Genomic DNA, 56,093 nt, shown 5'->3' with positions numbered 1-56,093 from the left:
AGTAGCACATGATCGCCGGGAACACCGCCAGCAGCCGATCGGTCTTCTCGCGCTGGGCTTCGAAGGTCAGTTCCGGTTCCAGGGTACCCAGTACCGAGCAGCCGGTACGCATCACGTCCATCGGGTGGGCGTCGCGCGGGATACGCTCGAGCACTTCCTTGAGGGTTTGCGGCAAGTCGCGCAGCCCCTTGAGCTTGCGCTTGTAGTCGGCAAGTTCCGCCTTGCTCGGCAGTTCGCCGTACAGCAGCAGGTAGGCGACTTCCTCGAATTCGGCAGCGGCCGCCAGGTCACGCACATCGTAACCACGGTAGGTCAGGCCGGCACCGGCCTGGCCGACGGTCGACAAGGCGGTCTGCCCGGCCACCTGGCCACGCAGGCCTGCGCCACTGAGTACTTTTGCTTCGGCCATGGTGTGTTCTCCTTTCTTGAACTTGTTATGTGAAGTCTTACAGGCTAATCCGACATATCTGTACCGCCCCATCGCCGGCAAGCCGGCGTCCACAAGTACAGCGCACCCTTTGCAACTTGCGCGCCCTGTGGAGGCTGGCCGACCAGCGACGAGGCCGGCGCTGGCTCAGGCTTTCTTCTGGGCGAACAACGCATCGAGGCTCTGCTCGAAGGCGTGGTAGCCGATGGCATCGTAGAGCTCCATGCGCGTCTGCATGGTGTCGATGACGTTCTTCTGCGTGCCGTCGCGGCGCAGCGCGGTGTAGACGTTCTCGGCGGCCTTGTTCATGGCACGGAACGCCGACAGTGGGTACAGCACCAGGGAGACATCGACCGACGCCAGTTCCTCGGTGGTGTACAGCGGCGTGGCACCGAACTCGGTGATGTTGGCCAGGATCGGCGCCTTCACCCGGTCGGCGAAGGTCTTGTACATCGACAGTTCAGTGATCGCTTCCGGGAAAATCATGTCGGCACCGGCCTCGATGCAGGCGGCGGCGCGGTCCAGGGCGGCGTTCAGGCCTTCCACGGCCAGGGCGTCGGTACGCGCCATGATCACGAAACTGTCGTCGGTGCGGGCGTCCACCGCGGCCTTGATGCGGTCGACCATCTCCTGCTGGGAGACGATCTCCTTGTTCGGCCGGTGGCCGCAGCGCTTGGCGCCGACCTGGTCCTCGATGTGCAGGGCGGCGGCGCCGAACTTGATCATCGAACGCACGGTGCGGGCCACGTTGAAGGCCGAGGCGCCGAAGCCGGTATCGACATCCACCAGCAGCGGCAGGTCGCAGACATCGGTGATGCGGCGCACGTCGGTCAGCACGTCGTCCAGGCCGCTGATGCCCAGGTCCGGCAGGCCCAGGGAGCCGGCGGCGACACCGCCGCCGGACAGGTAGATGGCCTTGAAGCCGGCGCGCTTGGCCAGCAGGGCGTGGTTGGCATTGATGGTCCCGACCACCTGCAACGGATGTTCGGCAGCGACCGCGTCACGGAAACGCTGGCCGGGCGTGCTCTTCAAAGTCATGACTCACCTCGTGGGCTATTGTTGTCGGCGCCTTGGTAGTGACGCTCGATGTTGCGCTTGGATGCGCCGATGTGCCGGCGCATCAGGAGTTCGGCCAGTTCGCCGTCGCGGCCTTCGATGGCATCGAGGATGCGATGGTGCTCGGCGAAGGCCTGGTGCGGGCGGTTGGGCGTGGCGGAAAACTGGATGCGGTACATGCGCACCAGCTGGTACAGCTCGCCGCAGAGCATCTTGACCAGGGTCTGGTTGCCGCTGCCCTGGATGATCCGGTAATGGAAGTCGAAGTCGCCTTCCTGCTGGTAGTAGCCAAGGCCGGCCTGGAAGGTGGCGTCGCGCTCGTGGGTGTCGAGCACCCGGCGCAGTTCGTCGATCTCGGCCTGGCTCATGCGCTCGGCGGCCAGGCGGCAGGCCATGCCTTCGAGGGACTCGCGGATCTCGTACAGCTCGATCAGCTCGGCGTGGCTGAGCGACACCACCCGGGCACCGACATGGGGCACGCGCACCAGCAGGCGCTGCCCCTCCAGGCGGTGGATGGCCTCGCGCAGCGGGCCGCGGCTGATGCCATAGGTACGCGCCAGCTCAGGCTCGGAGATCTTGCTGCCCGGCGCGATCTCGCCCTTGACGATCGCTGCCTGGATGCGTCGGAAAACGTGCTCCGAGAGGGTTTCCGTTTCATCCGGGAGGGCCAGGGAAGCCTGGGTTGAGTCCAGCATATTGTCGACACCTTGTATTTCACTAGCGCCAAAGCTAGCTAAACATAGGCGATACGTCAAAGACAAAATCAACATTGTCGACAATCGTCTAAGAACGAACTTAACGGCTGCAAATGCTGTCAGAACGCGGCGCGCTGGCGTCGAGACGTTGGCGTGATAGAATGCCGCGCTTCCCAAGGGAGGATGGATATAGTGTGCCTGTCATCGTTTCATGCTGTTGACAGATGAACGAGGATGCTTGCGCAGTACTTGCCAGTCGCCTTGCCCCGAACCCCGCACAGCACCGCGCCAGGATTTATGAGACTCACACCCGTTTCACTGCTGTTCTGCCTCGCCCTGCTGCCGGCCCACGTCCCGGCGGCGGAAAAGACCGTGTATGGCCTGAACGAATATGCCCGTCTTTCCGACCTCGACCTGGAAGTGGCGGCCAAGCTCGACACCGGCGCCAAGACCGCCTCCCTCAGTGCCCGCGACATCAAGCGCTTCAAGCGCGATGGCGAAAGCTGGGTACGCTTCTACCTGGCCATCGATGCCGCCCACTCGCACCCGATCGAGCGCCCGCTGGCGCGGGTCAGCAAGATCAAGCGGCGCGCCGGCGACTACAATCCCGACGAAGGCAAGGCCTACACGGCCCGCCCGGTCATCGAACTGAACATCTGCATGGGCCGCGCGCAGCGCACCATCGAAGTCAACCTCACCGACCGCAGCGCCTTCCAGTTCCCGCTGCTGATCGGTTCCGAGGCGCTCAAGCACTTCGACGCGCTGGTCGACCCAAGCCTTAAATACGCGGCCGGCAAACCTGCCTGTGCCACCGAAGCTCCCAAAGCAGAGTAATCCCGATGCGCTCTCTTACCCTCCACCTGAAAGTCCTGATCACCGTCCTGGTGCTCCTGGGCGTGCTGGTCACGGCCTACCAGATCTTCATTCTCGGCATCCCGGTCACCGAGGACGAGACCGACGATTTGTGGAACATCGACGCCAAGGTCGAGTTCATCGCCAACCCCAAGGACCCGGTCAAGGTTCAGATGTTCGTGCCGCCGCTGAACCGCGACTACGTCAGCCTCAACGAGAGCTTCATCTCCAACAACTACGGGGTGAGCGTCAACCGTGTCGACGGCAACCGCAAGGTGACCTGGTCGGCGCGCCGCGCCAGCGGCAACCAGACCCTCTACTACCGCCTGGTGCTGACCAAGCGCTACAGCAACGAGAAGACCACGGTCAAGGGCCCGACCTTCCGTGACAGCCTGGCCGTCGAGGGCCCCGAGAAGATCGCCGCCGAGGCGTTGATGGCGCCGATCCGCCAGCACTCGGCCGACGTCGAGACCTTCGTCAGCGAGACCATCAAGCGGGTCAACAACCTCAACGACGACAACGTCAAGCTGCTGCTGGGCGGCGATACCTCGGCCCTGAACAAGGCCAAGGTCATCGACCTGCTGCTGTCGATCGCCCACGTGCCGATGGAGAAGGTGCACACCATCCGCCTGGTCGCCGATACCCCGCAGAGCCCCGAGCTGTGGCTGCGCAGCTTCAACGGCAACGACTGGCTGTACTTCAACCCCGACACCGGCGAGCAGGGCCTGCCCAACGACCGCCTGCTGTGGTGGGTCGGCGACGAGAACCTGGTCACCGTCGATGGCGGCCGCAAGGCCAACGTCACCTTCAGCATGAACAACAGCGAGATGAACGCCATCCGCCTGGCCAAGCTGACCGACGAGAACACCGACGCCGACTTCCTCGAGTATTCCCTGTACGGCCTGCCGCTGCAGACCCAGCAGACCTTCATGATCATGGTGATGATCCCGATCGGCGTGCTGGTGATCCTGGTGCTGCGCAACCTGATCGGCATCCAGACCCTGGGTACCTTCACCCCGGTGCTGATCGCCCTGGCCTTCCGCGAGACCCAGTTGGGCTTCGGCATCATCCTGTTCACTGTGATCACCGCCCTGGGCCTGTCGCTACGTTCCTACCTCGAGCACCTGAAGCTGCAGATGCTGCCGCGCCTGTCGGTGGTGCTGACCTTCGTCGTGGTGCTGATCGCCGCCATCAGCCTGTTCAGCCACAAGCTGGGCCTGGAGCGCGGCCTGTCGGTGGCACTGTTCCCGATGGTGATCCTGACCATGACCATCGAGCGCCTGTCGATCACCTGGGAGGAACGTGGCGGCGGCCATGCCATGAAGGTGGCCATCGGCACCCTGTTCGCCGCCTCCCTGGCGCACCTGCTGATGATGGTGCCGGAGCTGGTGTACTTCGTCTTCACCTTCCCGGCCGTACTGCTGGTTCTGGTGGGCTTCATGCTGGCGATGGGCCGTTACCGCGGCTACCGCCTGACCGAGCTCGTTCGCTTCAAGGCTTTCGTGAAGGCTGACGCCTGATGTTCGGACTGATCAAGACCTGGAAAGCCCTGGAGGCCCGGGGCATCATGGGTATCAACCGGCGCAACGCGGACTACGTCCTGAAGTACAACAAGCGCCACCTGTACCCGATCGTCGACGACAAGATCATCACCAAGGAGCGTGCGCTCGAGGCTGGCATCCATGTGCCGGAGATGTACGGCATCATCGAGACCGAGAAGCAGATCGAAAAGCTCGACCAGATCATCGGCGGGCGCAACGATTTCGTCATCAAGCCGGCCCAGGGCGCCGGCGGTGACGGCATCATGGTCATCGCCGACCGCTTCGAGGACCGCTATCGCACGGTGTCGGGCAAGATCATCAGCCACGGCGAGATCGAGCACCAGATCTCCAGCATCCTCACCGGCCTGTATTCGCTCGGTGGGCATCGCGACCGCGCGCTGATCGAGTACCGGGTGACCCCGGACCAGATCTTCAAGAGCATCAGCTACGAAGGCGTGCCGGACATCCGCATCATCGTGCTGATGGGCTACCCGGTGATGGCCATGCTGCGCCTGCCGACCCGTCAGTCGGGCGGCAAGGCCAACCTGCACCAAGGCGCCATCGGCGTGGGCGTGGACCTGGCCACCGGTGTCACCCTGCGCGGCACCTGGCTGAACAAGATCATCAGCAAGCACCCGGACACCACCAACGCGGTGGATGGCGTGCAGTTGCCGAACTGGGACGGCTTCATGAAGCTCGCGGCCAACTGCTACGAGCTGTGTGGCCTGGGCTACATCGGGGTGGACATGGTCCTGGACCAGGACAAGGGCCCGTTGATCCTCGAGCTCAACGCCCGCCCGGGCCTGAACATCCAGATCGCCAACGACTGCGGCCTGACCCAGCGCACCCATGCCATCGAGGCGCACCTGGAGGCGTTGGCCAAGGACGGCGTCACGGAAGATGCCGAGCAGCGGGTGCGTGTGTCCCAGGGGTTGTTCGGGCACGTTCATCCGCAGTGATCCGCCGTATCGGGGCCGCGAAGCGGCCCCAGTCATTTGTCAACGCGAGAGGCTAGCGCGACGATCACGAAAGCGCTCGCTCTAAATGGAAGCCGAATAGCTGTCGCAGCCAGAGCTGGCCGCCCCTCCCCCAGGCGACTACAATCGCCCTCCTCGCTTTGTCATCGCCACCCACTCGCATGCCGACCTGTACGCTCCACGCCCTGCCCTACCAGCCCGACCCGGCCACCTACTTCGCCCGCCTGCGCCAGGCCCCCGGGGCAATCCTGCTCGACAGCGCCCGCCCAGGTGCCGAGCGCGGCCGCTTCGACCTGCTCAGCGCCTGGCCGCTGCAACACCTGCAGGCTCAAGCCGGGGAAGAAGGTCGGGCCTACCTGCAACGCCTGCGCAACGCCCTGACGCAGTTGGGCCGAGCGACACTGCCCGAAGGCATCGAACTGCCCTTCGCCGGCGGCCTGATCGGCTACCTGAGCTACGACTTCGGCCGGCGCCTGGAGCACCTGCCGAGCCTGGCGCGGGACGATCTCGGCCTGCCCGATGCACAACTCGGCCTGTATGCCTGGGCCCTGGTCAGCGACCATCGGCTACGCACCAGCCAACTGGTCTTCCACCCAAGCCTGGACGCCCGCGAGCGGGAGCGCCTGGTCCACCTGTTCGAAATGCCCGAAGCCTGTGAGCCCGGTGACTTCCAACTGCTCGCCCCCATGCGCGGCGACCTGCAGCCCGAGCAATACCGGGCAGCCTTCGACAAGGTCCAGCAGTACATCCAGGCCGGTGACTGCTACCAGATCAACCTGACCCAACGCTTCCGCGCGCCCTGCCAGGGCGACCCGTGGCGGGCCTACCAGGCTCTGCGCAAGGCCTGCCCGACGCCCTTCTCCGGCTACCAGCAGTTGGCCGACGGCAGTGCCCTGCTGAGCTTCTCACCGGAGCGCTTCATCCAGGTCAGCCAGGGCCAGGTGGAAACCCGCCCGATCAAGGGCACCCGCCCCCGCTCCAGCGACCCGCAGGAAGATGCCCGCAACGCCGCCGAGCTACAGGAGAGCCCCAAGGACCGCTCGGAAAACCTGATGATCGTCGACCTGCTGCGCAACGACCTGGGGCGTACCTGCGAGATCGGCTCGGTCAAGGTACCTGAGCTGTTCAGCCTGGAGAGCTACCCCAACGTCCATCACCTGGTCAGCAGCATCACCGGGCGCCTGGCCAGCGGCAAGGACGCGCTGGACCTGATCGGCGACAGCTTCCCCGGTGGCTCGATCACCGGCGCTCCGAAGATCCGCGCCATGCAGATCATCGACGAACTGGAGCCAGCGCGCCGGGCGCTGTATTGCGGCTCGCTGCTGTATGTGGATGTACGCGGCGAAATGGACAGCTCCATCGCCATCCGCAGCCTGTTGGTCAAGGATGGCCAGGTCAGTTGCTGGGGAGGCGGCGCAGTGGTGGCCGACTCCGACTGGCAGGCCGAATACGAGGAGTCCATCGCCAAGGTGCGGGTATTGATGCAGACGCTGCAAGGCTTGTGACTGGCGCCGCCCTTTACGCGGGCAAGCCCCAGGGCTGCCTTGCGCCCCAAGATGGCAGCCGAGCATCTTGATTGACCTACACAGGCGACACCCTGGCATCCACTCACCATCGCAGGGCGTCTACCCCGCCATTTTTTGTTACCATCGCCCTATTACGAGCGCACAGCGCCATACACACGATGGAAACCGCCTGATGAGCCAACCCTTCGACGTCGCCACCCTCGCCGCGACCTATGCCAGCAAGTCCCCACAGGACATCCTCAAGCTCGCCTTCGAGCACTTCGGCGACGACTTGTGGATTTCCTTCAGCGGTGCCGAGGACGTGGTACTGGTGGACATGGCCTGGAAGCTGAACAAGCAGGTCAAGGTATTCAGCCTCGACACCGGCCGCCTGCACCCGGAAACCTATCGCTTCATCGACCAGGTCCGCGAACAGTACAACCTGCCGATCGAGATCCTCAGCCCGGATCATGCCAAGCTCGAACCGTTCGTCAAGGAAAAGGGCCTGTTCAGTTTCTACAAGGATGGCCATGGCGAGTGCTGCGGCATCCGCAAGATCGAGCCGCTGCGCCGCAAGCTGGCCACCGTGCGCGCCTGGGCCACCGGCCAGCGCCGCGACCAGAGTCCGGGCACCCGCAGCCAGGTGGCCGCGCTGGAGATCGACACGGCGTTCTCCACCCCTGAACGTACCCTGTACAAGTTCAATCCGCTGGCGCAGATGACCAGCGAGGAAGTCTGGGGTTACATCCGCATGCTCGAGCTGCCCTACAACAGCCTGCACGAGCGCGGCTTCATCAGCATCGGCTGCGAACCCTGCACCCGTCCTGTACTACCCAACCAGCACGAGCGCGAAGGCCGCTGGTGGTGGGAAGAGTCGACCCAGAAGGAATGCGGCCTGCACGCGGGCAACCTGATCAGCAAGGCCTGAAGCGGGCCCAGCTTCAAGCCACAAGAAAAGCAGACCGGGCACAGGCTAATGCCGGTCAGTTAAGACTTTCAGTTGTCATTTGGGGCCGCTTCGCGCCCCATCGCCGGCAAGCCGGCTCCCACACCGTCCGTGCAAACCGCATCATGTGTGGTCGCCGCGGTCCCTGTGGGAGCCGGCTTGCCGGCGATGGGCTGCAAGGTAGCCGCAAAAATGACAAAGCGCCGCTTAACTGACCGACATTGGGGCACAGGCTGCTTTTCTCTTGTAGCTTGCCGCTGTTGTCAGTGCACCGGCAACTCGACGCCCGCGAACAGCTCCTCGAGCTCCTGCTTGTTATGGCACTGGATGGCCTTGGCCATCACTTCGCGGGTCAGGTGCGGGGCGAACTTCTCGATGAAATCGCACATGAAGCCGCGCAGGAAGGTGCCACGACGGAAGCCGATCTTGGTGATGCTGGCTTCGAACAGTTCGCTGGCATCCAGGCACACCAGGTCGCTGTCGAGCTTGGGATCGACCGCCATCTTGGCCACGATGCCCACGCCCAACCCCAGGCGCACATAGGTCTTGATCACGTCGGCGTCGGCGGCGGTGAACACTACTTTCGGCGTCAGGCCGCGATGATTGAAGGCCTCGTCCAGCTTGGAACGGCCAGTGAAACCGAATACATAGGTGACGATCGGATACTCGGCGACCGCTTCGAGGGTCAGCTTCGGCAGCTTGGTCAGCGGGTGGCCCTGGGGCACGACCACGCAGCGGTTCCACTTGTAGCACGGCATCATGATCAGGTCGCCGAACAGCTCCAGCGCCTCGGTGGCGATGGCGAAATCGACGGTGCCGTCGGCGGCCATCTCGGCGATCTGCATGGGCGAGCCCTGGTGCATGTGCAGGGCGACTTCCGGGTACTGCTTGATGAAGCTGCTGATCACCGGTGGCAGCGCATAGCGCGCCTGGGTGTGGGTGGTGGCGATCGACAGGGTGCCCTTCTTCTCGTTGGAGAATTCCTGGGCGATCTGCTTGATGCTCTCGACCTTGCGCAGGATCTCGCCAGCGGTATTGATGATGCGCTCGCCTGCAGGGGTGACGCGGGTCAGGTGCTTGCCACTGCGGGCGAAGACCTCGACACCCAGTTCGTCCTCGAGCAGGCGGATCTGCTTGCTGATCCCGGGTTGGGAGGTGTAGAGGCTCTGCGCTGTCGCGGAGACGTTGAGGTCATGGTGCGCCACTTCCCAGATGTAGCGCAGTTGTTGAAGCTTCATAGGTATCCCTCGGATCAGCGGTAGGTCACCGGCAGCTGGCAGCGACGAGATATAACTATATTAGTGGTTCTGGAAATAAATCTAGAACTATTTTGTTACATGCCCGGAAATGACTTACTGCCAGCCTCACGCTTTCCTACGCCCCAAATGTTGGGCCAACGGCACCATGTAGACCGGCACCGGCGACAGCTGCAACAGCCGCACCGCGGTACGGCCGATCGGCACGTCCACCCCCGCCCCCTGGCTGTGGCTGCCGAAGATCAGCAGGTCGACACTCAGGCGCTGGGCCTGCTCGAGAATGACCTGAGCCGGGTCGCCCTGGCGCACCCTGACCGCCCGGATCACGGCCAGGTCGGCCTCCTCGCCCAGTTCGTCGCGAAAGTTCTCCAGTACCCGCTGCTCGATATTGGCCAGCACCGTGTTGACGCCCTGGCTGTGCAGTTCGTCCAGGGTCTGTTCGTCGAGGTAGCTCTGCAGCAAGGATTCGGCGAACTGCCCCATGGGCTCCACCGCGTGAATCACGTACAGCTCTGCATTGAAGGTGCGCGCCAGGGCCAGGGCGTGTTGCATGACGAAGGGCGCGTATACACCGAGGTCGGTGGCATACAGCATGGAATGGATCATTCGACCTCCTCGACTGCCGCTAAGGCAGAGCAAGGTTCAGCTTAGCAGCGCCGCGAACGGCCGCCGTGCCGTCCGGCGCGCTGCCGCCGCGCCCTTCAGGCCGGGCGATTGCGCCGGTCGAGGAAGGTCAGTGCCTGGTACAGCATCTCCATGCGCGGCAGTTGGCATCCGGCCGCTCGCGCCCGGGCCAGCGGCTCGGCATAGATCGCCTGCAACTCCAGCGCACGCCCCAGGGCATGGTCGTGGTACATGCTCGGCCAGTAGTCGGGCATCTGCTCGGTGATGCGCAACAAGTGCTCGGCATACCCTTGCGCCAGCACATGACCACAGGCCTGCGCGCCCTGCATCACCTCGGCCATCAGCGCCTGGATCAGCTCACGGCTGTGCGGGTCGCTCATCAGTGGGGTCGTACTGGCCTGCAGGAGCACCGAAAGGCCGTTGTAGGGTACGTTCCATACCAGTTTCTGCCAGCGCGCCAGGTCGAGGTCATCCATGGCCTGGGAGTCGATACCGGCCGCCTGGAACAAAGCGGCGCCCTCGGCGACAATGGCCGCCCCCGCGTCCTCGGCCGGGCTGCTGTGATACCCCAGGTTGACCGCGCCCAGCGCCTGGTGGCGAATCACTCCAGGCGCCTGGCGATTGACGCAAATGAAGCACAACCCGCCCAGCAGGTGCATGTCCGAGCGCAAGTCCGGGCGCAACTGCGCTTCCACCCCCAGGCCGTTCTGCAGCAAGACCACCTTGGCGCCCGGCGCCGCGGCCTGGACGATCAGCGGTGCCAGTTCGGCATTGCTGGTGGCCTTGGCGCCCACCAGCAGCCAGTCGCACGGTGGCAGGTCGGCAGCCGCGGCATAAGCCTGCACCTTCATCCGCACCTGGCCGTGCACCGCACTCTCCACCACCAGGCCCTGGTCGCGTACGGCGGCATACTCGCTGCGCAACAGAAAATGCACATCGAAGCCGGCGCGTGCCAGCATCACCCCATAGAAGCCGCCAATGGCACCACTGCCGATGATGCCGATCCGTGCATTGCGCATGCTCACCCTGCCCCTTGTCGAAAATACCTATGCTCGTCGTCCGGTTTTTTTACACGTAAATCAGCCGGTTTTCGATCTTTCACTATACTGGAGCGAAGAAGGTCAAATAACCGGCACGGAGTCGGCCATGTGTGGATACCTGCCTCATCCCGAAGACATTCCGGTCGAATTGACCCTGCGTCCATTCCCCAGCCTGTTCCGCCGCCACCTGCATACACTGGGCCTGGGCGGCATCGCTTGCAAGCAGTTGCGCGCCTACCGGCGCGGCATGGCGGTGGAAGTCGCAATTCCCTCCCTGGGCAGCGAGGCCCGCTATCCTGGTTATATCGCCTGGTGTCAGAAACTCGACGAAGGCTACCGGGTGGGCATTGCCTTCACCGATGCCCAGGCACTGTTCGGCGCTCGCATGGGCGAGCAGGTCTGCCAGATTCGCCACTACTGCCTGCAACATCAGCAGCCCGACCTCGACAGCAATGCTGCCCAGGCGTTGGCCGCACAATGGGTCGGCCTGCACGCCGAAGCCTTCTCCGAGGCGAACCTGCACGCCACCTGAGGCGGAAAAAACCAGCCATCCGGTAAAAACCCCGCGCCGACGGGGGCCAGCCCATTGTCGAGCCCCCTGTAACGCGCTAAGGTTCGGCTCCCCGTTGCGAACAATCTTGCTGCTGGGCCGCACGGGGATTGCTGGCGGCCGGCACCCGTGACCTGACGAGTAACACGATGGCTGATTTACCGATCGACGACCTTAACGTTGCTTCCAACGAGACCTTGATCACCCCCGATCAGCTCAAGAAGGAACTCCCCCTGAGCGCCAAGGCCCTGCAGACCGTGACTGCCGGCCGCGAAGTGGTGCGCAATATCCTCGACGGCAAGGACCATCGCCTGTTCGTCGTGGTCGGCCCCTGCTCCATCCACGACATCAAGGCCGCCCACGAATATGCCGAGCGCCTCAAGGCCCTGGCCGAAGAAGTGTCCGACACCCTGTACCTGGTGATGCGCGTGTACTTCGAGAAGCCGCGCACCACCGTCGGCTGGAAAGGCCTGATCAACGACCCATACCTGGACGACTCGTTCAAAATCCAGGATGGCCTGCACATCGGCCGCAAGCTGCTGCTGGACCTGGCCGAGATGGGCCTGCCGACCGCCACCGAGGCGCTCGACCCGATCTCCCCGCAATACCTGCAGGACCTGATCAGTTGGTCGGCCATCGGCGCCCGTACCACCGAATCCCAGACCCACCGGGAAATGGCTTCCGGCCTGTCCTCGGCGGTGGGCTTCAAGAACGGCACCGACGGTGGCCTGACCGTCGCCATCAATGCCCTGCAGTCGGTCTCCAAGCCCCACCGCTTCCTCGGCATCAACCAGGAAGGCGGCGTGTCCATCGTCACCACCAAGGGCAACGCCTACGGTCACGTGGTGCTGCGCGGCGGCAACGGCAAGCCGAACTACGACTCGGTCAGCGTCGCCCTGTGCGAGCAGGACCTGGCCAAGGCCAAGATCAAGGCCAACATCATGGTCGATTGCAGCCACGCCAATTCCAACAAGGATCCGGCCCTGCAGCCGCTGGTCATGGAGAACGTGGCCAACCAGATCCTCGAGGGCAACCAGTCGATCATCGGCCTGATGGTCGAAAGCCACCTGAACTGGGGCTGCCAGGCCATTCCGAAGAACTTGGACGACCTGCAGTACGGCGTGTCCGTCACCGATGCCTGCATCGACTGGAGCGCCACCGAGAAGGCCCTGCGCAGCATGCGCGCCAAGCTCAAGGATGTCCTGCCCCAGCGCCAGCGCGGCTGAGGGCCAGGGCAGGCACGAAAACGCCGGGCATTGCCCGGCGTTTTCGTGTGCGGCGATCGCTCGCCAGAAATCAGACCTTGCTCGACTGGCGCTGCTGGCGCTCCATGTAGCGTTCGACATAGGAGCACGAGGGAATGACCGTGTACCCCATCTGCTCGGCATACTCCAGGGCCCGTTCGGTCAGGGCGGCGGCAATGCCGCGGCCACGCAGGGCATTGGGCACGAAGGTGCGGTAGATGTCCAGCGTCTGTTTACCCAGGTCCATGTACGTCAGGTAGGCACGATGACCGTCCACGTTGGTCTCGAACTGATGACCGGCCTGGTCATGATGGATGGTCAGCGCTTCGCTCATCACTACTCCTCGCAGGTCTTCTCGGCAGACCCTTACCTTGACCGATGATTTTATCCGGCGGAGGAACCTCTACGCCACCCGGTGCCCGATTGGACCGCAGGGCGATCTGGTTCGTTCTGCGGCGCGGCACCCTACAAATAGTAGGCGCCACAAGCGGGATTGCTCAAGGTGCCCGCCGGTAAAAATACGCAAGCCCCACCTTGCCCCCCTGTGCCGGGCACTCGGAACAGCCGCCGGATGTTCCAGGGCTATGACGCCAGCCGACCGTTAAAGTCACCTTTAGTTCAACAAAAAGTTCCTGTTCTACAATCGCTTGCGAAACCCTCTGCACGAGTTTCAAAAATGCCCTACAACCCATGTCGCTTGCCAGGGCTGGCAACATTTTTTTTGCAGTTCTTGCGCTCAGTCAGTTTACTTACTACAAGTAATGGGTACTATGTACGCCGGCCAGTTTCTCTTTTCCGAGAGATGGCTATTTAATAGAAAGTCCTTGAAGGGGAACACGATGAACAACGTTCTGAAATTCTCTGCTCTGGCTCTGGCCGCAGTTCTGGCTACCGGTTGCAGCAGCGTATCCAAAGAAACCGAAGCTCGCCTGACTGCTACCGAAGACGCAGCAGCTCGCGCCCAAGCCCGTGCTGACGAAGCCTACCGTAAGGCTGACGACGCTCTGGCTGCCGCTCAGAAAGCTCAGCAAACCGCTGACGAAGCCAATGAGCGCGCTCTGCGCATGCTGGACAAAGCCAGCCGCAAGTAATAATCCTCACGGATTGTTATGGAGCCGACCCACTAGTGGGTCGGCTTTTTTATTGCCGCGGCAAAAGCGACCGGCAAGAAACTGCTGGGGCCGCTACGTGCTCCTTTCGCGACAAGGCCGCTCCCACAGGTACGGCACTGTTCTGTAAGTCAGCGCTGCACCTGTGGGAGCGGCCTTGTGCCGCGAGAGGCTGCAAAGCTCGATGGCGTGTTAGTTCAAAACACCTTGAGCGTGCTTACTGCAACTCAGGCGGAATGCTCGACACCATCGGCGCGCTAACGTCGGCATTGACCGGCACGGCGATTTCCACCGGCATGCCGTCTTCAGCGGCCACCACATCGCGCACCATGTCCCAGTTCATGCGCAGGTTGTTGGCCAGGTCCTCGCGCTTGAGCAGGGCATTGATGACCGCGGTGTGCTTGTCCACCACCGACGGATCGCCATGGTCGTCCAACGGCGTGTGGGCTTCCAGGTAGACCTTGCCACCACTGATACCGAACTTGTAGGGCTCGTTGATGATGCGTACCGATGTCCCCACCGGCACCATTTTCGACAACTCCAGCACATTGTTGTTGAACATGCGGAAGCAGCCGTGGCTGGTGCGCATGCCAATGCCGAACTTCTTGTTCGAACCGTGGATCAGGTAGCCCGGCACGCCCAGGGTGAACTTGAACGGCCCCAGCGGGTTGTCGGGCCCTGCGGGCACCACGGCCGGCAGGATGTCGCCATCGGCGGCATGCTCGGCGCGGATCGAGGCCGGCGGCGTCCAGGTCGGGTTCGGTGTCTTGGCGGTGATCCTGGTGTTGGCGATCGGCGAACCCCAGCCTTCGCGACCGATGCCCAACGGGTAGGTGTGCACCACGTTCTGCCCTTTCGGGTAGTAGTACATGCGGTACTCGGCCAGGTTGATGACGATCCCCTCGCGCGGGCCCGGCGGCAGGATGTAGCGGGTCGGCAGGATGATCTCGCTGCCGGCGCCCGGCAGCCACGGGTCGATGCCCGGGTTGGCGGCGATCATCTCCAGGTAGCCGAGGTCATTGGCGGTGCCGATGTCGGCGAAGGTGTCCTCGTACTTGGCCTTGATCACCTGGACCTGGCCGACGATGTCCTCACCGGGTGGTGGCAACGGCAGTTCCAGCGCAACGGCAGGGCCCGCTACCAGCAGGGCGGCCAGGGACAGGCTACGGGTGACGGCGGGAAGGCGCGGCAACATCCGGTAAATCCTTCGAAAGATGGGTCAAGAGGGTCGATTGTACACCCACCCCGATACAAGCGGGAGGCATCGACCATGGGCAAGCGTTTCAGATGATGAAAGGCGCTCAGAGTTCCGGCCACACCGGACGCGTGCCACGCCGCTGGGCGTCGAGGATCGCCCGGCACAGCGGGCACAGGCGGCCATCGCGGTAGATGCTGCGCTCGACCATCGACCAGCGCGGCTGGGCCGGCAGCAGGCCGCCGCACAGGGTGCGGTCGGCGGGCGCGCCAAGCTCGAGCTGGCGGGCCACCAGGTGAACGCGAACCTCCTGGCAGGCGAACAGGTCGAGCTGCTCATCGGGCTCGATCAGTTGATAGGCATACAAGGACCAGGCGGGGCGCGGCATCGGGGGCTCTCGGAACGGGGGGCGCAACATTAGCCGAAAGCCCGTCCCGATAAAAGCGTCACAGCAAGGGTTTTATCGCCGGCCAGGCATTTTCCAGCAGGCGCTGCTGCGCCCCCTGGGCCGGATGGATGCCGTCGGCCTGCATCATCTGCGCCACCCCACCGACGCCCTCGAGGAAAAACGGCACCAGCGGCACCTGCTTCTGTGCTGCCAGTTGCTCATAGACCTGGGCGAAGGCCGTGGTGTAGCGCACCCCGTAGTTGGGGGGCAGGCGCATTCCCAGCAACACCACCTTCGCCCCCGCGTCGCGGGAGCGATCGATCATCGAGGCAAGATTTTGTTGCAATTGCTCGGGCGGCTGCCCGCGCAGGCCATCGTTGCCCCCCAACTCCAGCACCACCAGGCTCGGCTTGTGCTCGGCAAGCAGCGCCGGCAGCCGCTCCTGGCCGCCTGCACTGGTGTCGCCGCTGATCGAGGCATTGACCACCTGGTCGTCGTAACCCTCCTCCTCCAGGCGCTGCTGCAACAGGGCAACCCACCCCTGGCGGCTATCCAGGCCAAAACCGGCGCTGATACTATCGCCGACGACCAGCAGCGTTCCCGCCGCCGCGCCCTGGGCCAGGCAAAACAGGGCCAGACCGGCACTCAACCACCACACTCGCATTGGATTCTCCATGGGCCCCAGCATTCTCGTTGCGCAGAACCTTAGCAAAGTGGTCCCCAGCGCGGAAGGCGACCTGACCATCCTCCACGCGCTCTCCCTTTCCCTCGACCAAGGCGACAGCCTGGCCATCGTCGGCGCCTCCGGCTCCGGCAAGTCGACCTTGCTGGGCCTGCTCGCTGGCCTCGACCGGCCCAGCGCCGGCCAGGTCATCCTCGCCGGGCATGACCTCGGCCCGCTGGACGAAGACCAGCGCGCCCGGGTGCGGGCCGAGCACGTCGGCTTCGTGTTCCAGTCGTTCCAGCTGCTCGACAGCCTCAATGCCCTGGAGAACGTCATGCTGCCGCTGGAGCTGGACGGCCGTCGCGACGCCCGCGAACATGCCCGCGACCTGCTGGAGCGGGTCGGCCTGGGCAAGCGCCTGAGCCACACGCCACGCCAGCTGTCCGGGGGCGAGCAGCAGCGGGTGGCGATCGCCCGCGCCTTCGCCGCCGAGCCTGCGGTGCTGTTCGCCGACGAGCCCACGGGCAACCTGGACAGCCACACCGGCGAGCGCATCAGCGACCTGCTGTTCGAGCTGAACAAGGAGCGCGACACCACCCTGGTGCTGGTCACCCATGACGAACGCCTGGCCAAGCGCTGCCGCCGCCTGATCCGCCTGGATGCCGGCCGCCTGGTCGAGCCCCTGGAGCCCTGATGAGCCGCCTGCCCTTCTCCCGCCTGTGCAGCCTGGCCCTGCGCCAGTTGCTGCGCGATGCCCGCGCCAGCGAGGTGCGGGTGCTGTTCTTCGCCCTGCTGGTGGCAGTGGCCGCCAGCACCGCCATCGGCTATTTCGGCGCGCGCCTGAACGACGCCATGCAACTGCGCGCCGGCGAGTTCCTCGGGGCCGACCTGGTGCTGCGGGGCAGCTCGCCGGCCAGTGAGGCGCAGGTCGCCGCCGGCACGGCCGCTGGCCTGCGCCACGCCCGGGTGGTCGAGTTCACCAGCGTGGTGGGCGCACAGGCGGGGATCCAGTTGTCGAGCATCAAGGCGGCCGACGCCAGCTACCCCTTGCGTGGCCAACTGCGCAGCGCCGCGGCCCCCTACGCAGAGGAGTCCCCGGGCGGTGGCCCGGCGCCGGGCGAGGCCTGGGTCGAACCACGCCTGCTGGCGGCCCTGGGGCTGTCGATCGGCGACAGCATCGACGTGGGCATGAAGACCCTGCGCATGAGCCGGGTGCTGACCTACGAACCGGACCGCGCCGGCAATTTCTATAGCCTGACCCCACGGGTATTGATGAACCTCGCCGACCTGGACGCCACGGGTGTGATCCAGCCTGGCAGCCGGGTCACCTACCGCGACCTCTGGCGTGGCGAGCCCGAGGCCCTGGCGCGGTATCGCCAGGCGGTGGCCAAGGGCCTGGCGGCGCATCAGCGCCTGCTCGACACGCGCGACGGCAATCGGCAGATCGGCGGCGCGCTGGGCAAGGCCGAACGCTACCTGAACATGGCCAGCCTGGTGGCGGTGCTGCTGGCCGGCGTGGCCGTGGCCCTGTCGGCCAGCCGCTATGCCAGCCGCCGCCTGGACGCCAGCGCCCTGCTGCGTTGCCTGGGGCTGTCGCGACACCAGGCGCTGGGCCTGTATTGCCTGCAACTGGCAGTGCTCGGCCTGGCGGCGGCACTGGCCGGCGCCCTGCTCGGCTGGCTGGCGCAACTGGGCCTGTTCCGCTTGTTGCAGGGGCTGATGCCGAGCGTGGTGCCACCTGGCGGCATCGCGCCCGCGCTCGCCGGCATCGGCACCGGGCTGGTGGCCCTCGCCGGATTCGCCCTGCCGCCCTTGGCCGCCCTCGGGCGCGTGCCGCCGTTGCGGGTCCTGCGCCGCGACCTGCTGCCGCTGCCACCCAGTGGCTGGCTGGTCTACGGCGCCGCCCTGCTGGCCCTGGGCCTGATCATGTGGCGGCTGAGCCTGGACCTGTTGCTGACCTTCGCCCTGCTCGGTGGTGGGCTACTCGCTGCCCTGCTGCTGGGCGGCCTGCTCCTGCTCGGCCTGCGCAGCCTGCGGCGTTTGCTGGCCGGTGCACCGCTGGCCTGGCGCCTGGGCTTGGGGCAACTGCTGCGCCATCCGCTGGCCGCTGCCGGCCAGGCCCTGGCCTTCGGCCTGATCCTGCTGGCCATGGGCCTGGTGGCACTGCTGCGTGCCGAACTGCTCGATACCTGGCAGGCCCAGTTGCCCAAGGACGCGCCCAACCATTTCGCCCTGAACATCCTGCCCGACGACCGCGAGCCCTTCGCCCGCCAGTTGCAGGCGGTCAATGCCACGTCAGCACCGCTGTACCCGGTGATCCCCGGGCGCCTGACCCATATCAACGAGCAGCCGGTGCGGCAACTGGTCAGCAAGGAGTCCACCGGCGAACGCGCCGTGCAACGCGACCTGAGCCTGACCTGGGCGGCCGACCTGCCCCAGGGCAACGCCCTGAGCGCTGGGCGCTGGTGGGACGCACCGCCACCCGCTGACGGCGTGCCCGGTGTGTCGGTGGAAGCGGAGCTTGCCCAGAGCCTGAAGCTCGAGCTGGGCGACCTGCTCACCTTCGACATCGGTGGCCAGCAGCGCCAGGCCCGGGTCAGCAGCTTGCGCACGGTGCACTGGGACAGCTTCCAGCCCAACTTCTACATGATCTTCCAGCCCGGCACCCTGCAAGGGCTGCCAGCCACCTACCTGACCAGCTTCTACCTGGCGCCGGGCCATGACCAGGAAGTGGTCGCCCTGTCACGCGCGTTTCCGGCAGCGACCATCCTCCAGGTCGATGCGCTGCTGGCCCAGTTGCGCAGCATCCTGGCCCAGGTGACCGTGGCGGTGGAGTATGTGCTGTTGTTCGTGCTGGCGGCGGGCTTGGCGGTGCTGTTCGCAGGACTCCAGGCAACCCTCGACGAACGCCTGCGCCAAGGCGCCCTGCTGCGTGCCCTGGGCGCTGCACGGCCGCTGCTGGTCAAGGCACGGCGGATCGAGTTCGGGCTGCTGGGTGCGGTGAGTGGCGTGCTGGCGGCGGTGGGGTGCGAGCTGATCACCCTGGTCCTGTATCGCCATGCCTTCGACCTGGCCTGGACGCCGCACCCCTGGTTGCTGGTGCTGCCGGTGGCGGGAGCCGTGCTGGTGGGTGCCGCCGGGGTGCTCGGGACGCGACGGGCATTGAATGCCAGCCCACTGGCGGTGTTGCGGGAAGGGTGAGCGCAGGGGGCCTGTAGCTACCCCCCGCTCCCCTCATAGCGAATACGGTTGACGTACCAGGTCGCCTCGCCGGTTGGCGTGTGCACCACGACCTCGTCCCCCTCTTCCTTCTTGAGCAGCGCCCGGGCCATGGGCGAATCGATGGAGATGTAGTCGTTGCGCCCATGGATCTCGTCGTAACCGACGATACGAAACGTCAGGGTCTGCCCCTCGTCGTTCTCGATCTCCACCCAGGCGCCGAAGAACACCTTGCCTTCCTGCTGCGGTGAATAGGCCACGACCTTGACGTCCTCGAGCCGTTTGCGCAGGTAGCGCACCCGCCGATCGATCTCACGCAGCAGCTTCTTGTTGTACTGGTAGTCGGCGTTCTCGCTGCGGTCGCCCAGGGATGCGGCCCAGGTGACCTTCTGGGTGATCTCGGGCCGGTAGACCCGCCACAGGTGGTCGAGCTCCTTCTTCAGGGCCTCGTGACCTTCCGTCGTGATGATGTTGGTGCTCAAGCAGCGTTCTCCTCAGTGCCTCCACGGCCGGCGCAAGCCTGCCGAGGCACCGAGCTTAGCGAAAAATCCCCACGGCGGCACGCGCCTCAGCGGCGGGTGATCAGGCCCTGGCGGGCGATGCGGGTCAGGTGACCGATGACTGCCGCGGCATCGGCCGCCAAGGGGGCTTGGATCACCGCGAGATCGAAGCGATCGTTGGCGTGCTGGGCAAGGCCATCGCAGGTTTCGGCGAACTGGACAAGGAAGGCACGCGCTTGGCCCTTGCGTCGCGACAAGCCGTCGAGGTTACGCAAAAGGGTGGGCTGATGCTGGCCGCCGAGCAGGATGCGCGGTGTACGCGAGGCCTGGTTGGCAGGCAACGGACTCAGGCAGACACTGGTACGTGGGCAACTCATGGAGTATCTCTCCGCCTCGCAGATCCCGCTGGGCAGCGGTGGGAGGCGTCACCGAACCAGCGCTTTAGCGGTATTTCGGATGACCCGAGTGGGTGCCTCCCGCGCCCCGCAAGTAGCTGTTTAAATCGGCGCAGGCGGTATGCTAGAGCGTCAAGCGACAAGATACAAGCCGCCTATTGAAGGTGGCCCAGCCTGGGCGTCGCCCGGCGGTTTTTCGCACGACCCCACGGCATGGAGAAAACCCGCTTCCCAGGGCCCCTGGGAAGCGGGTCAGTCACATCAGGATGCCGTTCAGTCGTGGGCGATCAGCCGGTCCAGAGAGAAGCGACCCGCGCCCTCGATCAGCACCGCCACGGTACCGGCCAGCAGGGCCAGGGCGAACTCGTAGCCGTTATTGGACATGAACAGGCCATTGCCGATGTGCACCGAGAAGATCGCCACCACCAGCGTCACGGTCAGCGCCAGCGCCGCCGGCCGTGCCAGCAAGCCGACCACGAGGGCCAGGCCACCGAAGAACTCGGCGCTGCCAGACAACAACGCCATCAGGTAACCGGGCGCCAAGCCGATGCTTTCCATCCACTGGCCGGTGCCTTCCAGCCCGTAGCCGCCGAACAGACCGAACAACTTCTGGGCACCGTGGGCCATGAAGATGATGCCCACGAGGATACGGATGACACTCAGGCCAAGACCTGCACGGGTAACGAAGATAGCGTTGAGGGGGTTGTTCATGTCAAAGCGTCCTGAGTAAATGTTGGTTGGGATGGGCGCCATATTAATCAACAAATAAGATTCAAAAAGCGCAAATTTACGCACTTACACATCTACAAATTAGATTAATTCAGCGCTTGCCCACCCGCTCCAACGATGCCCGCTCCCGATTGAACGCCAGGAAGTACTTATTGACGCTGTTGACGAAGTTGACCGGCCCCATGCCCATCTGCTCCATGGCGATGCGTTCGGTCTGGAAGAACCATTGGTTGCTGTTGAGCCCTCGTCGCCGGGCCTCGGCACGCATGGCCTGGACCCGCTCCGGCCCCAGGTTGTAGGCGGCCAGCACGAATGCCATGCGCTCGCGTTCGTTGAGCTGGGCGCTGGAGAAGAACTTGCGACGAATCAGCGCCAGGTAGCGGGCACCGGCCAGGACATTGCCATCGACCGTCGCCGTGTTGCTCACCCCGACTCGCCGGGCCGCCGCCGGGGTGATCTGCATCAGCCCATGGGCGCCGCCGCTGCCACGCGCCGCCGGGTTGAGGGTCGACTCCTTGAACGCCAGTGCCGCCAGGTTCAGCCAGTCGATCTGCTGTGCGCTGCCATGTTTCTGCAAGACCGCCCGCAACGACGCCAGGCGCTGCCGGTCGCGACGCGCCAAGGGGTTGTGCACCCGGTACTGGCGCCGGTAGATCCGCTCGAAGGCGGCATCCTGGTTCTGCGGTGCACGGTAGCCGGCCAGGAAGCGATCGACCGTGGCCAGGAGCATGTTCGCGTCGCGCCGCACATACCAGCGTATGGCCTGGGGCTGGCCCAGCTTCAGGCGGGTGTCCAGGCGCAGGCGCGGCATCACCCGGGCCCAGCGCTGGGCGATGGGACGCTCCACCAGCGTCAGGCGATAGATGCCGGCCTGGACCATCTCCAGCACATCCTCCACTGCCAGCGTGGGATCGACCCACTCGATTTTGATCGGCGCACGTTTGCGCAGGGCCAGTTGCTGGTTGAGCTGGCGGACCAACGCACCGGCGGCACTGGCGCTGGTCAACGCAATGGTGCGTCCGGACAACTGCTCCACCCGGCTGAAGCTGCGCTCGCCCTTGCGCCCCACCAGCACCAGCGACACCTGATCGACCACCGGCGCGCTGGCGCTCACGCCGCGCACCAGGCCAGGGTCGAGCAGCTCGCCAGGGGCGGCCAGGTCACCTTCGCCCCGCTGCAGGGCGGCGAGCAGTTGTTCCTTGGCGCGGGGGATGAGCTTGAAGCGGATTGCCTGGCCGTCGCGGGCCCGGGCGTTGAGATGATGTTCGAGGCCGCGCAGGCGATGGTATTCGACGCCTACCGGCTCGCCCTTGACCTCCCCGGAACTGTTGCGGCTCTGGTTGACCAGCACCCGCAGCACCTTGCTCTCACGGATCTGCGCAAGGTCGCGAACCTGGCTGGCCGGCACGTTGTGCTGCGGCCCTGGCAAGCGCGCGCTGGCTGGGCCGGCCATGGCCAGGCCGAACATCAGCAGGAAGGTCAGCAGCGAACGCAGCATGCGAGAACGTGTCCGTGGGCTGTGGGCTGGCGCCATGCAAAAAGGTCCGATCCGTGGCGAATGACCGCAGAAGACCATGACAACCGCTTGAAGTTCTTGGCTTTTTCTGGATTTTCCCGGTTTTTGCTATGCTGGCCGGCCCGCGGCACGAGGTAGCACCATGCAATTGATCGATATCGGCGTCAACCTGACCAACAGCAGCTTCCATGACCAGCAAGCCGCCATCGTCGAGCGAGCCGTGCAGGCCGGCGTGGCACAGATGATCCTCACGGGCACCAGCCTGGCGGTCAGCGAACAGGCCCAGGAACTGGCCGGGCAACTGGACCCTGACGGCCAATGCCTGTTCACCACGGCAGGCGTACACCCCCATGATGCCAGCAGTTGGGACGGCGCCAGCGACCGGCGGTTGCGTCAGTTGCTGGCGCAACCACGGGCCCGGGCCGTGGGCGAATGCGGGCTGGACTTCAACCGCGACTTCTCCCCTCGTCCACAGCAGGAAAAGGCCCTGGAGGCGCAACTGGCCCTGGCCGCCGAACTGCACCTGCCGGTGTTCCTCCACGAACGCGAGGCCAGCGAGCGCCTGTTGGCAATCCTCAAGGACTACCGCGATCACCTGCCCGCCGCGGTGGTGCATTGCTTCACCGGCGAACGCCAGGCCCTGTTCGCCTACCTGGACATGGACCTGCACATCGGCATCACCGGCTGGATCTGCGACGAGCGCCGCGGCACTCACCTGCATCCGCTGGTCGGCAACATCCCCGAGGGCCGCCTGATGCTGGAGAGCGATGCGCCCTACCTGCTGCCACGCAGCCTGCGGCCCAAGCCGAAGAACGGCCGCAACGAACCGGCCTTCCTGCCCGAGGTCCTGCGCGAGGTGGCGTTGCATCGAGGGGAGTCCCTGGAGCACACGGCAACCCATACCACGGCCAGCGCCAGGGCGTTCTTTCGGTTGCCCTGAATCCTGTGGTGCCCCCCAGTCTTCCTTGACACATATCAAGACAACGCCTGGCTTGAGCGGGCACAATGATGGCACCTTGCCAATAATGTTTCCGCTCAACTCAGAGAAGACCTAATGGGTGCCTGGCTTAGCAATATTTCCCTGAAGTACAAGTTCTGGGCCGTCAATGCGGTGGCCTTCGTCACGACCTTGCTGCTGGTGCTCTATGCCGTGTATCTGGAGCAACAGGCCCGGGCCGAGGGCGCCCGCAGCCAGGCCGTCACCGAGGCCTCGCTGATCGCCGCCTGGCCCGCCGGGCAAGCCCTGCCCAGCCTGCCCCACCTGGTCACCTGGCAGGCAGGACAGACACCGACCTTCGCCGGAGAACCCCTCCAGGCCCTGGAGGGTAGCCAAGGCTGGGTCGACCTGCCCGGTGCCTGGCTGCTCGGCGACAACCCGTTGCAGGGGGCCCAGGTGCTGTACCAGGGCGAGCAGCGCATCGCCGTGCTGGCCCAGTCGCCCAGCCTGCGCCAGGTATTCTTCGAGCGTTTCGGCAACTATGCCGTCTGTGTCCTGGTCCTGATGCTGGCCATGCTGTGCGCCTCGCAGTTGCTGATCCGCTTCCTGCTCAGCCAGCTCAACACCCTCAAGGACGTGATGCTGCACGTGGAGAAGACCGGCGACCTGGCAGCTCGCGTGCCGCTGTCCTGCGGCGACGAAGTCGGCCAGATGGCAGGCGCCTTCAATGCCATGCAGGCCACCTACCATCGCGTGGTCAGCACCGTGGCGCGCACCGCCGCCCAGCTCGACTCGGGCGCCGCACGCCTGGCGGCGAGCATGAACGAAGTGCGCCACGGCATGATCGGCCAGCAGAGCGAGACCGACCAGGCGGCCACGGCGATCAACGAGATGTCCGCGACCGTTCACCACATCGCCCAGCACGCCGGCGCCACCCGCGACCTGTCGCAGACCGCCGACAGCCTGGCCGGCAGCGGCCAGCAGGTCGTCAGCCGGGTGCAGGACTCGATCGCCGGGCTGTCCAGCGGTGTGCAGCAGACCGCCGAAATGATCCACCAGCTGGCCGAGGACAGCCAGCGGATCAACGGCGTGGTCGGGGTGATCCACAGCATCGCCGAACAGACCAACCTGCTGGCCCTCAATGCCGCCATCGAAGCGGCCCGTGCCGGTGAGCTGGGCCGCGGCTTCGCCGTGGTGGCCGATGAGGTGCGCAACCTGGCCAAGCGCGTGCAGACCTCCACCGACGAAATCACCGGCATGGTCTCGGCCTTGCAAGCCGGTACCCGCGATGCAGTGGAGTTCATGCAGGAGAGTTCGTACAAGGCCGACGATTGCGTCAAGCAGGCCCAGGAAGCCGGCGAAGCCCTGGCCGAGATCACCAGCGCCGTGGCGCAGATGCGCGAAAGCAACACGCAGATCGCCGTCGCCGCCGAGCAGCAGAGCCAGGTGGCCGAGGAGATGAACCGGGCGGTGGTGAGCATCCGCGACGTCACCGAGCAGACCGTGCAGCAGACAGTCGGCTCGGCCACCACCAGCGTCGAACTGGCGACCCTGGCCGGCGAACTGAACAAGGCCATTGGCCAGCTCAAGCTATAGCCGCCATAGCCCGCCTCGATTGGCCCTCGCCCGAGGGCCGCACTAAGCTTTGGACATGAGCCAGAGGAAATGTCCATGAGCAAACGCCTGCCCAACCTGCCCGCCTGGCAATGGCGCGGTTATCACAACAACCACCGGCACCCGGCCAACCTGGTGCTGCACCTGATTGCCGTGCCGCTGTTCATCCTGGGCGTGCTGCTGGTGCTCTCGGGCCTGTTCGGCCTGGACCTTTCCCAGATCGCCGTGGGCATCATCGCCCTGGCCGCCAGCCTGGGCCTGCAGCGCCAGGGCCATCGCCTGGAAGCCGAACAACCGGAGCCCTTCGCTGACCGCAAGGATGCCGTGCAACGCCTGCTCACCGAGCAGTTCATCACCTTTCCGCGCTTCGTCCTCAGCGGCGCCTGGTGGCGCGCCTGGCGGGAGCGGCACAAGCATCGGCGCTGAAAACGGCGGGTATCACCTTTTTAGGGGCTGCTTTGCAGCCCATCGCCGGCAAGCCGGCTCCCACAGGGTGGACTGCCCTCAAGAAGTTGGACACCGATCCAGCTTTTGGGGGGCAGTCCAGGGTGCGAGTCGGTCATAAAGGATACGGCTTGCAGGCACATGTGGGAGCCGGCTTGCCGGCGATGGGGCGCGAAGCGGCCCCAAATGGCAACTGAAACGCTGAACTGACCGGCACCGGCTCAGGAGCCAACGCCGGAGCCCTAGGCAAACACCGTCACCGTCTGCCGGCTCAATGCCAACAGCTCGCCCTCGGCCGTCCACAGGGCCGCCGAGGCGTGCCCGTAACCATCGCGGGCATGCTCGGTCTCGACACAGTAGCGGCACCAGTCCAGGGTCGACAGCCGTGGCGTAGGCTGGACGAATTCGATGGTCCAGGTCAGCGTACTGCCAGCGGCAGGCCGCTTGAGGCTGGGCAACAGGCTGGGCGGCCAGGCGTCAACCAGGGCCAGCAGGTGCGCTTCGTTGACCGGCTCCTCGGCGACATCGCGCAAGCGCACCCAGCCGCCCATCTGCCGCGAGGCATCGCCGGTGAACGGCAGGCCGCCAATGGCCCAGCGCAAGGCCACATGGCGCATGAATTCCGGTGTCACACCCTGGATGTAGGGCAACTCCGCCGCAGCCTGCTCCAAGGGTTTCATCGGCACCGCTGGCAGCGCCGAAAACTCGACCTCCGACGCCCGCCCGACACCGAAGCTGCCCTGCACCAAGGTCACCACCTGGCCATCCTGCACGGCGCGCCCCAGCAGTGTGCTGACCGCCTTGCCCTGGCGCAACACCTCGACCTCGAAGCGGATCGGGACCTCCGGCGCGGCGGGGCCGACGAAGGTGATGGCCAGCGAACGCACCGGACGGGCATCGTCGAGCCTGGCGCGCATGGCCTCATAGACCAACGCGGCCATCAGCCCACCGAACGCGGCACGCCCCTGGGCCCAATTGGCCGGCACGCTGACCGCCTCGGGGCGCTCGCGCACGGCGGCAAGCAATTGCGTGAAATTCATGGCGTCCTTTCGCTCCTGCAGAAAAATCGGCTACGTCGATGCTCCCGATCTTAGCCAGCGAGCCCCCTCCTGGCAGCCCGCATATCGGTCAATTCTGGCGGCTATCGACGCGCCAGGGCCGCCAGCAGCACCTCCAGGGTGGCATCGGCCTTCTGCTCGGCCTCGTGCAGCTCGCGCTCCCAGGCGGCCTTGCACGGCGCCAGGTCCGCATGGTCGCGGGCCTGCAACAGCCATTGCAGGCGATCGTGCCATTCGCCCAGGTCGCCCTGGGCCCGCTTGAGCAGGCGGCGCAGCTTCTTCCCGGCCGAGTCCAGCTGCGGATAGGCCTCATCGCCATAGCGCACGCGCTTGATCAGCAAGCGCAAGCGGTGGCGGTCGTGGGCAGGGTCTTCCAGGGCCTTGCGCAGCTTGCGCCATTGCTTGTCCAGGCGCTTGTCGATGCGTTTTTCCAGGCCGCGAGCCAGGCCTTCGCGGTCGCAGGCACGCAGAAACAGCGGGAAGCTGTCGAGAATGGCCAGCACACGGTCGAGCTGGCGGCTGCCGGCCACGCTGGCGAATGTCCGCGCCCTGCCCTCCAGGCGCCGTTGCCCGGCCTGCTCGTGGCCCTGCCTGAGCAACTGGGCCGCCAGCACCTCACGATCGCGCAGGGGCGTGGTCAGGGTGCCCAGGGACTTGGCCGCCCCCTCCAACTGGTCGACACCTGGCAGCCCGCGCAAAGGGCGCAGCAGGCTGCGCAGCCGCCGCAGGGCGATGCGCAGGTCGTGCAACGCCTCGCTGTCGACATCGGCGGCCAACCGCTCGCGACAGGCCAGCAGGCGCACCTGCAGGGCCAGCACTTGGGTGATCACGTGATCGAGCATGGCGGACATACGACGCTCCTCGTTCAGCGCCCGGCGCGAGACTCACGGATATAGAAACGCGCCTTCTGCGCCTTGCTGGTGCACCCTTCGAAGGCCTCGAACTGCTGCTGGGTCTTGGCCCCGGTCAACAGCGACAGGGCCTTGGAATAACTGACGGTGCCGGCGAAGCCTTCGGCCTTGGCCAGGTCGAGTTCCTTCCAGGCGGCATCCAGCTGGGTCGCGCAGCTGTCACGGTAGGCCGTCTTGCCCGCGCAGCCAGCAAGGGCCAGGGCGATCAGGGGAAGGCAGATCCAGGCTTTCATCGGTAGTAACCTCGAAGGTGAAAAAAGTGTGGCCATTCGACGCCCAGGCAAACGAAAAGTGCCCTGCTCAGCGTAGCCCAGCACGGTGTACATTGAAGCATGGGCCGCAATGGGTGCATTGTTGGACCATGGTTGCACAGCCGTGGGGGAGACATCATGAGCAAACGCGTGGCATTGGTCCTGGGGTCGGGTGGCGCCCGGGGTTACGCGCACATCGGCGTGATAGAGGAAATCGAACGGCGCGGCTACGAGATCGCCTGCATCGCCGGCTGTTCCATGGGAGCGGTGATCGGTGGCATCTACGCCGCTGGCAAGCTCGACGATTACCGCAACTGGATCGAGAGCCTGGACTACCTGGACGTGCTGCGCCTGGTGGACGTGAGCTTTCGCCTGGGCGCGATCCGTGGCGACAAGGTGTTCGGGCAGATCCGCAAGATCGTCGGCGACGTGAACATCGAGCAACTGTCCATTCCCTATACCGCGGTGGCGGCCGACCTCACCAACCAGCAGGAAATCTGGTTCCAGGAAGGCTGCCTGCACCAGGCCATGCGTGCCTCGGCGGCGATCCCCAGCCTGTTCACCCCGGTGATGCAGGGCAACCGCATGCTGGTGGATGGCGGCATCCTCAATCCGCTGCCGATCGTCCCGGTGGTGTCCAGCCACTGCGACCTGATCATCGCGGTGAACCTCAACGCCACCAACCAGAAGCAGTACCAGTTGCCGGTGATCGAACGCCCGGCGGCGTTCAAGATGCGTTTCGATGCCCTGATCAGCTCCCTGGGCTCGCGCCTGCCCTTCCGGCGCAAGCCGGCGGAGGAACTGATGCGCATCGAGCAGGAGATCGTTGCCGAGGGCCTGGGGCGGCCCAACCCCTGGCTCGCCGATTCGGCCGATCCGGAAAGCCAGCAACCAGCGGCGGCCCCGGAGAGCGACGGCGCCCCCCGCTCCGCCACCGGCTCGTTCATCATCGACAACGTTGGCCCGGCCTCGCTGCTCGACCTGATCAACCAGAGCTTCGAGGTGATGCAGACGTCCCTGGCCCAGTACAAGATCGCCGGCTATCCACCGGACGTGCTGATCAACGTACCCAAGCGGGTGTGCCGGTTCTTCGAGTTCTACAAGGCACCGGAGCTGATCGCCCTGGGGCGGGAGATTGCCAGGGATACCCTGGACAACTACGAGGGAGAGCGGCGGTGAGCCCGCGGAAGCTCAAGGTGTTCGGCTTGCCGGCGATGGGCTGCAAAGCAGCCCCAAGAATGGACCGGGACAGGTAGCACTGGGACAGAAACGAAACAGGCCGCATACGCGGCCTGTTTCGTTGGAGGGATGCACTCAGTAGCGAGTGATCTCGGCGTTGGCTTCCAGCTGCTTGCGGTAGGCCGCGAAATCCTGCTGGCCAGCGCGCGAGGCGAGGTAGCGACGGATCTGCTCCTTCTCCTCGTCGGTAGCCGCGGCACCTTCGTTGACGCCCTTGAGCTGCAGCAGCACCAGGCTGCCATCGGCCAGGACCACGCTGCCATAGACCGGCTTGTCCTTGGCCTCGGGCTTGGCCAGGCGGAACACCGCCTGCAGTTCAGCCGGGTCGATACCGTCCTGGCCACGGGTGACGGCCTCCTGGACCTTCCAGGCCTGGCCCTCGACCGCAGCGTCCGGCGTCCGGGAGCCATCACGCAGTTCGGCAATCAGCTTGTCGGCCTTGGCCTTGAGCTCGGCGATCGCCTTCTCCTTGGCCAGGTGCTCGTGGATGCTCTTGGCCACGGCGTCCAGCGGCAGTTGCTCGGGCTTGCGATGCTCCTTGACGCGCAGCACGACCACGGTCTCCGGGTCCAGCTCGATGGCGTTGCTGTTGGCGCCTTCGTCCAGCACCTCCTCGCTGAAGGCGGCCTGAATCACCGCACGGTTGGCAGTGATGCCTTCGCCGCCTTCACGACCGAACGGCGCCGAGGTCTGTACCTTCAAGCCCAGGTCCTGGGCCGGCTGGGCCAGGTCGGACGCCTCGAAGGCAGCATCTTCCAACTGCTTGGTCACTTCCACGAAGCGCTGCTCGACCTGCTGGGTCTTAAGCTCGCGGGTCAGCTTGTCCTGCAGGCTGGCGAAGGTCGGTACTTCCGGCGCCTCGACGCCCAACAGCTTGATCAGGTGGTAGCCGAACTCGGTACGCACCGGCGCCGAGACCTGCCCCTCGCCCAGCTTGTACAGCGCCTCCTCGAAGGCCGGGTCATAGACGCCGGGGCCTGCGAAACCCAGGTCACCGCCACTGCTGGCCGAACCCGGATCCTGGGAGAACTCCTTGGCCAGCGCGGCGAAGTCTTCACCCTTGGCCAGGCGCTGCTGGATTTCCTCGATGCGGGCCTTGGCCTGGGCATCGGAGGTCTTGTCGTCGACCTCGATGAGGATGTGCGCGGCATGGCGTTGTTCGGCCAGGTTGGCGATTTCCTTCTCGTAGAGGTTCCTGAGCGCGTCCTCGTCGACCGTGACCTGGTCGAAGAAGGCCGACTTCTTCAGCTCGATGTAGTCGATGACCACCTGGTCGGGGGTCATGAACTCCTTGGCGTGCTGGTCGTAGTGCGCCTTGACCTCGTCGTCGCTGACGTGGGCCACGGCCGCGTCGGCCTTGAAGGTCAGCGAGGCGAAGTCGCGGGTCTGTTTCTCCAGGCGGGCGAAGGCCTCGACCTGCTTGTCGGTGACGAAGCTGCTGCCGGCAAGGCCGGTGCGCAGCTGCCCGATGAGCATTTCCTCGGCCAGCATCTCGCGGAACTGCATGCGCCCGTAGCCCATCTGGCGAATGACCGAGTCGAATCGTTCGGCACTGAACTTGCCGTCGACCTGGAACTCTGGCGTCTGCAGGATCAACTGATCCAGCGCGGCCTCGGAAAAGGCGAACTTGGCATCCTCGGCGCCCTGCAACAGCAGCTTGCGGTCGATCAGCCCCTTGAGCGCGGCTTCGCGCAGCATTTTCTCGTCCAGCAGCGCTGGGTCGAAATCCTTGCCCAGCTGTTGCATCAGCTGGCGGCGCTGCATGTCGACAGCCTGGCTCAGCTCGTTCTGGCTGATGGTCTGGCCGTTCACCTTGGCGGCGTCCTGGCTATGGCTGGTGGCCTGGAAAATGGCCTCGAAGCCGGTCAGCGCCATCAGCACGACGATAAGGCCGATGATGGTCTTGGCAATCCAACCTTGTGAATTGTCCCTGATATTCTGCAGCATGCGTCCCCCAGAAACGGTTGTACCACTGCGTCGACAACCGCGGAGCGTGGGTAGAATCCTGATAGAAGAAAGGCGCATCCTGTGGATGCGCCTTTTCAAAGCGAGCGTGCCAACGGGAACGTTTGCGCCCCCTTCGTCACGCGGTCGGGCCTGGCGTGACCAGGTCCGGCTGAAAGAGACGACTTAGTTGACGGCGTCTTTCAGGCCCTTGCCAGCCTTGAAACCTGGAACCTTGGCGGCAGCGATCTTGATCGCCTTGCCGGTCTGCGGGTTGCGGCCGGTACGCTCGGCGCGCTCCTTGACCGAGAAGGTACCGAAGCCAACCAGTACAACATCGTCACCTTGCTTCAGGGCGCCGGTGACGGATTCGATGACTGCGTCCAGCGCACGGCCGGCTACAGCTTTCGGGATGTCAGCGGATGCGGCAATAGCGTCAATCAGTTCCGACTTGTTCACTCTAAGTCCCCTTATATCTCTATTGAGTTTGTTTCTAAGTATTTAATGAAAAGCTTATGAAACGAGCGCTGGGCGGCCTGTTGACACTGGCGTGCCGCTTTATAACAAGGGCCCGAAAAAACTGTCAAGGAAAGCCCCCCAGCGAAATACGTACTAGTGCGTGCTGATTCTTTCCTTAGCATCGCCGTCGCGCTTTTCATCTTTCGCGACAATCTCCGGAGCCACATCTGGCAAGGGCTCCGGGGCGTATTGCAGCGCAATTTGGAGGACTTCGTCAATCCATTTGACCGGTTTGATCTGAAGATCCTCTTTGATGTTTTCCGGAATCTCCTTCAGGTCGCGGACATTTTCCTCGGGAATGATGACCGTCTTGATCCCACCGCGGTGCGCCGCCAGCAGCTTTTCCTTCAGCCCGCCGATGGCCAGGACCTGGCCGCGCAGGGTGATTTCGCCGGTCATGGCCACGTCGGCACGTACCGGGATCTGGGTCAGCGCCGAGACCAGCGCGGTGCACATGCCGATGCCGGCGCTAGGGCCATCCTTGGGCGTGGCGCCCTCGGGCATGTGGATGTGCACGTCGTGCTTCTCGTGGAAATCGGCAGCGATGCCCAGGCTGCGCGCGCGGCTGCGCACCACGGTCTGCGCCGCGGTGATCGATTCGACCATGACGTCGCCGAGCGAGCCGGTCTTGATCAACTGGCCCTTGCCGGGGATGACCACCGCCTCGATGGTCAGCAGCTCGCCGCCCACCTGGGTCCAGGCAAGGCCGGTGACCTGGCCGATCTGGTCCTGCTGCTCGGCCAGGCCGTAGCGGAACTTGCGCACGCCGAGCAAGTGCTCGAGCTGCTCGCTGGTGACCTTGACCTTCACCTGCTTCTGGCCGGCGTGTTCCTTGACCACCTTGCGGCAGACCTTGGCGATCTGCCGCTCCAGGCCCCGCACGCCCGCTTCACGGGTGTAGTAGCGGATGATGTCGCGGATCGCCGAAACATCGATCTCCAGCTCGTCCTTCTTCAGGCCATTGGCCTTGACCTGCTTGGGCGTCAGGTACTTGACCGCGATGTTGACCTTCTCGTCCTCGGTGTAGCCAGGCAGGCGAATGATCTCCATACGGTCGAGCAGCGCCGGCGGGATGTTCATCGAGTTCGAGGTGCACAGGAACATCACGTCCGAAAGGTCGTAGTCGACCTCCAGGTAGTGATCGTTGAAATTGTGGTTCTGCTCGGGGTCGAGCACCTCCAGCAACGCCGAGGCCGGGTCGCCACGCATGTCGCTGCCCATCTTGTCGATCTCGTCGAGCAGGAACAGCGGGTTGCGCACGCCCACCTTGGTCATCTTCTGGATCAGGCGGCCCGGCATCGAACCGATGTAGGTCCGCCGGTGACCACGAATCTCGGCTTCGTCACGCACGCCGCCCAGGGCCATGCGTACGAACTTGCGGTTGGTGGCGGAGGCGATGGACTCGGCCAGGGAGGTCTTGCCGACCCCGGGCGGGCCGACCAGGCACAGTACCGGGCCACGGATCTTCTTGACGCGCTTCTGCACGGCGAGGTACTCGAGGATGCGCTCCTTGACCTCCTCCAGGCCGTAATGGTCGGCATCGAGGATCTCCTCGGCCTTGGCCAGGTCCAGGCGCACCTTGCTCTGGGCCTTCCACGGCACCTGCACCAGCCAGTCGAGGTACGAGCGGACCACGGTGGCCTCGGCAGACATCGGCGACATCTGCTTGAGCTTGTTCAGCTCGGCCTGGGCCTTGGCCAGGGCGTCCTTGGGCAGGCCGGCAGCGTCGATACGCTTTTTCAGCTCCTCGACCTCGTTGTGCCCTTCGTCGCCATCGCCGAGCTCCTTCTGAATGGCCTTCATCTGCTCATTCAGGTAGTACTCGCGCTGGCTGCGCTCCATCTGCTTCTTGACCCGGCCACGGATGCGCTTCTCCACCTGCAACAGGTCGATTTCCGCATCCAGCAGCGCCAGGACATGCTCGACGCGGGTTGGCAGGTCGACGATCTCGAGGATCTCCTGCTTCTGCTCGATCTTCAGCGCCATGTGCGCGGCCATGGTATCGACCAGGCGCCCCGGCTCCTCGATGCTGTTGAGCGAGGACAGCACTTCGGCCGGGACCTTCTTGCCCAACTGCACGTATTGCTCGAACTGCGAGAGCAGGCTGCGCACGAAGACTTCCGACTCGCGCTCGGGCGCCTCGACCTCGTCGATCAGGCTGACTTCGGCACGCACGTGCCCGTCCACTTCGCTGAAACGCTCGACCGCACCGCGCTGCTCGCCCTCGACCAGCACCTTGACGGTGCCATCGGGCAGCTTCAGCAGTTGCAGAACGGTAGCGATGGTGCCGACACGATACAGGGCGTCTTCGCCCGGATCGTCGTCGGCTGGATTCTTCTGGGCCAGCAGGAGGATCTGCTTCTCGCCCGTCATCGCGGCCTCGAGGGCTTCGATGGACTTCTCACGCCCCACGAACAGCGGGATGACCATGTGCGGGTAGACTACGACATCGCGCAATGGCAAAAGAGGCAAGTCGAGGGTGGTCTTCATGATTTCGCCTCTACAGCGGCCTTGTGGCCGGAAACCGGTGGAAATGATGCTTGGACCTAATGTGGGGGCAGGCCCGGGAAAATACAAGCGTTGAGATAGGAAAAGCAGAAAGGGGCCCGTAGGCCCCTTTCTTGCACGCTGTCACGCTCCGACTCAGGCGTCAGGCGCGGCCTTGGCCTGCGGCTCGCTGTTCTCGTAGATCAGCAGCGGCTGCGAGGTGCCATCGATGACGCTCTCGTCGATCACCACCTTGGAGACGTCCTTCTGCGAAGGGATCTCGTACATGGTGTCGAGCAGCACGCCCTCGAGGATCGAACGCAGGCCACGGGCGCCGGTCTTGCGCTCCAGGGCCTTGCGGGCAACGGCCTTGAGCGCATCGCTGCGGAACTCCAGGTCGACGTCTTCCATCTCGAACAGCTTGGCGTACTGCTTGGTCAGGGCGTTCTTCGGCTCGGTGAGGATCTGCATCAGCGCCGCCTCGTCCAGCTCGTCGAGGGTCGCCAGCACCGGCAGACGGCCGACGAACTCGGGGATCAGGCCGAACTTGACCAGATCGTCCGGCTCGACCTCGCGCAGGGACTCGCCAACCTTCTTGCCTTCCTGCTTGCTGCGCACTTCCGCACCAAAACCGATACCACCCTTGGTGGAGCGGTTCTGGATGACCTTTTCCAGGCCCGAGAACGCGCCACCGCAGATGAACAGGATGTTGCGGGTATCGACCTGCAGGAATTCCTGTTGCGGGTGCTTGCGGCCACCCTGGGGCGGCACGGAGGCCACGGTGCCCTCGATCAGCTTCAGCAGTGCCTGCTGCACGCCCTCGCCCGAGACGTCACGGGTGATGGACGGGTTGTCCGACTTGCGCGAGATCTTGTCGATCTCGTCGATGTAGACGATGCCCATCTGGGCCTTTTCCACGTCGTAGTCGCACTTCTGCAGCAGTTTCTGGATGATGTTCTCGACGTCCTCGCCCACGTAGCCGGCTTCGGTCAGGGTGGTGGCGTCGGCAATCGTGAACGGTACGTTCAACAGGCGTGCAAGGGTTTCGGCGAGCAGGGTCTTGCCCGAGCCGGTCGGCCCGATCAGCAGGATGTTGCTCTTGCCGAGTTCGACTTCGTCGCCCTTCTTGTCACGCTGGTTCAGGCGCTTGTAGTGGTTGTACACCGCTACGGACAGCACCTTCTTCGCGCGCTCCTGACCAATGACGTACTGGTCCAGGATGCCGCTGATTTCTTTCGGCGATGGCAATTTGTGCGCGTTGCTCTCGGCCTGGGCTTCCTGCACCTCCTCACGGATGATGTCGTTGCACAGGTCGACGCACTCGTCGCAGATAAATACCGAGGGCCCGGCAATCAATTTGCGCACTTCGTGCTGGCTTTTGCCGCAGAAGGAGCAATAGAGCAATTTGCCGCTGTCCTCGCCGTTACGGGTGTCAGTCATTCGATCGATCCAATCCGGTAGGCATGAAACACAAGATGAAGGCAATCGCGGGCTTTTTCAAGTCCGCAGGTAGGCGCATTCCGCGCCCACCCGCTCTGGCACCTTGGTTCAGGACGCCAGTTGCCGCTTGTCGTAGACCGAGTCGATCAGGCCGTACTCGGCCGCGCGCGAGGCGCTCATGAAGTTGTCGCGTTCGGTGTCGCGCTTGATGGTCTCGAGGTCCTGGCCGGTGTGGTAGGCCAGCAGCTCGTTCAGGCGCGCCTTGATGTTGAGGATTTCCTGGGCATGGATCTCGATGTCGGTCGCCTGGCCCTGGAAGCCGCCGAGCGGCTGGTGGATCATCACGCGCGAGTTCGGCAGGCAGTGACGCTTGCCACGGGCACCGGCAGCCAGCAGGAAGGCGCCCATGCTGCAGGCCTGGCCGATGCAGATGGTCGAGACGTCCGGCTTGATGAACTGCATGGTGTCGTAGATCGACATCCCGGCAGTGACCGAGCCACCCGGCGAGTTGATGTACAGATGGATATCCTTGTCCGGGTTTTCCGCTTCAAGGAACAGCAGTTGCGCCACTACCAGGTTGGCCATGTAGTCCTCGACGGGGCCGACCAGGAAGATCACCCGCTCCTTCAACAGGCGCGAGTAGATGTCGTAGGCGCGCTCGCCACGGGCGGACTGCTCGATAACCATCGGGACCAGGCCGCCTGCGGCCTGGATGTCAGAGCTCTGCTGAATATAAGAATTGCGGGACATGTCCTGCACTCACTCCCAAATAGTCATGGCTTGAATACGCACAAGCCAGCGCGAAGGCTGGCTTGTGGGGGTTTCCTACGAGGGAGGAAATCACTCAGCGGCGGCAGGTGCCTGCGCTGGCTTGACGGCTTCCTCGTACGAGACCGACTTGTCGGTCACAGTCGCTTTCTGCAGGACAGTATCTACAACTTGTTCTTCCAGCACAACCGAACGGACTTCGTTCAGCTGCTGGTCGTTCTTGTAGTACCAGGAGATGACCTGCTCAGGCTCTTGGTAGGCCGAGGCCATTTCCTCGATCATCTCGCGAACCTTGGCTTCGTCCGGCTTGAGCTCGAATTGCTTGACCACTTCGGCGACGATCAGGCCCAGGACCACGCGACGCTTGGCCTGCTCTTCGAACAGCTCGGCCGGCAGTTGCTCTGGCTTGATGTTGCCACCGAACTGCTGGACGGCCTGCACGCGCAGACGGTTGACTTCGTTTTCCAGCAGCGCCTTGGGCACTTCGATCGGGTTGGCGGCCAACAGACCGTCCATGACCTGGTTCTTGACCTTGGCCTTGATCGCCTGGCGCAGCTCGCGCTCCATGTTCTTGCGGACTTCGGCGCGGAAACCTTCCAGGGTAGACTCCTTGATGCCGAACTGGGCGAAGAACTCTTCGTTCAATTCCGGCAGTTGCGGAGCAGCGACGCTGTTGACGGTGATGGTGAACTCGGCGGCCTTGCCGGCCAGGTCGAGGTTCTGGTAGTCCTCGGGGAAGGTCACGTTGACGACGCGCTCTTCACCGGCCTTGGCGCCGACCAGGCCGTCTTCGAAGCCCGGGATCATGCGGCCGGAGCCCAGCACCAGCTGGGTGCCCTTGGCCGAACCGCCGGCGAAGGTTTCACCGTCGATCTTGCCGACGAAGTCGATGTTGACCTGGTCGTCGTTCTGCGCGGCGCGCTCGACGGCCTCGAAACGCACGTTCTGCTTGCGCAGCACTTCCAGCATGTTGTCCAGGTCGGCGTCGGCCACTTCGGCGCTCAGGCGCTCGACGTTGATCGACTCGAAACCGGCAACGGTGAACTCGGGGAAGACTTCGAAGATGGCGACGAATTCCAGGTCCTTGCCCTTCTCGAAGGACTTCGGCTCTACCGCGGGGGCGCCAGCCGGGTTCAGCTTCTGCTCGACCACGGCTTCATAGAAGGAAGCCTGGACCAGGTCACCGAAGGCTTCCTGACGGGCGGCGTCTTCGTAACGCTGACGGATCACGCTCATAGGCACTTTGCCAGGACGGAAGCCTGGAACCTTGGCGCGACGGGCAGTCTGTTGCAGACGCTTGTTGACTTCGGTCTCGACGCGCTCGGCCGGAACGGCGATGGTCATGCGACGCTCGAGAGCGGAAGTGTTTTCAACAGAAACTTGCATGGATATTCCTCGTTGCACAGACGTTAGCCGGCGATAGCCCGACTCCAGAATCAAGGGCAAGCATTCTAGTGACTCGCGCACCAGAAGTCACCCCACCCGGGACGATGGGAAACCACGCCGGTCGATTTCATTGAAAAGCCCGCACGGCGCGCCGTCGGACCCTTTCCAGATGCTGGCCGCGCGGCGGTGGTTGGTCATCGCGCGGGTTGTAAAAACTTGTCAAACAAATGCAGCGAAACGCAGGGAGTGCCTATTGGGCATCGATCTCGTTGAACTGGCAGTACTCTTCCCACGCCAAGCCCAGCGCCTCGGCCACCTCGCGGTGCACCTCAAGGCGCATGGCCTTCAGTTGCTCAGGGCTCTCGGCGATCAGTTGCAGGGCCAGTTCCCAGGGCTCGACCCCCTGCTCATCGGCCGCATCCTCGAAAGCCCACTGGATCTGCTGGGCCTGCTCGCGCGCATCCAGTTCGCGGATTTCCTCGAGCAGCTGCGGATTGGCCTCGGCGAAGCGCTGCAGCGCCAATGCCTGGCGGGCTTCTTTTGCGATCATGCGACTCTTCCTTTATCGGGGCTGCGAGCCCCCTTTTCAACCGGCTGAAATCTATCAGTTTTTACCAGGCCGCCACCAGCTCCGCACGCCAATCGGCACGCCCGGGTCTGCCTGGAGCACTGAAACCGTCCGACTCGAGCCCACGGCAAAGTGGAGCACCACATCTAAAATAACAGTCACTCTCATATGAGAATAAATCTCGATATAATGAGCACTCGATTTGCCGACGCCGGTCTCGCTCCAAATGGACACCAGTCACTCCCCGTCTGCGCTCAATGCCCACCTGGGCACGCTGTACAACGACCATCACCGCTGGCTTTACCACTTGCGTAATCGCATCGGCTGTGTGCTTTCCACGTAGCGCTCCCTTGCAGATTGAAATGTTCTTGCAAGAGAGGTCACGCGAAGGTCGGAAAAAGGGAAATGCAAATCAATTATTTTTGGGCTCGCCAATTATCGCGTACGCAAAGGCCAGGGGTGCGCGATTCGAGCGAGCGTTATGGGGAGGTGTAAGACGAGGTGTTTGAGCCGTGGGCCAAGGGGGCTGCCTTGCAGCCCCAATGCCACTTGATTGGCTGGCATTGCGCCAAGCCTGGCCCCACAGGACCTGCGGCGGCGATAAGAAAAATCGCCACGCGCCGTCTTACTTATGCAGCTCTTCCGCTGCATACAGGGTGTTTTCCAACAGGCACGCCCGGGTCATCGGGCCGACGCCGCCTGGCACCGGGGTGATCCAACCCGCGCGCGGCAGGGCGGTTTCGAACACCACGTCGCCCACCAGCTTGCCGTCTTCCTGGCGGTTGATGCCGACGTCGATGACGATGGCACCTTCCTTGATCCACTCACCCTTGACCAGGCCCGGTTTACCGGCGGCCACCACCACCAGGTCGGCGCGACCGACGTGGCCGGCCAGGTCCTTGGTGAAGCGGTGGCAGACGGTGACGGTGCAGCCGGCCAGCAACAACTCCATCGCCATCGGGCGGCCAACGATGTTCGAGGCGCCGACGATCACCGCATTCATGCCATACAGGTCCTGGCCGGTGCTGTGCAGCAGGGTCATGATGCCCTTGGGGGTACAGGGGCGCAGCAGTGGGATGCGCTGGGCCAGGCGGCCGATATTGTAGGGGTGGAAGCCGTCGACATCTTTATCCGGGCGAATGCGCTCGAGCAGCAGCGAGGCGTCCAGGTGCGCAGGCAGTGGCAGCTGCAGGAGGATGCCGTCGACGGCCGGGTCGTCGTTGAGGCGGTCGATCAGGTCGCTCAGGGCTTGCTGCGTGGTATCGCTGGGCAGGTCGAAGGCCTGGGAAATGAAGCCGACCTCCTCGCAGTCCTTGCGCTTGTGCGAGACATAGACTTGGGAGGCGGGGTCGGTACCGACCAGGATCACCGCCAGGCCAGGCGTGCGCAGGCCTTGCTGGCGACGCTCCACGACACGTTGAGCGATCTGCTGGCGCAGGTTGGCGGCGATCGCCTTGCCATCGATTAGGTGTGCAGTCATAGACGCGTGATTAACCATCGAGAAGGGAACATAAAAAGAGGGCGCATTCTCGCACGACACGGCCCGAGGGCAAAGGCGGGTGGTCGGGCAAATCCCCTAACCCCTTAAATAAACTAAATTTTTTTGAAAAAAGTGTTGACGACCTTTCGGCTCGTCTATAACATTCGTCGCACTTGTCGGGCAGAGCCTAGCACTGGTTAGCAAGGTCAGGCAGAATGAGTGGATTTGCTAGCTTGTTCGGTAGGGCTGAAAGTTGATTTGCAATCGTAACAGAAAGCAGATTGAATATGCGCCCGTAGCTCAGCTGGATAGAGCATCCGCCTTCTAAGCGGATGGCCGCAGGTTCGAGTCCTGCCGGGTGCGCCATTAGGCAGCTTTGGCACGCAAGTGAAGTTGTAACGCAGTACCGCAATATGGTGGGCGTAGCTCAGTTGGTAGAGCGCTGGATTGTGATTCCAGTTGTCGTGGGTTCGATTCCCATCGTCCACCCCATATTCCACAAAGGCGCCTTGATTGTATAATCTGGCGCCTTTGCTTTAAGTGCTCCACGCGGACGTGGTGAAATTGGTAGACACACTGGATTTAGGTTCCAGCGGCGCAAGCTGTAAGAGTTCGAGTCTCTTCGTCCGCACCATATGACTGCCCGTTTTCAAAGGCTTCTCCCCAGCCGCTCACAAGATTGGGAAGACCTTGAGAATCTCGGGCACGCAAAGGCAGCTTTTTAGCTGCCTTTGTCGTATCTGGAAGGTCGATTTCTCCAGTTTGAATGCGTGCTCAAGCATGTCGATCATGCCCCTCCCCCAGCAAGGCCGCCCCACAGAGCCCTGGGCATGACACGTGATTCGTGAGCGCTACCGGCCCCCTGTGGGAGCCGGCTTGCCGGCGATGAGCCGCGAAGCGGCCTCAAATGACGAAACCGCTGAAAGCCGGCGACGGAACAACCAGGGTTCCCCACCCGATCACTTGCGCGCCGCCTCCCACGACTTGAGCAGTTCGCTATAGCTCACCGTCTCCCCCTTGGGCTTCTCGTTGGCCAGTTTCGGCTTCGGCGCACCCGGCTGGTCGAACCAGTACTGGGCATCGCGCTCGGGGTTGAGCTTGGGTGCACAGGTGGCCTGGGCGTTGGAGCGCTGCAGGCGTTCGAGCATGCGGTCCTGGTCGCGGGCCAGGCCATCCAGGGCTTGTTGCGGGGTCTTCTCGCCGCTGGCCACTTCGGCGATGTGGCTCCACCACAGCTGGGCCAGGCGCGGATAGTCAGGCACGTTGGTGCCGGTGGGCGTCCACTGCACCCGCGCCGGGCTGCGGTAGAACTCCACCAGCCCACCGAGCTTGGGCGCCAGGTCGGTCATGGCCTGGGAGTTGATGTCCGACTCGCGGATCGGTGTCAGGCCGACGATGGTCTTCTTCAGCGACACGGTCTTGGAGGTGACGAACTGGGCGTACAGCCAGGCGGCCAGGCGCTGCTTCTCGGGGGTGGACTTGAAGAAGGTCCACGAGCCGGCATCCTGGTAGCCCAGCTTCATCCCCTCCTCCCAGTACGGCCCCTTGGGCGACGGCGCCATGCGCCATTTCGGTGTGCCATCGGCGTTGACCACCGGCAGACCAGGCTTGGTCATGTCGGCGGTAAAAGCGGTGTACCAGAAGATCTGCTGGGCGATGTTGCCCTGGGCCGGGACCGGCCCTGCCTCGGAGAAGGTCATGCCCTGCGCCTCCCTGGGCGCATAGGCGCGCATCCAGTCCACGTACTTCTGCGTGGCATACACCGCCGCCGGGCCATTGGTGTCGCCGCCACGGGTGACGCTGGAGCCGACCGGATGGCAGTCCTCGACGCGAATCCCCCACTCGTCCACCGGCAGGCCGTTGGGCAGGCCCTTGTCGCCGCCACCGGCCATGGAAAACCAGGCGTCGGTGAAGCGCCAGCCCAGGGATGGATCCTTCTTGCCGTAGTCCATGTGCCCGTAGACGCGCTTGCCATCGATTTCCTTGACGTCCTCGCTGAAGAACTGGGCGATGTCCTCGTAGGCCGACCAGTTCACCGGCACCCCTAGCTCGTAGCCGTACTTCTCCTTGAACCTGGCCTTGAGCTCCGGCCGCTCGAACCAGTCGGCACGGAACCAGTAGAGGTTGGCGAACTGCTGGTCCGGCAACTGGTAGACCTTGCCATCTGGCGCGGTGGTGAAGGAAAGGCCGATGAAATCCTGCAGGTCCAGGGTCGGCGAGGTGTAGGCCTTGCCTTCATTGGCCATCAGGTCAGTGATCGACTCCACCTTGCCATAGCGAAAGTGGGTGCCGATCAGGTCGGAATCATTGACCCAGCCGTCATAGATGTTCTTGTCCGACTGCATCTGGGTCTGCAGCTTCTCCACCACGTCGCCCTCCTGGAGCAGGTCGTGGGTCAGCTGGATGCCGGTGATCTCGCTGAAGGCCTTGGCCAGCACCTTGGACTCGTACTCGTGGGTAGTGATGGTTTCCGACACCACGTTGATCTTCATCCCACGGAACGGCTCGGCCGCCTTGATGAACCACTTGAGCTCGGCCAACTGCTGCTCCGGCGTCAGGGTCGAGGGTTTGAATTCGCTGTCGATCCACTTCTTCGCCGCGTCCTCGTACTGGTCGGCCCAGGTCGAACCCTGCACGCCGACGAGCAGCAGCACGGCCAGGGTCAGATGTCGCCGGTTCTTGTCGTTATCGAACATTGTGCTCTCCCGATTGATTGATCCACGGCGCCGGTCAGCCCCAGCGCAGCACCACCACGAGCCAGGCCAGCGACAGCAGCGAGGCTACCCACAGCGGCCAGTCGCTGACGCCGATCACCAGCAAGTGCAGGTAAGCGCTGGCCAGCAGGCCGATGAACAGCCGGTCGCCGCGGGTGGTGGCGATCGGCAGGAAACCGCGGCGCGCAAGGCACGGGCGGCGCAGCTCGTAAAACGTCATGCACACCAACAGCACGCCAACGGCGGCGAAGAACAGCGCCGTGGGCAAGGTCCAGGCCATCCACTCCATCGTCTGCCCTCCTCACACCCGGCCCAGGGCGAAACCCTTGGCCACATGGTTGCGCACGAACCAGATCACCAGCATGCCCGGCAGGATGGTCAGCACCCCAGCGGCGGCCAGCACGCCCCAGTCGATCCCCGAGGCCGACACGGTGCGGGTCATCACCGCAGCGATCGGCTTGGCGCTCACCGAGGTCAGGGTGCGCGCCAGCAGCAGCTCGACCCAGGAAAACATGAAGCAGAAGAACGCCGTGACACCAATCCCCGAGCCGATCAGCGGAATGAAGATCTTCACGAAGAAGCGCGGGAAGCTGTAGCCGTCGATGTAGGCGGTTTCGTCAATTTCCTTGGGCACCCCAGACATGAACCCCTCGAGGATCCACACCGCCAGCGGCACGTTGAACAGGCAATGGGCCAAGGCCACGGCGATGTGGGTGTCGAACAGGCCGATGGACGAATACAGCTGGAAGAACGGCAGCAGGAACACCGCCGGCGGCGCCATGCGGTTGGTCAGCAGCCAGAAGAACAGGTGACGGTCGCCCAGGAAACGATAGCGCGAGAAGGCATAGGCCGCCGGCAGCGCCACCGCCAGCGAGATCAGGGTGTTCAGGCACACGTAGTACAGCGAATTGATGTAGCCGCTGTACCAGCTGGCATCGGTGAAGATCACCCGATAGTTGTCGAGGGTGAAGTCCTGTGGCCACAGGGTCAGGCCGCCGAGGATCTCGCTGTTGCTCTTGAACGACATGTTCAGCAGCCAGTAGATCGGCACCAGCAAGAAGAGCACGTACAGGAGCAGCGGCAACGCCTTGCGCAGGGTCATGGCCTAGTCCTTGTCGGCATGGGTCATGGCCGTGTAGAACAGCCAGGACACCAGCAGGATGATCAGGAAATACACCAGCGAAAACGCCGCCGCCGGCCCCAGGTCGAACTGCCCCACCGCCATGCGCGTGAGGGTCTGGCTGAGGAAAGTGGTCGCGTTGCCAGGCCCACCGCCGGTGAGCACGAACGGCTCGGTGTAGATCATGAAGCTGTCCATGAAGCGCAGCATCACCGCGATCAACAGCACGTTCTTCAGCTTGGGCAACTGGATGTGCCGGAACACCGCCCAGGCCGAGGCACGGTCGATGCGCGCGGCCTGGTAGTAGACGTCGGGTATCGCACGCAGGCCGGAATAGCACAGCAGCGCTACCAGCGACGTCCAGTGCCAGACATCCATCACCAGCACGGTGATCCAGGCATCGAAGGGGTCGCTGGCATAGTTGTAGTTGATCCCCAGTTGCCCCAGGGTCGCGCCGAGCAGGCCGATATCGGCACGCCCGAAAATCTGCCAGATGGTGCCCACCACGTTCCACGGGATCAGCAGCGGGATGGCCATGACGATCAGGCAGGCCGACGCCAGGCGCCCCTTGCCCGGCATGGTCAGGGCGATGGCGATCCCCAGAGGAATCTCGATCAGCAGCACGCAACCCGAGTAGACGAACTGACGCAACAGCGCATCGTGCAGGGCCGGGTCGCGCAGCACCTGGCGATACCAGTCGGTGCCGACGAAATAGCGGTTGGACGGGTCGAAAATGTCCTGCACCGAATAGTTGACCACGGTCATCATCGGCACCACGGCACTGAACGCCACCAGGACGAACACCGGCAGCACCAGCCACCAGGCCTTGTTGTTCGGCACCTTGTTCACGGCTGAGTCTCCACCAGCACGTCGTCGGCATAGAGCATCAGCCATTGCGCCGGCAGGCTGACCCAGGCCGTCCCGGTGGGGAAGGTGCGATCCTCGCCCAGGCGCGCCTTGAGCGTCGCACCGCCCAGCGCGAAGGTGAGAATGCGGTAGGTGCCCAGGTCTTCCACATCCAGCACGCGGGCCTCGAAAGCACCGTCGAACGGCCCGTCCCAGACCTGCACGAACTCTGGGCGTATGCCGACCTGCAGCCGCGCGCCGGGGCGCTCGGCGAGGCGTTCGACGATCCCCTCCGGCAGCGTCAGGTGCACATCGCCGAAGGCCACCCCGCGGCCCTCGGCACGCACCTCGACCAGGTTCATCCCCGGGCTGCCGATGAAATAACCGACGAAGGTATGCCCAGGCCGCTCGAACAATTCTCGCGGGGTGCCGAACTGGACGATGCGCCCGCCATGCATCACCGCGATCTTGTCGGCGAAGGTCGAAGCCTCCAACTGGTCATGGGTGACGTAGATCATGGTGATGTTGAACTGCTCGTGGATCTGCTTGAGCTTGCGCCGCAGCTTCCACTTCAGGTGCGGGTCGATCACCGTCAACGGCTCGTCGAAGAGGATCGCCGAGACATCGTCACGCACCAGGCCACGGCCCATGGAGACCTTCTGCTTCTCGTCGGCGCTGAGGTTGCGCGCCTTCTTGCCCAGCATCCCGGCGAGCTCGAGCACCTCGGCGATTTCCTCGACCCGGGTGCGCACCCGCGCCTCATCCAGGCCCTGATTGCGCAGCGGAAAGGCCAGGTTGTCGAAGACGCTCATGGTGTCGTACACCACCGGGAACTGGAACACCTGGGCGATGTTGCGCGCCTGGGGCGAGAGGTGGTTGACCGGCTGGTCATCGAACAGCACCTCGCCCTGGGACGGGCTGAGCAGGCCAGAAATGATATTGAGCAGGGTCGACTTGCCGCAGCCCGACGGCCCGAGCAAGGCGTAGGCCCCGCCCTGCTCCCACACGTGTTCGAGCTCATGCAGGGCGTAGTCGGCTTGGGTCGATGGTCGACGCTCGTAGCTATGGGCCAGTCGGCGCAGGCGGATCTCGGCCATCAGGCGCTCCTCGCTTCGCGCAGGCCCGGTGCCTGCACCAGTACCCCGTCGCTGTCGAAGACGAACAGCTTGTGGGTGGGGATGAACACGCGTATCGGCGTGTCCACCGGGTATTCGTGCACGCCGGGCAGGTGCAGGACCATCCGCCAGTGCTCGTTGCGCACATGCAGGAAGGTCTCCGAACCGCTGATCTCGGCCAGTTCCACCAGCACCGCCAGCTCCAGGTCGTCATCGTGGGATGGCACCAGGGTGATGTGGCTGGGCCGCACGCCAAAGCGGTAGCCACCATCGCCCAGGTGGCGCAGGTCGGCATTGCGGGCGAAGTGCACGGCGTCGGCCAGGCTCACCTCGTTACCACTGATACGTCCGAGCACCAGGTTGATCGGCGGCTCGGAAAACAGCTCGGCGGCGAGCACGTTGCAGGGGCGGTGGTAGACCTCGGCCGTAGGACCACTCTGGATGATGCGCCCCTCATGCAGGAGGGTGGTGGTGCCCCCCAGGGCCAGGGCCTCGCTGGGCTCGGTGGTGGCGTACACGGCGATGCAGCGGCGCGCGGCGAACAGGGCGCGCAGCTCCTGGCGCAGGCCTTCGCGCAGCTTGTAGTCGAGGTTGACCAGCGGCTCGTCGAACAGGATCAGCGAGGCATCCTTGACCAATGCCCGGGCCATCGCCGTGCGTTGCTGCTGGCCACCGGAGAGCTCCAATGGCAGGCGCTGGAGGTAGGGCTCGATGTGCAGCATCTTGGCGGTTTCCTGTACCCGGCGACGGATCTGCTGCTCGGGCAGCCGCGCCTGGCGCAGGGGCGAGGCGATGTTCTCGAACACCGTGAGGGTCGGGTAGTTGATGAACTGCTGATAGACCATCGACACGTTGCGCGAGCGTACCGGCCGGCCAGTGACGTCTTCGCCATCCATCAGCACGCGGCCACGGTCCGGGCGGTCGAGGCCGGCCATCAGGCGCATCAGGCTGGTCTTGCCGGCCAGGGTGCGGCCCAGCAGGACATTGAACGATCCGGGCTCCAGGCGCAGGCTGGCGTCGGCGATCCATGCCTGGTTGTCGACGCTACGGCTGACCTGTTCCAGCACCAGAGACATGGCGTGGCCTTCCTGTGGTGATCGTCCGACGAAAAAAGCCAGTTCCGTGCCAGTTTCCCTCACCCGCTCTGGCCCGGGGCGTGGGGCGCTCACAGTGGCCAGCACCGGTTCGCAACTGAACACATTCGCTGAACAACTGAACAGCTGTGGGTTTGACAATGAACAACCCTGGACGACACTGAACAGCGGTCGGCAGAAAACGATAACCCTAAAGGACAGGCCCATGGCCGCATCCGCTTCGACCCATGCCCAACTGATCCAGGCCTCCTGGGCGCGTTGCCGCGACCATGGCCTGGAGCCCCAGAGCGCGCCGGACTTCGACTGCCTCACCAAGGCCGAGCTCAACGCCCTGCTGGAACGCCGCCAGGCCCTGCTGCGCCTGACCCGCGACGAGGTCCTGCCGCACTACGCGCACCTGCTGGGCAACTCCAGCTACCTGGTGATGCTCGGCGATGCCAGCGGCTGCCTGCTCGACGCATGGGGCACGCGGCGCTTCGTCGACCCGCGCCAGCAACACGGCTTCGTCGCCGGCGCCCATTGGCACGAACGCGGCGTGGGCACCAATGCCCTGGGCACCGCGCTGGTCTGCGGCGAGCCGCTGCATGTGGGCCAGGACGAGCACTTCCTGCGCCAGAACCGCTACATGGCCAGCGCCGCGGCGCCCTTGTTCGATGCCGAGCGCCAACTGGTGGGTGTGCTCGATGTCGCCAGCGACGGCTACCTGCCCGCCGCCCAGACCCTCGGCCTGGTACGCATGATGGGCCAGAGCCTGGAGAACCGCCTGATCCTGGCTCGCCATGGCGGGCAGCACCGGCAGCTATTGTTCAACAGCGCCCCGGACAACCTGGACAGCCCCTGGGCCGGCCTGCTGGTGTTCGATGAGCGCGGCCGGGTGCTGGCCGCCAACCACCGGGCCGACAGCCTGCTCGGCCGCACCCCCTTGCAACACAGCCTGGAGCAGTTGTTCCAGATCCCCCTGCGGCAGATCCTGGCACAGGCCGAAGGCCAGGCCTTCGCCCTGCAGGCCACCGGCCGCAATCGCTTCCATTGCCTATGGCATGCACCGCATGGCGCGCCCCTCCCGCCTTCGCCCCGCAGCGGCGACCCGCGGCTGGAAAAAGCCCTGGCCCAGGCCGGCCTGCTGCTGGAGAAGGACATACCGGTGCTGGTCCAGGGCGAGACCGGCGTTGGCAAGGAGGTCTTCGTCGAGGCCCTGCACCAGGCCAGCAGCCGCGCCGGGCAAGCGCTGGTGGCGGTCAACTGCGCGGCGATCCCTGCCGAACTGGTGGAGTCGGAACTGTTCGGCTACGAGAAAGGCGCCTTCACCGGCGCCCATCACAAGGGCAACCCTGGGCTGATCCGCAAGGCCGACCAGGGCATCCTGTTCCTCGACGAGATCGGCGACATGCCCCTGCCGACCCAGGCCCGCCTGCTGCGCGTGCTGCAGACGCGCAGCATCCAGCCGCTGGGCAGCGGCGAACCGGTGGCGGTGGACATTCGCGTGGTCTCGGCGAGCAACCGCGACCTGGCCGCCGAGGTCCGGGCGGGGCGCTTCCGCCAGGACCTGTACTACCGTATCGCCGGGCTGGCAGTGCTGCTGCCGCCCTTGCGCGAGCGCAGCGACCGGCGGGCGCTGATCGAACAGGTGCATGCGCGCTACCGCGAGCCTGGCCAGCCGGAGCGCCTGCCGGCCGAGATCCTCGTCTTGTTCGAGCGCCATCCCTGGCCGGGCAACCTGCGCGAGCTGGTCAGCGTGATGCAGGTGGCCCTGGCCTTGGCGGGGCCGGCCCCCATTGGCGTGGAGCATCTGCCCGGCAGCTTCCTGGCCGAGGTGGAAGAGTCCGTGTACCCCGTGTGCGCGGCGCCACGCGAGGCGGACCTGGGCGAGTTGCTGCGCCAGGCCAATGGCAATCTTTCGTCGGTGGCCCGGGCATTGGGGATCAGCCGCACGACTTTATACAAGCGGCTGCGGGAGCGAGGGATGGCGGCCTCGAACGAGTGAGCGGGTGAGCCGGCTTTCTTGCTGTGGCGGCCACTTCCTACTGCAATCTGAGGCCACTTCGCGCCCCTTTCCGACCGGTACGGCGCCCCGACAAGGCCGCGCTCATAGAACAAACGCTAACTCATTGATTTAGCAGGGACCCGCTCCCACAGGGGCCGCGTAAAGCCACTATCAGTTCTCTGCGTGACAGCGCAGCCCAAAGGCTGGGGGATCTCCCACAGGGTCCAGCGGTGTTCACCAATCGGCGATGGGGCGCGAAGCGGTCCCAGTACTCGCAAGCCCTCTCTTCCTCCTACCATCCCCTCCCCGACTCACACCTGCCGCCACGCCACCGGCTGCCGGTACCCCTGCACCCATCCCGGCACCGCCTGCGCCAGCATCGGCGGGGCAATGCCATGCCCCTGGCCCAGGTCACACCCCAGTTCCATCAGCACCCGCCCATGCTCCAGGCTCTCCACCCCCTCGGCGATCACCCTGCGGCCAAAGGCATGGGCCAGGCCGAGCACCGCACGGACCAGCGCCCGCTCATCAGGGTCATGCAGGATATCGCGCACGAACGTGCTGTCGATCTTGATGGTCCGGGCCGGCAGGCACCTGAGGTGGTTCAGCGAGGAATGGCCGGTGCCGAAGTTGTCCAGGGAAACCGCTACCCCCAGCGCCCGGCAGGCCTCCAGGCAGCGGCTGACGTGCTGCAGGTTGTCGACCGCCACCGACTCGACGATCTCCAGCTCCAGTTGCCCCGGGCCCACGCCTGGGTACCGTGCCAACAACCCCTCCAGGCGTTCGACGAAGTCGCCACTCTGCAGGTGTCGGGCGGCGATGTTGACGCTCACCGACCAACCGCAGCCCTGCCAGCGCTGCAACTGTGCCAGGGCCTGGCCGATGGCCCATTCGCCGATTTCCACGACCAGGTCGGTCTGCTCCACCTGCCACAGGAGCTCACCAGGCAGTACCGCCCCCTTGTCCGGGTGCAGCCAGCGCAGCAACGCCTCGAAGCCGAGCACCTGGCCACTGCGCATGTTCACCTTGGGCTGGTAGTGCAGCACCAGTTGGTCCTGGCGCAGGGCCTTGCGCACCCGGGCCACGGCCTGGTGGGTAGCCCTGAGTTCCAGTTCCTGGGACACGTCGAACACATGGTAACGGTTGCGCCCGCGCTGCTTGGCCACGTACATGGCCTGGTCGGCATGGCGCACCAGGGTGTCGGCATCCTCGTCGTCCTGGGGGAACAGGGTGACGCCGATGCTGGCGCTCAAGGACAGCGGCTGACCGCGGATCACATAGGGCGCAGCCAGGGCCCGGAGAATCCGTTGCAGGGCGGCATGCAGTTGGCGGCTGCCTTCGACATGCCGCAGGATCAGCACGAACTCGTCTCCCGACAGCCGTGCCGCCGCATCGCCACCGCGCAAGATACCCTTCAGGCGCTGCGCCACCTCGACCAGCAGCAGGTCGCCGACGGCATGGCCATAGCCGTCGTTGACCGCCTTGAAGCCATCCAGGTCGAGCATGCAGACCGCCAGGGAAATGTCTTCCCGGCGGGAAAAGGCCATGGCCTGGCCGAGCAGGTCGCAGAGGTAGGCGCGGTTGGGCAGGCCGGTCAGCACATCGTGACCGACCCGCCATTGCAGGGTATGCAGCAGCTGGCGCTTCTCGGTGACGTCGAAACGGATCGACACGTACTTGCGCACCGTCCCGGTGAGCGGATCGAGCAGCGGCACCATGGTGCTGTCGACCCAATACAACGAACCGTCCTTGGCACGGTTGCAGATCTCGCCCCGCCACACTTTGCCGGCGACCAGGGCACGCCACATGCCGCTGAAGAACTCCGGCTCGTGCAGGCCGGAATTGAGAATGCGATGGTTGGCCCCGAGCAACTCCTCACGGCTGTAGCCGGAAATACGGCAGAACTGCTGGTTGACGTAGGTGATCCGCCCACGCAGGTCGGTTTCCGAGAAGATCGCGGCGGCATCCACGGCGGCGCGGTAGTTTTCGTCCATCGCGGCACCCTAGCGTTCGAAGAGCCGTGCCAGGGCGCGAGGCCCGGCACCGATCCGACCATGCCAATGAAGCATACGCCGTGGCTGGTCGGGAACGCAGTGTTCGGCCGGGAAACCCGGCAGGTCGAGAGGCACGATGAGACTCCATTCACTGACGATCCGACGCCCCGCCCCATGACGGAGGCAGGCCGGAACCGTTCATCCTCGATCAGTTCCAATATCCGCTGGCGCCTTCACTTACGGCCCGGCACGAACCCGGCCGAGGCCCGTACATCAACGATGGCTGATCGGCCGAAAATCGAATTCTACGAACACCATCACATTTTGCCAACAAAGGTGATGCCGCATGCTGTTGCCTTACGCTGAAATTTAGCGTTAAGTTCTTGATTCCAAATGGGAAACAAGCGATGACGAGATCAGGTCTGGGCTCTGCCCTGCGCCGCTATCGCAAGCTGGCGGGCCTCACGCAGGCGCAACTTGGCGAGCGGACCGGCTTCGATCCCAAGACCATCAGCCGCTTCGAGACCGGTACCTACACCCCCAGCATCGATGCCCTCCTGCTATTCGCCACGGTGCTGGGCGTCAAACCCAAGGCCTTCTTCGCCGAACCGGACGACGAAGAGGAGCAGCGTGCCTACCTGTTCGGCGTGATCCACAAGGCCCCGCCCAAGGACCTTGGCAAGCTAATTGCAGCCGTGGACCAGGCCTTGGCCACGCCTGAAGCCCCGCCCCGGGAGCGATGAACGGCCCCATTGACCCCTCTGCACCGTCCCAGAGCGTGTTGTACCAGACTGCACCACAACTGGTCAGACCGGTAAGGCCAAAAATCCTTGCAAAAACGAAAATTTCACGGTTTTATGATCCGGCGCTGAACAAACCGGTAAGACCACAATAATTAAGTCCTGCGCTCTTTCGCCCCTCCCGGCATCGAAGCAAGGACACCGACCAGAGATCCCTCCCATGCTCAAATGGTGCTCGCGTTCGATCTTCCTCCAAGTCGTGCTGGGCCTGGCCCTCGGCATTGCCTGCGGTCTCAGCTTCCCCGACCTTTCCCTGCAACTCAAACCCCTGGGTGACGGCTTCATCAAGCTGATCAAGATGCTCATCGGCCTGATCGTCTTCTGCGTGGTGGTCAGCGGCATTTCCGGCGCGGGCGACCTGAAGAAGGTCGGACGCATCGGCCTGAAGTCGGTGATCTACTTCGAAGTGCTGACCACCATCGCCCTGGTGATCGGCCTGGTGTTCGCCTTCAGCACCGGCATCGGCAGCGGCGCCAACATCCACCTGGACCAGCTCTCCAGCGCCGATGCCAGCAACCTGGCCGAGCGCAGCCAACACATCCACGGCGCAGCAGCATTCTTCATGGACCTGATCCCGACATCGGTGGTCGGCGCCTTCGCCGACAACAACATCCTCCAGGTGCTGCTGTTCTCGGTGCTGTTCGGCAGCGCGCTGAACCTGGTAGGCGAGTCGGCCTCGGGTATCTCGCGGTTGATCAACGAGCTCAGCCACGTGGTGTTCCGCATCATGGGCATGATCGTGCGCCTGGCGCCGCTGGGCGTGTTCGGCGCCATCGCCTTCACCACCAGCAAGTACGGCCTGGAGTCGCTGCAGCACCTGGGCGGCTTGGTGGCGCTGTTCTACCTGACCTGCGCGGGCTTCGTGCTGATCATCCTCGGCACGGTGATGCGCCTGTCGGGCATGAAGCTGTTGCCGTTCATCAAGTACCTGCGCGAGGAGCTGACCATCGTCCTCGGTACCGCCTCCTCCGACGCCGTGCTGCCGCAGATCATGCGCAAGCTCGAGCACCTGGGCATCGGCAGCTCCACCGTGGGCCTGGTGATCCCCACCGGCTACTCGTTCAACCTCGACGGCTTCTCCATCTACCTGACCCTGGCCATCGTGTTCATCGCCAACGCCACCGGCACGCCGCTGGCCATGACCGACCTGCTGACCATCCTACTGGTGTCGCTGGTGACGTCCAAGGGTGCCCATGGCATCCCAGGTTCGGCCCTGGTGATCCTCGCCGCGACCCTGACCGCCGTGCCGGCGATCCCGGTGGTGGGCCTGGTGCTGGTGCTGGCGGTGGACTGGTTCATGGGCATCGGCCGGGCGCTGACCAACCTGATCGGCAACTGCGTCGCCACCGTGGCCATCGCCCGCTGGGAGAAGGACATCGACCTGGAGCGTGCGCACAATGTACTGTCCGGCAAGCCTGGCTTCGCGCCGACGCCCCGCAAGCAGCCCCCCCAGGCCCACCAGCAGGAATTCTGAATGACCCGCGGCCGGTGCGATGCGCCGGCCGCAAGGAGACCCGATGCAACTTCAAGGGAGCGAACCGTGATCAGCTCATCGACCGTCGTCAATTCGGTGGTGGAAAAACTCCGCCAGGCCTTGGCCCGCGGCCAGTGGCGCAGCGGCGAGATGCTTCCCGGCCAACGCGAGCTGGCCGAACAGCTGGGCATCAGCCGGCCCAGCCTGCGTGAAGCGGTGACCGTGCTGGAAACCCAGGGCCTGGTACGCTCGCTGCCCGGCAAGGGCGTGCTGGTGCTCGAGGCCGAGGTCGCCGCCCAGGAGCAGGAACAGGCCGCCGACACCCTGGCCACGGCCAGCCTGGCCGACGTGCTGGAACTGCGCTACACCCTCGAGCCCTTCATCGTCGGCTTGGTCGCCCAATCGGCCAACAGCCAGGACATCGGCCAACTGCGCCTGACCTTGATGGACATGCGCGAGGCCCTGGAGGCCGGTGACAGCGAGGCCGGCGTCAACGCCTACATCGCCTTCCACGAGGCGCTGTTCGCCCTGACCACCAACCCGATCTTCCAGAGCGTGGTGCAGCAGACCGGCAATGCCCTCAAGCAGAGCGCCGAGATGCTGCGCAACTCGCCTGAACACCTGGCCGCGCGGCTGACCGAGAACGAAGCCGTGGTGCGTGCCATCCGCGACAAGAACAGCGCCCAGGCCAGTGCCCAGATGCGCCGGCACATCCTCGAGGAGGGCCAGCGCATGGGCATCGAACTGAACATCCCCGACGAACACCCGGGCCCATGACCCCAGGAGAGCGACCATGACCGCCTGCGCCCACGCCGCCCCTCACCTGCCAGCCCTGCTCGCCGCCGGCGAGACCCGCCTGTCGGCCGAGCAGATCTACCCGCGCCTGTTCGACGCCATCCTCGAGCAGCGCCTGCCGCCCGGCAGCGCCTTGCCCGAACAGGCCCTGGGCAATGCCTTCGGGGTCAGCCGCACGGTGATCCGCCGGGTACTGGGACGCTTGTCGGACCAGCAGGTGGTGGTCCAGCGCCCCAGCCACACCGCGCACCTGGCCACCCCCGATCCGCAGCAGGCGCGCCAGGTGCTCAGCGCCCGGCGCCTGGCCGAGAGCACGCTGATCAGCCTGGCCGCCCAGCGCGCCCGCCCGGCGCAGATCCGCCAATTGCGCCAGTTGGTCGAACGCGAGCGCCTGCACCACGAACACGGCGAACGCTGCGCGGCGATCCGCCTGGGCGGCGAGTTCCACCTCAAGCTGGCCCAGGTGGCGGCCAATGCGCCGCTGGCGCGCTTTCTCAACGGGCTGGTGCCGATGACCTCGCTGATCATCGCCCGCTACGAGTCGCCCTGCTGCGAGCACTGCGCCTGGCAGGAGCATGCGGCGATCATCGATGCCGTGGAAAGCGGTGACGTCGAAACGGCCCAGGCGCTGATGAACGAACACCTGGACCGCCTGGAGGCCAAGCTCGACCTGGATGAGAGCGGCCAGGCGTAACCCCTGGCGAGCCATTCAGGGCCGCTTTGCGGCCCATCGCGGGCAAGCCCGCTCCACAGAGACTGCGCCATTCTTCAGAGCGGCGCCGAACCTGTAGGAGCGGGCTTGCCCGCGATGGGCTGCAAAGCAGCCCCAACATGACAAGGCCCCGCTTAACTGATCAGCCCCCACCTCCCCCCACCTATACTCAGGGAATCACTCCAGCCTCTATCCAGGGAGGCTCGCCGCGTGAACCCGCGCATCCCGCTCCTGCTGCTCTGCCTGCTCCTGGCGCTGTCTGGCTGCGCCAGCAAGCAGCCCCCTGCTCCGCCGCCGATAACCCCGACACCGGCGGTCTGGCAGCGCATCGACCAGGATCTGATCGGCGCCTCGGTCGCCGCCACCGGCTCGGCCAACGACTATGCCCGGCGCTCCATGCGGGTCTGGAAGGAGCAGGTGCAGCGACGCACCGAGAGCGACTTCATCCCCTGGTTCACCGGCTACTGGACCCAGCAATGGCTCACCCTCAAGGTGGCCTGGTACAAGATGAACAGCGGCAACGGCGCGCAACCGCCGGAACGGCGCCTGGCCCAATACCTGCAGGCGCAGTACCACAAGCGGGTGATCGAACCCGTCGCCGAACAGATCGACCCCGAAGCCATTCGCGACCGCGCCAGCGAGCTGTACCTGCAACTGCTCGGCCAGCAGTTGCCGGCCATCATCCAACGCTACAACGCCCCGCCCGACCAATTCAGCCAACGCCTGAACCGCATCCCGGCCATCGCCCTGGGCCCACCGCAGGCGCGCGACGCCACGCTGTACCAGCTCCTGCGGGCCAAGTCCCTGGCACAGCAACCGGCCTGGCAGGCCCTGCGCCAGCACCTGCACCAGCAGGCCACCCGAGCGCCGGGGCAGACCCAGGCGGGGCTGTCGTCGGTGGCCAACCGCGCCAGCGAGAAACTCGGCGCCACCCTCGCCCCGCGTGGCATCGCCAGCGCCGTCGCGGCGGCGGTGGGCAAGGCGGCCGGGGCGATGATCTCGGTGGCGGTGGCTGGCTTCGGCATGGTCAGCCATGACCAGGAGCACCCGCAGATGGTCGAGCAGTTGCGGGTGATCCTCAACGTGGCACTGAACGAGGAATGGCGCGACTTGATGGAGAACCGTCAGAGCGGCGCCATGGCCGGGGTCTACTACCTGTCCGGGCAAGTCGAGGACAGCCTGCTGGGCAGCACGCCAAGGGCGCGCGAGTAATGGGTTACGAATTCCGGCCATGTCCTACGACGCAGGGCCTTTCAATATTTTTCAGGATCGGCCGATACCGGTGATGACAGGTCCCGCCATGCGCGCCACAAGCGCGCGGCGCCCCCTCCCACTGGCCCAAGGTCTCGAAACATGAACCTGAAATTCCGCCACAAGATCCTGCTCAGCGCCTGCGCCGTCGTGGTCCTGGCATTCGCCTCGTTCACCCTCTACAACGACTATTTGCAGCGCAACATCATCCGCCAGAACATCGAGGCCTCCGTACGCCAGGCCGGCGCGCAGACCGCCAGCAGCGTGCAGAACTGGATGAGCGGGCGCATCCTGGTGCTGGAGAACCTAGCCCAGGACATCGCCCAGCAAGGTGCCGGCGACAACCTGCCGGGGCTGGTCGACCAGCCGTCCTATACCCGCAACTTCCAGTTCACCTACTTCGGCCGCAACGACGGGCTGTTCACCCAACGTCCGGACGCCAAGATGCCCGACGGCTACGACCCGCGCCAGCGCCCCTGGTACACCGCGGCGGTGACCGCCGACCAGACCCTGCTGACCCCGCCCTACCAAGCCTCGGTGGGCGGCCAGGTAGTGACCATCGCCATCCCGGTGAAGGCCCGTGCCGACGCTGAACTGCTGGGCGTGGTCGGCGGCGACCTGAGCCTGGACACCCTGGTGGACATCATCAACGCCGTGGACTTCGGCGGCATCGGCCATGCCTTCCTGGCCGACCGCGACGGCCAGGTGATCGTCAGCCCC

General features: G+C 64.7%; 53 protein-coding genes and 3 tRNA genes (1 of these 56 running past the window's edge). 24 read left to right on the top strand and 32 right to left on the bottom strand.

All coding sequences use genetic code 11. From position 1 onward, the window contains the following. From prpC to NJF35_RS18300, 3 genes are all read right to left on the bottom strand, one after another. Positions 1-409, bottom strand: the 5' portion of a protein-coding gene (prpC, locus tag NJF35_RS18310) for a 2-methylcitrate synthase (protein WP_225790180.1). It extends 719 nt beyond the left edge of the window; 409 of the gene's 1,128 nt are visible here — the first part of the coding sequence; it begins with the start codon at positions 407-409; its stop codon lies beyond the left edge, outside the window. Positions 410-574: 165 nt separating this feature from the next. Further along, positions 575-1,465 carry a methylisocitrate lyase gene (gene prpB, locus NJF35_RS18305; protein ID WP_225790179.1) on the bottom strand — a complete coding sequence of 297 codons (891 nt, stop codon included), beginning with the start codon at positions 1,463-1,465 and terminating at the stop codon, positions 575-577. After that, complete coding sequence (locus NJF35_RS18300; RefSeq protein ID WP_225790178.1) at positions 1,462-2,178, bottom strand: GntR family transcriptional regulator; 717 nt, start codon at positions 2,176-2,178, stop codon at positions 1,462-1,464. The genes prpB and NJF35_RS18300 overlap by 4 nt, the downstream gene beginning before the upstream one ends. 297 nt (positions 2,179-2,475) lie before the next feature. Between NJF35_RS18300 and NJF35_RS18295 the strand changes: the two genes are divergently transcribed. The 5 genes from NJF35_RS18295 to NJF35_RS18275 all read left to right on the top strand — a co-directional run bounded on the left by NJF35_RS18295 (position 2,476) and on the right by NJF35_RS18275 (position 7,981). Further along, the gene (locus NJF35_RS18295; RefSeq protein ID WP_225790177.1) at positions 2,476-3,012 is read left to right on the top strand and encodes an ATP-dependent zinc protease; all 537 of its coding nucleotides are present in this window, start codon (positions 2,476-2,478) and stop codon (positions 3,010-3,012) included. A gap of 5 nt (positions 3,013-3,017) precedes the next feature. Next, positions 3,018-4,550 (top strand): inactive transglutaminase family protein, encoded by a 1,533-nt coding sequence (locus NJF35_RS18290; protein WP_253081779.1) that lies wholly within the window; start codon positions 3,018-3,020, stop codon positions 4,548-4,550. Continuing rightward, positions 4,550-5,530 carry an alpha-L-glutamate ligase-like protein gene (locus tag NJF35_RS18285; RefSeq protein WP_225790175.1) on the top strand — a complete coding sequence of 327 codons (981 nt, stop codon included), beginning with the start codon at positions 4,550-4,552 and terminating at the stop codon, positions 5,528-5,530. The genes NJF35_RS18290 and NJF35_RS18285 overlap by 1 nt, the downstream gene beginning before the upstream one ends. Positions 5,531-5,709: 179 nt before the next feature. After that, positions 5,710-7,053 (top strand): aminodeoxychorismate synthase component I, encoded by a 1,344-nt coding sequence (gene pabB, locus NJF35_RS18280; RefSeq protein ID WP_253081778.1) that lies wholly within the window; start codon positions 5,710-5,712, stop codon positions 7,051-7,053. Positions 7,054-7,246: 193 nt separating this feature from the next. Beyond that, positions 7,247-7,981 carry a phosphoadenylyl-sulfate reductase gene (locus NJF35_RS18275; RefSeq protein WP_253091354.1) on the top strand — a complete coding sequence of 245 codons (735 nt, stop codon included), beginning with the start codon at positions 7,247-7,249 and terminating at the stop codon, positions 7,979-7,981. A gap of 281 nt (positions 7,982-8,262) precedes the next feature. On the opposite strand, the gene cysB is transcribed toward NJF35_RS18275, so the two are convergent. The 3 genes from cysB to NJF35_RS18260 form a co-directional block, all read right to left on the bottom strand. Then, positions 8,263-9,237, bottom strand: coding sequence for an HTH-type transcriptional regulator CysB (gene cysB / locus NJF35_RS18270; RefSeq protein ID WP_225790172.1), 975 nt, complete (start codon positions 9,235-9,237; stop codon positions 8,263-8,265). A 126-nt stretch (positions 9,238-9,363) separates the two neighbouring features. Next, positions 9,364-9,861 (bottom strand): universal stress protein, encoded by a 498-nt coding sequence (locus NJF35_RS18265; RefSeq protein WP_225790171.1) that lies wholly within the window; start codon positions 9,859-9,861, stop codon positions 9,364-9,366. Between the two features lie 95 nt (positions 9,862-9,956). After that, the gene (locus NJF35_RS18260; RefSeq protein WP_253091353.1) at positions 9,957-10,898 is read right to left on the bottom strand and encodes a putative 2-dehydropantoate 2-reductase; all 942 of its coding nucleotides are present in this window, start codon (positions 10,896-10,898) and stop codon (positions 9,957-9,959) included. Positions 10,899-11,025: 127 nt separating this feature from the next. On the opposite strand from NJF35_RS18260, the gene NJF35_RS18255 reads away from it, so the two are divergent. Both NJF35_RS18255 and NJF35_RS18250 read left to right on the top strand, forming a co-directional pair. Beyond that, positions 11,026-11,451 carry a PilZ domain-containing protein gene (locus NJF35_RS18255; protein WP_253081326.1) on the top strand — a complete coding sequence of 142 codons (426 nt, stop codon included), beginning with the start codon at positions 11,026-11,028 and terminating at the stop codon, positions 11,449-11,451. Positions 11,452-11,618: 167 nt separating this feature from the next. Beyond that, positions 11,619-12,695 (top strand): 3-deoxy-7-phosphoheptulonate synthase, encoded by a 1,077-nt coding sequence (locus tag NJF35_RS18250; protein ID WP_225790168.1) that lies wholly within the window; start codon positions 11,619-11,621, stop codon positions 12,693-12,695. 70 nt (positions 12,696-12,765) lie between these two features. Here the strand turns inward: NJF35_RS18250 and NJF35_RS18245 are convergent, their stop codons facing one another. Further along, a complete protein-coding gene (locus NJF35_RS18245; protein WP_225790167.1) occupies positions 12,766-13,047 on the bottom strand; it encodes a GNAT family N-acetyltransferase in 282 nt (93 codons plus the stop codon). 505 nt (positions 13,048-13,552) lie between these two features. On the opposite strand from NJF35_RS18245, the gene oprI reads away from it, so the two are divergent. Next, entirely contained in the window at positions 13,553-13,804 is a 252-nt protein-coding gene (gene oprI / locus NJF35_RS18240) for an outer membrane lipoprotei OprI (protein WP_003259780.1), read from the top strand. Between the two features lie 235 nt (positions 13,805-14,039). Here oprI and NJF35_RS18235 read toward each other — a convergent pair whose 3' ends face one another. The 3 genes from NJF35_RS18235 to NJF35_RS18225 form a co-directional block, all read right to left on the bottom strand. After that, positions 14,040-15,017: a L,D-transpeptidase family protein gene (locus NJF35_RS18235; RefSeq protein ID WP_253081327.1), complete on the bottom strand. Its 978-nt coding sequence runs from the start codon at positions 15,015-15,017 to the stop codon at positions 14,040-14,042. 106 nt (positions 15,018-15,123) lie between these two features. Beyond that, positions 15,124-15,405: a hypothetical protein gene (locus tag NJF35_RS18230; protein ID WP_253081328.1), complete on the bottom strand. Its 282-nt coding sequence runs from the start codon at positions 15,403-15,405 to the stop codon at positions 15,124-15,126. 58 nt (positions 15,406-15,463) lie between these two features. Then, on the bottom strand, positions 15,464-16,069 hold the full coding sequence (locus NJF35_RS18225; RefSeq protein WP_253091352.1) for an arylesterase: 606 nt from the start codon (positions 16,067-16,069) through the stop codon (positions 15,464-15,466). 10 nt (positions 16,070-16,079) lie between these two features. On the opposite strand from NJF35_RS18225, the gene NJF35_RS18220 reads away from it, so the two are divergent. Then, the gene (locus NJF35_RS18220; RefSeq protein ID WP_225790163.1) at positions 16,080-16,763 is read left to right on the top strand and encodes an ABC transporter ATP-binding protein; all 684 of its coding nucleotides are present in this window, start codon (positions 16,080-16,082) and stop codon (positions 16,761-16,763) included. Then, positions 16,763-19,270, top strand: a complete 2,508-nt coding sequence (locus NJF35_RS18215; protein WP_253091351.1) for an ABC transporter permease — start codon at positions 16,763-16,765, stop codon at positions 19,268-19,270. Before NJF35_RS18220 ends, NJF35_RS18215 begins: the two co-directional genes overlap by 1 nt. Positions 19,271-19,287: 17 nt before the next feature. Here the strand turns inward: NJF35_RS18215 and greB are convergent, their stop codons facing one another. From greB to NJF35_RS18195, 4 genes are all read right to left on the bottom strand, one after another. Then, entirely contained in the window at positions 19,288-19,770 is a 483-nt protein-coding gene (gene greB / locus NJF35_RS18210) for a transcription elongation factor GreB (RefSeq protein WP_225790161.1), read from the bottom strand. A gap of 86 nt (positions 19,771-19,856) precedes the next feature. Next, a complete protein-coding gene (locus NJF35_RS18205) occupies positions 19,857-20,165 on the bottom strand; it encodes a hypothetical protein (protein ID WP_225790160.1) in 309 nt (102 codons plus the stop codon). Positions 20,166-20,456: 291 nt separating this feature from the next. Then, positions 20,457-20,894 carry a DoxX family protein gene (locus tag NJF35_RS18200; protein ID WP_225790159.1) on the bottom strand — a complete coding sequence of 146 codons (438 nt, stop codon included), beginning with the start codon at positions 20,892-20,894 and terminating at the stop codon, positions 20,457-20,459. Between the two features lie 109 nt (positions 20,895-21,003). Beyond that, a complete protein-coding gene (locus NJF35_RS18195; protein WP_253081330.1) occupies positions 21,004-22,410 on the bottom strand; it encodes a transglycosylase SLT domain-containing protein in 1,407 nt (468 codons plus the stop codon). A 160-nt stretch (positions 22,411-22,570) separates the two neighbouring features. Between NJF35_RS18195 and NJF35_RS18190 the strand changes: the two genes are divergently transcribed. From NJF35_RS18190 to NJF35_RS18180, 3 genes are all read left to right on the top strand, one after another. Continuing rightward, the gene (locus tag NJF35_RS18190) at positions 22,571-23,368 is read left to right on the top strand and encodes a TatD family hydrolase (protein WP_225790157.1); all 798 of its coding nucleotides are present in this window, start codon (positions 22,571-22,573) and stop codon (positions 23,366-23,368) included. A gap of 114 nt (positions 23,369-23,482) precedes the next feature. Then, positions 23,483-24,961, top strand: a complete 1,479-nt coding sequence (locus NJF35_RS18185; RefSeq protein ID WP_253091350.1) for a methyl-accepting chemotaxis protein — start codon at positions 23,483-23,485, stop codon at positions 24,959-24,961. Between the two features lie 75 nt (positions 24,962-25,036). Continuing rightward, positions 25,037-25,405 (top strand): Mpo1-like protein, encoded by a 369-nt coding sequence (locus NJF35_RS18180; RefSeq protein WP_225790155.1) that lies wholly within the window; start codon positions 25,037-25,039, stop codon positions 25,403-25,405. Positions 25,406-25,665: 260 nt separating this feature from the next. Here the strand turns inward: NJF35_RS18180 and NJF35_RS18175 are convergent, their stop codons facing one another. The 3 genes from NJF35_RS18175 to NJF35_RS18165 form a co-directional block, all read right to left on the bottom strand. Then, positions 25,666-26,463, bottom strand: a complete 798-nt coding sequence (locus NJF35_RS18175; RefSeq protein ID WP_225790154.1) for an acyl-CoA thioesterase — start codon at positions 26,461-26,463, stop codon at positions 25,666-25,668. A 101-nt stretch (positions 26,464-26,564) separates the two neighbouring features. Then, complete coding sequence (locus NJF35_RS18170; protein WP_225790153.1) at positions 26,565-27,332, bottom strand: CHAD domain-containing protein; 768 nt, start codon at positions 27,330-27,332, stop codon at positions 26,565-26,567. Between the two features lie 14 nt (positions 27,333-27,346). Continuing rightward, a complete protein-coding gene (locus tag NJF35_RS18165) occupies positions 27,347-27,625 on the bottom strand; it encodes a hypothetical protein (protein WP_225790152.1) in 279 nt (92 codons plus the stop codon). Between the two features lie 156 nt (positions 27,626-27,781). Here NJF35_RS18165 and NJF35_RS18160 point away from each other — a divergent pair, with 156 nt between their 5' ends. Then, positions 27,782-28,822, top strand: coding sequence for a patatin-like phospholipase family protein (locus NJF35_RS18160; RefSeq protein ID WP_253081333.1), 1,041 nt, complete (start codon positions 27,782-27,784; stop codon positions 28,820-28,822). Positions 28,823-28,957: 135 nt separating this feature from the next. Here NJF35_RS18160 and NJF35_RS18155 read toward each other — a convergent pair whose 3' ends face one another. The 8 genes from NJF35_RS18155 to folD all read right to left on the bottom strand — a co-directional run bounded on the left by NJF35_RS18155 (position 28,958) and on the right by folD (position 39,474). Further along, the gene (locus NJF35_RS18155) at positions 28,958-30,829 is read right to left on the bottom strand and encodes a SurA N-terminal domain-containing protein (RefSeq protein WP_225790150.1); all 1,872 of its coding nucleotides are present in this window, start codon (positions 30,827-30,829) and stop codon (positions 28,958-28,960) included. Positions 30,830-31,012: 183 nt separating this feature from the next. After that, positions 31,013-31,285: a nucleoid-associated protein HU-beta gene (hupB, locus tag NJF35_RS18150; protein WP_011533117.1), complete on the bottom strand. Its 273-nt coding sequence runs from the start codon at positions 31,283-31,285 to the stop codon at positions 31,013-31,015. Positions 31,286-31,438: 153 nt separating this feature from the next. Beyond that, a complete protein-coding gene (lon, locus tag NJF35_RS18145; RefSeq protein ID WP_225790149.1) occupies positions 31,439-33,835 on the bottom strand; it encodes an endopeptidase La in 2,397 nt (798 codons plus the stop codon). Positions 33,836-33,988: 153 nt separating this feature from the next. Beyond that, entirely contained in the window at positions 33,989-35,272 is a 1,284-nt protein-coding gene (gene clpX / locus NJF35_RS18140; RefSeq protein ID WP_043213487.1) for an ATP-dependent Clp protease ATP-binding subunit ClpX, read from the bottom strand. Between the two features lie 108 nt (positions 35,273-35,380). After that, complete coding sequence (gene clpP / locus NJF35_RS18135) at positions 35,381-36,022, bottom strand: ATP-dependent Clp endopeptidase proteolytic subunit ClpP (RefSeq protein WP_225790148.1); 642 nt, start codon at positions 36,020-36,022, stop codon at positions 35,381-35,383. 90 nt (positions 36,023-36,112) lie between these two features. After that, positions 36,113-37,426, bottom strand: a complete 1,314-nt coding sequence (tig, locus tag NJF35_RS18130; protein ID WP_225790147.1) for a trigger factor — start codon at positions 37,424-37,426, stop codon at positions 36,113-36,115. Positions 37,427-37,676: 250 nt separating this feature from the next. Further along, positions 37,677-37,976 carry a DUF6388 family protein gene (locus tag NJF35_RS18125; protein ID WP_225790146.1) on the bottom strand — a complete coding sequence of 100 codons (300 nt, stop codon included), beginning with the start codon at positions 37,974-37,976 and terminating at the stop codon, positions 37,677-37,679. A 643-nt stretch (positions 37,977-38,619) separates the two neighbouring features. Then, the gene (gene folD / locus NJF35_RS18120) at positions 38,620-39,474 is read right to left on the bottom strand and encodes a bifunctional methylenetetrahydrofolate dehydrogenase/methenyltetrahydrofolate cyclohydrolase FolD (RefSeq protein ID WP_225790145.1); all 855 of its coding nucleotides are present in this window, start codon (positions 39,472-39,474) and stop codon (positions 38,620-38,622) included. 289 nt (positions 39,475-39,763) lie between these two features. Here folD and NJF35_RS18115 point away from each other — a divergent pair. From NJF35_RS18115 to NJF35_RS18105, 3 genes are all read left to right on the top strand, one after another. Continuing rightward, positions 39,764-39,840, top strand: a tRNA-Arg gene (locus NJF35_RS18115). Between the two features lie 50 nt (positions 39,841-39,890). Next, positions 39,891-39,966: transfer RNA gene (locus NJF35_RS18110), tRNA-His, on the top strand. Positions 39,967-40,023: 57 nt separating this feature from the next. Next, positions 40,024-40,108 (top strand) — tRNA-Leu (locus tag NJF35_RS18105). Positions 40,109-40,433: 325 nt separating this feature from the next. Here NJF35_RS18105 and NJF35_RS18100 read toward each other — a convergent pair. Genes NJF35_RS18100 through NJF35_RS18075 form a run of 6 tightly spaced genes read right to left on the bottom strand, consistent with a single transcriptional unit; the run spans position 40,434 to position 46,345 of the window. Then, positions 40,434-42,170, bottom strand: a complete 1,737-nt coding sequence (locus tag NJF35_RS18100; protein WP_225790144.1) for an extracellular solute-binding protein — start codon at positions 42,168-42,170, stop codon at positions 40,434-40,436. A gap of 34 nt (positions 42,171-42,204) precedes the next feature. Next, the gene (locus tag NJF35_RS18095; RefSeq protein ID WP_225790143.1) at positions 42,205-42,477 is read right to left on the bottom strand and encodes a DUF2160 domain-containing protein; all 273 of its coding nucleotides are present in this window, start codon (positions 42,475-42,477) and stop codon (positions 42,205-42,207) included. Between the two features lie 12 nt (positions 42,478-42,489). Continuing rightward, positions 42,490-43,290: a carbohydrate ABC transporter permease gene (locus NJF35_RS18090; RefSeq protein ID WP_225790142.1), complete on the bottom strand. Its 801-nt coding sequence runs from the start codon at positions 43,288-43,290 to the stop codon at positions 42,490-42,492. A 3-nt stretch (positions 43,291-43,293) separates the two neighbouring features. Further along, positions 43,294-44,157: a carbohydrate ABC transporter permease gene (locus tag NJF35_RS18085; RefSeq protein ID WP_225790141.1), complete on the bottom strand. Its 864-nt coding sequence runs from the start codon at positions 44,155-44,157 to the stop codon at positions 43,294-43,296. Then, positions 44,154-45,251 carry an ABC transporter ATP-binding protein gene (locus NJF35_RS18080; RefSeq protein ID WP_253091349.1) on the bottom strand — a complete coding sequence of 366 codons (1,098 nt, stop codon included), beginning with the start codon at positions 45,249-45,251 and terminating at the stop codon, positions 44,154-44,156. Before NJF35_RS18080 ends, NJF35_RS18085 begins: the two co-directional genes overlap by 4 nt. Next, a complete protein-coding gene (locus NJF35_RS18075) occupies positions 45,251-46,345 on the bottom strand; it encodes an ABC transporter ATP-binding protein (RefSeq protein WP_253091348.1) in 1,095 nt (364 codons plus the stop codon). The genes NJF35_RS18080 and NJF35_RS18075 overlap by 1 nt, the downstream gene beginning before the upstream one ends. Positions 46,346-46,568: 223 nt before the next feature. Here NJF35_RS18075 and NJF35_RS18070 point away from each other — a divergent pair, with 223 nt between their 5' ends. Beyond that, positions 46,569-48,347 carry a sigma-54-dependent Fis family transcriptional regulator gene (locus NJF35_RS18070; RefSeq protein ID WP_253091347.1) on the top strand — a complete coding sequence of 593 codons (1,779 nt, stop codon included), beginning with the start codon at positions 46,569-46,571 and terminating at the stop codon, positions 48,345-48,347. A 311-nt stretch (positions 48,348-48,658) separates the two neighbouring features. Here the strand turns inward: NJF35_RS18070 and NJF35_RS18065 are convergent, their stop codons facing one another. Beyond that, complete coding sequence (locus NJF35_RS18065) at positions 48,659-50,341, bottom strand: putative bifunctional diguanylate cyclase/phosphodiesterase (RefSeq protein ID WP_253091346.1); 1,683 nt, start codon at positions 50,339-50,341, stop codon at positions 48,659-48,661. A 407-nt stretch (positions 50,342-50,748) separates the two neighbouring features. On the opposite strand from NJF35_RS18065, the gene NJF35_RS18060 reads away from it, so the two are divergent. The 6 genes from NJF35_RS18060 to NJF35_RS18035 form a co-directional block, all read left to right on the top strand. Further along, positions 50,749-51,084 carry a helix-turn-helix domain-containing protein gene (locus tag NJF35_RS18060; protein WP_225790136.1) on the top strand — a complete coding sequence of 112 codons (336 nt, stop codon included), beginning with the start codon at positions 50,749-50,751 and terminating at the stop codon, positions 51,082-51,084. A 217-nt stretch (positions 51,085-51,301) separates the two neighbouring features. Then, the gene (locus NJF35_RS18055; RefSeq protein WP_253091345.1) at positions 51,302-52,615 is read left to right on the top strand and encodes a C4-dicarboxylate transporter DctA; all 1,314 of its coding nucleotides are present in this window, start codon (positions 51,302-51,304) and stop codon (positions 52,613-52,615) included. A 66-nt stretch (positions 52,616-52,681) separates the two neighbouring features. After that, complete coding sequence (locus tag NJF35_RS18050; protein WP_225790134.1) at positions 52,682-53,392, top strand: FadR/GntR family transcriptional regulator; 711 nt, start codon at positions 52,682-52,684, stop codon at positions 53,390-53,392. Between the two features lie 16 nt (positions 53,393-53,408). Then, positions 53,409-54,104 carry a GntR family transcriptional regulator gene (locus NJF35_RS18045; protein ID WP_225790133.1) on the top strand — a complete coding sequence of 232 codons (696 nt, stop codon included), beginning with the start codon at positions 53,409-53,411 and terminating at the stop codon, positions 54,102-54,104. Positions 54,105-54,332: 228 nt separating this feature from the next. Beyond that, entirely contained in the window at positions 54,333-55,334 is a 1,002-nt protein-coding gene (locus tag NJF35_RS18040; protein ID WP_253091344.1) for a hypothetical protein, read from the top strand. Between the two features lie 141 nt (positions 55,335-55,475). Continuing rightward, a partial coding sequence (locus NJF35_RS18035; RefSeq protein ID WP_253091343.1) for a cache domain-containing protein occupies positions 55,476-56,093 on the top strand: 618 nt, incomplete at its 3' end.

The sequence above is a fragment of the Pseudomonas guariconensis genome, from assembly GCF_024127895.1.
Classification (GTDB): Bacteria; Pseudomonadota; Gammaproteobacteria; order Pseudomonadales; family Pseudomonadaceae; genus Aquipseudomonas; species Aquipseudomonas guariconensis_B.
Note: the sequence above shows the minus strand (reverse complement) of the source record. Positions and strands in the feature narration are given on the sequence as shown.

Coding starts and splice junctions, on each gene's coding strand:
- NJF35_RS18045 (WP_225790133.1), top strand. CDS start 53,409: ATGACCGCCTGCGCCCACGCCGCCCCTCACCTGCCAGCCCTGCTCGCC.
- NJF35_RS18265 (WP_225790171.1), bottom strand. CDS start 9,861: ATGATCCATTCCATGCTGTATGCCACCGACCTCGGTGTATACGCGCCC.
- NJF35_RS18100 (WP_225790144.1), bottom strand. CDS start 42,170: ATGTTCGATAACGACAAGAACCGGCGACATCTGACCCTGGCCGTGCTG.
- NJF35_RS18070 (WP_253091347.1), top strand. CDS start 46,569: ATGGCCGCATCCGCTTCGACCCATGCCCAACTGATCCAGGCCTCCTGG.
- NJF35_RS18220 (WP_225790163.1), top strand. CDS start 16,080: ATGGGCCCCAGCATTCTCGTTGCGCAGAACCTTAGCAAAGTGGTCCCC.
- NJF35_RS18060 (WP_225790136.1), top strand. CDS start 50,749: ATGACGAGATCAGGTCTGGGCTCTGCCCTGCGCCGCTATCGCAAGCTG.
- lon (WP_225790149.1), bottom strand. CDS start 33,835: ATGAAGACCACCCTCGACTTGCCTCTTTTGCCATTGCGCGATGTCGTA.
- NJF35_RS18250 (WP_225790168.1), top strand. CDS start 11,619: ATGGCTGATTTACCGATCGACGACCTTAACGTTGCTTCCAACGAGACC.
- NJF35_RS18185 (WP_253091350.1), top strand. CDS start 23,483: ATGGGTGCCTGGCTTAGCAATATTTCCCTGAAGTACAAGTTCTGGGCC.
- NJF35_RS18055 (WP_253091345.1), top strand. CDS start 51,302: ATGCTCAAATGGTGCTCGCGTTCGATCTTCCTCCAAGTCGTGCTGGGC.
- NJF35_RS18200 (WP_225790159.1), bottom strand. CDS start 20,894: ATGAACAACCCCCTCAACGCTATCTTCGTTACCCGTGCAGGTCTTGGC.
- NJF35_RS18255 (WP_253081326.1), top strand. CDS start 11,026: ATGTGTGGATACCTGCCTCATCCCGAAGACATTCCGGTCGAATTGACC.
- NJF35_RS18065 (WP_253091346.1), bottom strand. CDS start 50,341: ATGGACGAAAACTACCGCGCCGCCGTGGATGCCGCCGCGATCTTCTCG.
- NJF35_RS18095 (WP_225790143.1), bottom strand. CDS start 42,477: ATGGAGTGGATGGCCTGGACCTTGCCCACGGCGCTGTTCTTCGCCGCC.
- NJF35_RS18180 (WP_225790155.1), top strand. CDS start 25,037: ATGAGCAAACGCCTGCCCAACCTGCCCGCCTGGCAATGGCGCGGTTAT.
- oprI (WP_003259780.1), top strand. CDS start 13,553: ATGAACAACGTTCTGAAATTCTCTGCTCTGGCTCTGGCCGCAGTTCTG.
- NJF35_RS18205 (WP_225790160.1), bottom strand. CDS start 20,165: ATGAGTTGCCCACGTACCAGTGTCTGCCTGAGTCCGTTGCCTGCCAAC.
- cysB (WP_225790172.1), bottom strand. CDS start 9,237: ATGAAGCTTCAACAACTGCGCTACATCTGGGAAGTGGCGCACCATGAC.
- NJF35_RS18260 (WP_253091353.1), bottom strand. CDS start 10,898: ATGCGCAATGCACGGATCGGCATCATCGGCAGTGGTGCCATTGGCGGC.
- NJF35_RS18190 (WP_225790157.1), top strand. CDS start 22,571: ATGCAATTGATCGATATCGGCGTCAACCTGACCAACAGCAGCTTCCAT.
- clpX (WP_043213487.1), bottom strand. CDS start 35,272: ATGACTGACACCCGTAACGGCGAGGACAGCGGCAAATTGCTCTATTGC.
- tig (WP_225790147.1), bottom strand. CDS start 37,426: ATGCAAGTTTCTGTTGAAAACACTTCCGCTCTCGAGCGTCGCATGACC.
- NJF35_RS18155 (WP_225790150.1), bottom strand. CDS start 30,829: ATGCTGCAGAATATCAGGGACAATTCACAAGGTTGGATTGCCAAGACC.
- NJF35_RS18290 (WP_253081779.1), top strand. CDS start 3,018: ATGCGCTCTCTTACCCTCCACCTGAAAGTCCTGATCACCGTCCTGGTG.
- NJF35_RS18160 (WP_253081333.1), top strand. CDS start 27,782: ATGAGCAAACGCGTGGCATTGGTCCTGGGGTCGGGTGGCGCCCGGGGT.
- NJF35_RS18215 (WP_253091351.1), top strand. CDS start 16,763: ATGAGCCGCCTGCCCTTCTCCCGCCTGTGCAGCCTGGCCCTGCGCCAG.
- NJF35_RS18225 (WP_253091352.1), bottom strand. CDS start 16,069: ATGCGAGTGTGGTGGTTGAGTGCCGGTCTGGCCCTGTTTTGCCTGGCC.
- NJF35_RS18195 (WP_253081330.1), bottom strand. CDS start 22,410: ATGCTGCGTTCGCTGCTGACCTTCCTGCTGATGTTCGGCCTGGCCATG.
- NJF35_RS18170 (WP_225790153.1), bottom strand. CDS start 27,332: ATGTCCGCCATGCTCGATCACGTGATCACCCAAGTGCTGGCCCTGCAG.
- NJF35_RS18175 (WP_225790154.1), bottom strand. CDS start 26,463: ATGAATTTCACGCAATTGCTTGCCGCCGTGCGCGAGCGCCCCGAGGCG.
- NJF35_RS18080 (WP_253091349.1), bottom strand. CDS start 45,251: ATGGCCGAGATCCGCCTGCGCCGACTGGCCCATAGCTACGAGCGTCGA.
- prpB (WP_225790179.1), bottom strand. CDS start 1,465: ATGACTTTGAAGAGCACGCCCGGCCAGCGTTTCCGTGACGCGGTCGCT.
- pabB (WP_253081778.1), top strand. CDS start 5,710: ATGCCGACCTGTACGCTCCACGCCCTGCCCTACCAGCCCGACCCGGCC.
- NJF35_RS18295 (WP_225790177.1), top strand. CDS start 2,476: ATGAGACTCACACCCGTTTCACTGCTGTTCTGCCTCGCCCTGCTGCCG.
- NJF35_RS18275 (WP_253091354.1), top strand. CDS start 7,247: ATGAGCCAACCCTTCGACGTCGCCACCCTCGCCGCGACCTATGCCAGC.
- NJF35_RS18165 (WP_225790152.1), bottom strand. CDS start 27,625: ATGAAAGCCTGGATCTGCCTTCCCCTGATCGCCCTGGCCCTTGCTGGC.
- clpP (WP_225790148.1), bottom strand. CDS start 36,022: ATGTCCCGCAATTCTTATATTCAGCAGAGCTCTGACATCCAGGCCGCA.
- NJF35_RS18285 (WP_225790175.1), top strand. CDS start 4,550: ATGTTCGGACTGATCAAGACCTGGAAAGCCCTGGAGGCCCGGGGCATC.
- NJF35_RS18125 (WP_225790146.1), bottom strand. CDS start 37,976: ATGATCGCAAAAGAAGCCCGCCAGGCATTGGCGCTGCAGCGCTTCGCC.
- NJF35_RS18230 (WP_253081328.1), bottom strand. CDS start 15,405: ATGCCGCGCCCCGCCTGGTCCTTGTATGCCTATCAACTGATCGAGCCC.
- folD (WP_225790145.1), bottom strand. CDS start 39,474: ATGACTGCACACCTAATCGATGGCAAGGCGATCGCCGCCAACCTGCGC.
- NJF35_RS18090 (WP_225790142.1), bottom strand. CDS start 43,290: ATGACCCTGCGCAAGGCGTTGCCGCTGCTCCTGTACGTGCTCTTCTTG.
- NJF35_RS18075 (WP_253091348.1), bottom strand. CDS start 46,345: ATGTCTCTGGTGCTGGAACAGGTCAGCCGTAGCGTCGACAACCAGGCA.
- NJF35_RS18235 (WP_253081327.1), bottom strand. CDS start 15,017: ATGTTGCCGCGCCTTCCCGCCGTCACCCGTAGCCTGTCCCTGGCCGCC.
- NJF35_RS18245 (WP_225790167.1), bottom strand. CDS start 13,047: ATGAGCGAAGCGCTGACCATCCATCATGACCAGGCCGGTCATCAGTTC.
- NJF35_RS18300 (WP_225790178.1), bottom strand. CDS start 2,178: ATGCTGGACTCAACCCAGGCTTCCCTGGCCCTCCCGGATGAAACGGAA.